This window comes from Paraburkholderia sp. MM5477-R1, from assembly GCF_050436385.1.
GTDB lineage: Bacteria > Pseudomonadota > Gammaproteobacteria > Burkholderiales > Burkholderiaceae > Paraburkholderia > Paraburkholderia tuberum.
In genome coordinates this window covers 398,126-453,890 of sequence record NZ_JBNDMC010000003.1, presented here as the reverse complement: position 1 = coordinate 453,890, position 55,765 = coordinate 398,126, and the positions used below count along the sequence as shown (strand labels likewise).

Annotated in this window: 56 protein-coding genes, 1 other RNA gene and 1 riboswitch (2 of these 58 cut by a window edge); of the genes, 27 read left to right on the top strand and 30 right to left on the bottom strand. The window is 65.7% G+C overall.

Annotation, left to right across the window (positions count from 1 at the left end; genetic code table 11):
* The 5 genes from urtA to OKW35_RS05315 form a co-directional block, all read right to left on the bottom strand.
* Positions 1-867, bottom strand: partial view of an urea ABC transporter substrate-binding protein gene (urtA, locus tag OKW35_RS05335; protein ID WP_184020929.1) — the 5' portion only. Its footprint begins 432 nt before the window's first position; only the first 867 of its 1,299 coding nucleotides appear in the window; it begins with the start codon at positions 865-867; its stop codon lies off the left edge, out of view.
* 532 nt (positions 868-1,399) lie between these two features.
* Entirely contained in the window at positions 1,400-1,771 is a 372-nt protein-coding gene (locus OKW35_RS05330) for a hypothetical protein (RefSeq protein ID WP_429551408.1), read from the bottom strand.
* A 17-nt stretch (positions 1,772-1,788) separates the two neighbouring features.
* Entirely contained in the window at positions 1,789-2,787 is a 999-nt protein-coding gene (locus OKW35_RS05325) for a hypothetical protein (RefSeq protein ID WP_429551407.1), read from the bottom strand.
* Positions 2,788-2,836: 49 nt separating this feature from the next.
* Positions 2,837-3,160, bottom strand: a complete 324-nt coding sequence (locus tag OKW35_RS05320; protein ID WP_018419659.1) for a rhodanese-like domain-containing protein — start codon at positions 3,158-3,160, stop codon at positions 2,837-2,839.
* Between the two features lie 89 nt (positions 3,161-3,249).
* Positions 3,250-3,903, bottom strand: coding sequence for a protein-L-isoaspartate O-methyltransferase family protein (locus tag OKW35_RS05315; protein WP_429551406.1), 654 nt, complete (start codon positions 3,901-3,903; stop codon positions 3,250-3,252).
* A gap of 289 nt (positions 3,904-4,192) precedes the next feature.
* Between OKW35_RS05315 and OKW35_RS05310 the strand changes: the two genes are divergently transcribed.
* The 6 genes from OKW35_RS05310 to OKW35_RS05285 all read left to right on the top strand — a co-directional run bounded on the left by OKW35_RS05310 (position 4,193) and on the right by OKW35_RS05285 (position 11,189).
* Positions 4,193-5,281: a LacI family DNA-binding transcriptional regulator gene (locus OKW35_RS05310; protein WP_429551405.1), complete on the top strand. Its 1,089-nt coding sequence runs from the start codon at positions 4,193-4,195 to the stop codon at positions 5,279-5,281.
* 3 nt (positions 5,282-5,284) lie between these two features.
* The gene (locus OKW35_RS05305) at positions 5,285-6,772 is read left to right on the top strand and encodes a sugar ABC transporter ATP-binding protein (RefSeq protein ID WP_090803381.1); all 1,488 of its coding nucleotides are present in this window, start codon (positions 5,285-5,287) and stop codon (positions 6,770-6,772) included.
* Complete coding sequence (locus OKW35_RS05300; protein WP_184045512.1) at positions 6,753-7,766, top strand: ABC transporter permease; 1,014 nt, start codon at positions 6,753-6,755, stop codon at positions 7,764-7,766. Before OKW35_RS05305 ends, OKW35_RS05300 begins: the two co-directional genes overlap by 20 nt.
* Positions 7,767-7,913: 147 nt before the next feature.
* Positions 7,914-8,876 (top strand): substrate-binding domain-containing protein, encoded by a 963-nt coding sequence (locus OKW35_RS05295; protein WP_018419664.1) that lies wholly within the window; start codon positions 7,914-7,916, stop codon positions 8,874-8,876.
* A 67-nt stretch (positions 8,877-8,943) separates the two neighbouring features.
* Positions 8,944-9,993 (top strand): sugar phosphate isomerase/epimerase family protein, encoded by a 1,050-nt coding sequence (locus tag OKW35_RS05290; protein WP_429356741.1) that lies wholly within the window; start codon positions 8,944-8,946, stop codon positions 9,991-9,993.
* A 44-nt stretch (positions 9,994-10,037) separates the two neighbouring features.
* Positions 10,038-11,189 carry a Gfo/Idh/MocA family protein gene (locus tag OKW35_RS05285; RefSeq protein WP_429551404.1) on the top strand — a complete coding sequence of 384 codons (1,152 nt, stop codon included), beginning with the start codon at positions 10,038-10,040 and terminating at the stop codon, positions 11,187-11,189.
* A 42-nt stretch (positions 11,190-11,231) separates the two neighbouring features.
* Here OKW35_RS05285 and OKW35_RS05280 read toward each other — a convergent pair whose 3' ends face one another.
* From OKW35_RS05280 to OKW35_RS05255, 6 genes are all read right to left on the bottom strand, one after another.
* Positions 11,232-11,492, bottom strand: coding sequence for a hypothetical protein (locus OKW35_RS05280; RefSeq protein WP_090803389.1), 261 nt, complete (start codon positions 11,490-11,492; stop codon positions 11,232-11,234).
* Between the two features lie 161 nt (positions 11,493-11,653).
* Positions 11,654-12,418, bottom strand: a complete 765-nt coding sequence (locus tag OKW35_RS05275; protein WP_090803391.1) for a ParA family protein — start codon at positions 12,416-12,418, stop codon at positions 11,654-11,656.
* 90 nt (positions 12,419-12,508) lie between these two features.
* On the bottom strand, positions 12,509-13,507 hold the full coding sequence (locus OKW35_RS05270; RefSeq protein ID WP_429356744.1) for a zinc-dependent alcohol dehydrogenase family protein: 999 nt from the start codon (positions 13,505-13,507) through the stop codon (positions 12,509-12,511).
* A gap of 23 nt (positions 13,508-13,530) precedes the next feature.
* On the bottom strand, positions 13,531-14,070 hold the full coding sequence (locus tag OKW35_RS05265; protein ID WP_429551403.1) for a DUF302 domain-containing protein: 540 nt from the start codon (positions 14,068-14,070) through the stop codon (positions 13,531-13,533).
* Between the two features lie 168 nt (positions 14,071-14,238).
* Entirely contained in the window at positions 14,239-15,408 is a 1,170-nt protein-coding gene (locus tag OKW35_RS05260) for an ABC transporter substrate-binding protein (protein ID WP_429551402.1), read from the bottom strand.
* A gap of 39 nt (positions 15,409-15,447) precedes the next feature.
* Positions 15,448-16,389 (bottom strand): CysB family HTH-type transcriptional regulator, encoded by a 942-nt coding sequence (locus OKW35_RS05255; RefSeq protein ID WP_429491243.1) that lies wholly within the window; start codon positions 16,387-16,389, stop codon positions 15,448-15,450.
* Positions 16,390-16,614: 225 nt separating this feature from the next.
* On the opposite strand from OKW35_RS05255, the gene OKW35_RS05250 reads away from it, so the two are divergent.
* The 6 genes from OKW35_RS05250 to cobA all read left to right on the top strand — a co-directional run bounded on the left by OKW35_RS05250 (position 16,615) and on the right by cobA (position 22,853).
* Positions 16,615-18,294 (top strand): nitrite/sulfite reductase, encoded by a 1,680-nt coding sequence (locus OKW35_RS05250; RefSeq protein WP_429356746.1) that lies wholly within the window; start codon positions 16,615-16,617, stop codon positions 18,292-18,294.
* A gap of 21 nt (positions 18,295-18,315) precedes the next feature.
* Positions 18,316-18,858 (top strand): DUF934 domain-containing protein, encoded by a 543-nt coding sequence (locus tag OKW35_RS05245; RefSeq protein WP_429356747.1) that lies wholly within the window; start codon positions 18,316-18,318, stop codon positions 18,856-18,858.
* Positions 18,855-19,601, top strand: coding sequence for a phosphoadenylyl-sulfate reductase (locus tag OKW35_RS05240; RefSeq protein ID WP_184059665.1), 747 nt, complete (start codon positions 18,855-18,857; stop codon positions 19,599-19,601). The genes OKW35_RS05245 and OKW35_RS05240 overlap by 4 nt, the downstream gene beginning before the upstream one ends.
* A 100-nt stretch (positions 19,602-19,701) precedes the next feature.
* Complete coding sequence (gene cysD, locus OKW35_RS05235) at positions 19,702-20,664, top strand: sulfate adenylyltransferase subunit CysD (protein WP_090803401.1); 963 nt, start codon at positions 19,702-19,704, stop codon at positions 20,662-20,664.
* A 24-nt stretch (positions 20,665-20,688) separates the two neighbouring features.
* Complete coding sequence (locus OKW35_RS05230) at positions 20,689-22,011, top strand: sulfate adenylyltransferase subunit 1 (RefSeq protein WP_429551401.1); 1,323 nt, start codon at positions 20,689-20,691, stop codon at positions 22,009-22,011.
* 86 nt (positions 22,012-22,097) lie between these two features.
* The gene (cobA, locus tag OKW35_RS05225; protein ID WP_429551831.1) at positions 22,098-22,853 is read left to right on the top strand and encodes a uroporphyrinogen-III C-methyltransferase; all 756 of its coding nucleotides are present in this window, start codon (positions 22,098-22,100) and stop codon (positions 22,851-22,853) included.
* 57 nt (positions 22,854-22,910) lie between these two features.
* Here cobA and OKW35_RS05220 read toward each other — a convergent pair whose 3' ends face one another.
* Genes OKW35_RS05220 through lptF form a run of 3 tightly spaced genes read right to left on the bottom strand, consistent with a single transcriptional unit; the run spans position 22,911 to position 25,579 of the window.
* Positions 22,911-23,291 (bottom strand): sirohydrochlorin chelatase, encoded by a 381-nt coding sequence (locus OKW35_RS05220; protein ID WP_429551400.1) that lies wholly within the window; start codon positions 23,289-23,291, stop codon positions 22,911-22,913.
* A gap of 38 nt (positions 23,292-23,329) precedes the next feature.
* On the bottom strand, positions 23,330-24,478 hold the full coding sequence (lptG, locus tag OKW35_RS05215) for an LPS export ABC transporter permease LptG (RefSeq protein WP_187611791.1): 1,149 nt from the start codon (positions 24,476-24,478) through the stop codon (positions 23,330-23,332).
* Positions 24,479-24,481: 3 nt separating this feature from the next.
* The gene (gene lptF / locus OKW35_RS05210) at positions 24,482-25,579 is read right to left on the bottom strand and encodes an LPS export ABC transporter permease LptF (RefSeq protein WP_184059661.1); all 1,098 of its coding nucleotides are present in this window, start codon (positions 25,577-25,579) and stop codon (positions 24,482-24,484) included.
* Positions 25,580-25,717: 138 nt separating this feature from the next.
* Here lptF and OKW35_RS05205 point away from each other — a divergent pair, with 138 nt between their 5' ends.
* From OKW35_RS05205 to OKW35_RS05195, 3 genes are all read left to right on the top strand, one after another.
* Positions 25,718-27,229 (top strand): leucyl aminopeptidase, encoded by a 1,512-nt coding sequence (locus tag OKW35_RS05205; RefSeq protein ID WP_184059660.1) that lies wholly within the window; start codon positions 25,718-25,720, stop codon positions 27,227-27,229.
* Positions 27,230-27,281: 52 nt separating this feature from the next.
* A complete protein-coding gene (locus OKW35_RS05200; RefSeq protein WP_184059659.1) occupies positions 27,282-27,698 on the top strand; it encodes a DNA polymerase III subunit chi in 417 nt (138 codons plus the stop codon).
* Positions 27,699-27,782: 84 nt separating this feature from the next.
* Positions 27,783-28,601 carry a DUF2486 family protein gene (locus OKW35_RS05195; protein ID WP_429551399.1) on the top strand — a complete coding sequence of 273 codons (819 nt, stop codon included), beginning with the start codon at positions 27,783-27,785 and terminating at the stop codon, positions 28,599-28,601.
* 24 nt (positions 28,602-28,625) lie between these two features.
* On the opposite strand, the gene OKW35_RS05190 is transcribed toward OKW35_RS05195, so the two are convergent.
* The gene (locus tag OKW35_RS05190) at positions 28,626-28,964 is read right to left on the bottom strand and encodes a c-type cytochrome (RefSeq protein WP_184021035.1); all 339 of its coding nucleotides are present in this window, start codon (positions 28,962-28,964) and stop codon (positions 28,626-28,628) included.
* 147 nt (positions 28,965-29,111) lie between these two features.
* A complete protein-coding gene (ilvD, locus tag OKW35_RS05185) occupies positions 29,112-30,785 on the bottom strand; it encodes a dihydroxy-acid dehydratase (RefSeq protein ID WP_429551398.1) in 1,674 nt (557 codons plus the stop codon).
* 158 nt (positions 30,786-30,943) lie between these two features.
* Here ilvD and OKW35_RS05180 point away from each other — a divergent pair, with 158 nt between their 5' ends.
* Entirely contained in the window at positions 30,944-31,930 is a 987-nt protein-coding gene (locus OKW35_RS05180; protein WP_429551397.1) for a LysR family transcriptional regulator, read from the top strand.
* Between the two features lie 60 nt (positions 31,931-31,990).
* A complete protein-coding gene (gene lgt / locus OKW35_RS05175) occupies positions 31,991-32,896 on the top strand; it encodes a prolipoprotein diacylglyceryl transferase (RefSeq protein ID WP_429551396.1) in 906 nt (301 codons plus the stop codon).
* Between the two features lie 94 nt (positions 32,897-32,990).
* Here lgt and OKW35_RS05170 read toward each other — a convergent pair whose 3' ends face one another.
* The 5 genes from OKW35_RS05170 to OKW35_RS05150 form a co-directional block, all read right to left on the bottom strand.
* Positions 32,991-33,716 (bottom strand): SIMPL domain-containing protein, encoded by a 726-nt coding sequence (locus tag OKW35_RS05170; protein ID WP_187611784.1) that lies wholly within the window; start codon positions 33,714-33,716, stop codon positions 32,991-32,993.
* Between the two features lie 245 nt (positions 33,717-33,961).
* Entirely contained in the window at positions 33,962-34,420 is a 459-nt protein-coding gene (locus OKW35_RS05165; RefSeq protein ID WP_429551395.1) for an EVE domain-containing protein, read from the bottom strand.
* Between the two features lie 141 nt (positions 34,421-34,561).
* A non-coding RNA gene (ssrS, locus tag OKW35_RS05160) (6S RNA) lies at positions 34,562-34,743 on the bottom strand.
* Between the two features lie 66 nt (positions 34,744-34,809).
* Positions 34,810-35,124 carry a cell division protein ZapA gene (locus OKW35_RS05155; protein ID WP_018419691.1) on the bottom strand — a complete coding sequence of 105 codons (315 nt, stop codon included), beginning with the start codon at positions 35,122-35,124 and terminating at the stop codon, positions 34,810-34,812.
* Positions 35,121-35,480 (bottom strand): ATPase, encoded by a 360-nt coding sequence (locus OKW35_RS05150; protein WP_090803421.1) that lies wholly within the window; start codon positions 35,478-35,480, stop codon positions 35,121-35,123. Before OKW35_RS05150 ends, OKW35_RS05155 begins: the two co-directional genes overlap by 4 nt.
* Before the next feature lie 220 nt (positions 35,481-35,700).
* Positions 35,701-35,965: riboswitch (cobalamin riboswitch) on the top strand.
* A 91-nt stretch (positions 35,966-36,056) separates the two neighbouring features.
* On the opposite strand from OKW35_RS05150, the gene OKW35_RS05145 reads away from it, so the two are divergent.
* From OKW35_RS05145 to cobC, 6 genes are all read left to right on the top strand, one after another.
* On the top strand, positions 36,057-37,988 hold the full coding sequence (locus OKW35_RS05145; protein WP_429551394.1) for a TonB-dependent receptor domain-containing protein: 1,932 nt from the start codon (positions 36,057-36,059) through the stop codon (positions 37,986-37,988).
* A 39-nt stretch (positions 37,989-38,027) separates the two neighbouring features.
* Positions 38,028-39,092 carry a FecCD family ABC transporter permease gene (locus OKW35_RS05140; RefSeq protein WP_429551830.1) on the top strand — a complete coding sequence of 355 codons (1,065 nt, stop codon included), beginning with the start codon at positions 38,028-38,030 and terminating at the stop codon, positions 39,090-39,092.
* Positions 39,089-39,931, top strand: coding sequence for an ABC transporter ATP-binding protein (locus tag OKW35_RS05135; RefSeq protein WP_260321109.1), 843 nt, complete (start codon positions 39,089-39,091; stop codon positions 39,929-39,931). The genes OKW35_RS05140 and OKW35_RS05135 overlap by 4 nt, the downstream gene beginning before the upstream one ends.
* A 33-nt stretch (positions 39,932-39,964) precedes the next feature.
* The gene (gene cobT, locus OKW35_RS05130; RefSeq protein WP_429551393.1) at positions 39,965-41,026 is read left to right on the top strand and encodes a nicotinate-nucleotide--dimethylbenzimidazole phosphoribosyltransferase; all 1,062 of its coding nucleotides are present in this window, start codon (positions 39,965-39,967) and stop codon (positions 41,024-41,026) included.
* A 73-nt stretch (positions 41,027-41,099) separates the two neighbouring features.
* Positions 41,100-41,876: an adenosylcobinamide-GDP ribazoletransferase gene (locus OKW35_RS05125; RefSeq protein ID WP_184059646.1), complete on the top strand. Its 777-nt coding sequence runs from the start codon at positions 41,100-41,102 to the stop codon at positions 41,874-41,876.
* Positions 41,861-42,451, top strand: a complete 591-nt coding sequence (gene cobC, locus OKW35_RS05120; RefSeq protein WP_090803430.1) for an alpha-ribazole phosphatase — start codon at positions 41,861-41,863, stop codon at positions 42,449-42,451. The genes OKW35_RS05125 and cobC overlap by 16 nt, the downstream gene beginning before the upstream one ends.
* Positions 42,452-42,504: 53 nt before the next feature.
* On the opposite strand, the gene OKW35_RS05115 is transcribed toward cobC, so the two are convergent.
* From OKW35_RS05115 to cobU, 4 genes are read right to left on the bottom strand one after another with little or no spacing between them, the layout of a single operon-like run.
* Positions 42,505-43,455 (bottom strand): cobalamin-binding protein, encoded by a 951-nt coding sequence (locus tag OKW35_RS05115; protein ID WP_429551829.1) that lies wholly within the window; start codon positions 43,453-43,455, stop codon positions 42,505-42,507.
* A gap of 54 nt (positions 43,456-43,509) precedes the next feature.
* A complete protein-coding gene (cobD, locus tag OKW35_RS05110) occupies positions 43,510-44,586 on the bottom strand; it encodes a threonine-phosphate decarboxylase CobD (protein WP_429551392.1) in 1,077 nt (358 codons plus the stop codon).
* Positions 44,587-44,619: 33 nt separating this feature from the next.
* Positions 44,620-45,561, bottom strand: a complete 942-nt coding sequence (gene cbiB / locus OKW35_RS05105) for an adenosylcobinamide-phosphate synthase CbiB (protein WP_429551391.1) — start codon at positions 45,559-45,561, stop codon at positions 44,620-44,622.
* Positions 45,561-46,115: a bifunctional adenosylcobinamide kinase/adenosylcobinamide-phosphate guanylyltransferase gene (gene cobU, locus OKW35_RS05100; protein ID WP_429551390.1), complete on the bottom strand. Its 555-nt coding sequence runs from the start codon at positions 46,113-46,115 to the stop codon at positions 45,561-45,563. The genes cbiB and cobU overlap by 1 nt, the downstream gene beginning before the upstream one ends.
* A gap of 89 nt (positions 46,116-46,204) precedes the next feature.
* On the opposite strand from cobU, the gene OKW35_RS05095 reads away from it, so the two are divergent.
* The gene (locus OKW35_RS05095; RefSeq protein WP_184021076.1) at positions 46,205-47,731 is read left to right on the top strand and encodes a cobyric acid synthase; all 1,527 of its coding nucleotides are present in this window, start codon (positions 46,205-46,207) and stop codon (positions 47,729-47,731) included.
* A gap of 57 nt (positions 47,732-47,788) precedes the next feature.
* Here OKW35_RS05095 and OKW35_RS05090 read toward each other — a convergent pair whose 3' ends face one another.
* A complete protein-coding gene (locus OKW35_RS05090; RefSeq protein ID WP_090803438.1) occupies positions 47,789-48,208 on the bottom strand; it encodes a PaaI family thioesterase in 420 nt (139 codons plus the stop codon).
* A gap of 243 nt (positions 48,209-48,451) precedes the next feature.
* On the opposite strand from OKW35_RS05090, the gene OKW35_RS05085 reads away from it, so the two are divergent.
* Positions 48,452-49,090, top strand: coding sequence for a ParA family protein (locus tag OKW35_RS05085; protein ID WP_184059634.1), 639 nt, complete (start codon positions 48,452-48,454; stop codon positions 49,088-49,090).
* A gap of 45 nt (positions 49,091-49,135) precedes the next feature.
* Here OKW35_RS05085 and panD read toward each other — a convergent pair whose 3' ends face one another.
* The 4 genes from panD to OKW35_RS05065 form a co-directional block, all read right to left on the bottom strand.
* Positions 49,136-49,522, bottom strand: a complete 387-nt coding sequence (gene panD / locus OKW35_RS05080; protein ID WP_018431692.1) for an aspartate 1-decarboxylase — start codon at positions 49,520-49,522, stop codon at positions 49,136-49,138.
* A 60-nt stretch (positions 49,523-49,582) separates the two neighbouring features.
* Positions 49,583-50,416, bottom strand: coding sequence for a pantoate--beta-alanine ligase (gene panC, locus OKW35_RS05075; RefSeq protein WP_429551389.1), 834 nt, complete (start codon positions 50,414-50,416; stop codon positions 49,583-49,585).
* Positions 50,417-50,699: 283 nt separating this feature from the next.
* The gene (locus tag OKW35_RS05070; RefSeq protein WP_221307657.1) at positions 50,700-51,635 is read right to left on the bottom strand and encodes a segregation and condensation protein A; all 936 of its coding nucleotides are present in this window, start codon (positions 51,633-51,635) and stop codon (positions 50,700-50,702) included.
* Positions 51,636-51,655: 20 nt separating this feature from the next.
* The gene (locus OKW35_RS05065; protein ID WP_090803441.1) at positions 51,656-51,841 is read right to left on the bottom strand and encodes a DUF3460 family protein; all 186 of its coding nucleotides are present in this window, start codon (positions 51,839-51,841) and stop codon (positions 51,656-51,658) included.
* A 267-nt stretch (positions 51,842-52,108) separates the two neighbouring features.
* On the opposite strand from OKW35_RS05065, the gene OKW35_RS05060 reads away from it, so the two are divergent.
* Both OKW35_RS05060 and OKW35_RS05055 read left to right on the top strand, forming a co-directional pair.
* Positions 52,109-53,962 (top strand): autotransporter assembly complex protein TamA, encoded by a 1,854-nt coding sequence (locus OKW35_RS05060; protein WP_429551388.1) that lies wholly within the window; start codon positions 52,109-52,111, stop codon positions 53,960-53,962.
* Positions 53,963-54,007: 45 nt separating this feature from the next.
* A protein-coding gene (locus OKW35_RS05055; protein WP_429551387.1) for a translocation/assembly module TamB domain-containing protein crosses the window boundary here: on the top strand, positions 54,008-55,765 show its beginning. Its footprint extends 2,580 nt past the window's final position; 1,758 of the gene's 4,338 nt are visible here — the first part of the coding sequence; it begins with the start codon at positions 54,008-54,010; the stop codon falls past the right edge of the window.

Below are 55,765 nucleotides of genomic sequence, written 5' to 3'. Positions count from 1 at the left end.
GAAGTAGTTCCAGGCCGCGAGATTGCCGACGAGTGGCTTCGTATCGATGCCGCGCAGCTCCTCTTCGCCGACCGAGAACGCGACGACCGGCACATCCGACGCCTTCAGCCCCTGGTTGCCGAGCTCCTTGTAGAACGGCACGTTCGAATCGCCGTTCACGGTCGAAATCACCGCGGTCTTGCCGCCTTGCGAGAAGGTCTTGATGTTCGCGACGATGGTCTGATAGTCGCTGTGACCGAACGGTGTATAGACCTCCTGAATGTCGGCTTCCTGCACGCCCTTCGATTTGAGGAACGCGCGCAGGATCTTGTTGGTCGTGCGCGGATACACGTAGTCGGTGCCGAGCAGGAAGAAGCGCTTCGCGCCGCCGCCTTCGGCGCTCATCAGGTATTCGGTCGCGGGAATCGCCTGCTGGTTCGGCGCGGCGCCCGTATAGAACACGTTGCGCGACATTTCCTCGCCTTCGTACTGCACCGGATAGAACAGCAGGCCGTTCAGCTCCTCGAACACCGGCAGCACCGACTTGCGCGACACCGAGGTCCAGCAGCCAAACACGACCGCGCACTTGTCCTGCGTCAGAAGCTGGCGCGCTTTCTCGGCGAACAGCGGCCAGTTCGACGCGGGGTCGACGACCACCGGCTGGATCTGACGGCCCATCACACCGCCGTTCTTGTTGATGTCGGCGATCGTCATCAACGCGGTGTCTTTCAGCGACGTTTCGGAGATCGCCATCGTGCCGGACAGCGAATGCAGGATGCCCACCTTGATCGGGCCGCTATCGGACTGCGCGTGCGCGAACGGCACGCGGCCCGCGAGCGCGAGCGCGCCGGACATGGAGCCGAACTTCAACAGACTGCGACGTTTCATGTGCTTTCCCCTTGTCATTGATGGTCACTGTTTTATGAGCGTCGATTTCAGCCAGCCTGGCTGAGCTCCCACGACTAGCCGATCGTCTACTGCAAGGCACATGCCATGTGACATATTCGGTGCGATGCGCGTGCGATGCCCGTTGCGGCGCGGCTATCGGCGCGAGGGCGGCGCGTCGAGCCATCGATGCCGCGGCGCGAAAGTGGTGCAGTCGCGCGCGCCGCGCCTCGTTCGGGTGCGTGTCGCGCCGCGACGAAGCGCACTTTGCCGCCAGCGAAGCGCCGCTGGCGCGCGTGGGGCATCGGCGGTGCATGGGCGGTGCATCGGCGGCATCGGGGCGCCGCGTCTTTGTGCATGACGACAGAACGCGCCCCCGACAGCCCATCCGATATGTCAGCCTTCAGGGGGACTTGCTAGTCGCAGCTAATCTGCTTGACGATTCCACCGGGGCCATAGACAAGCCGGCATTCTTTTAGGAAGCGGATAGTTGCCTTGTAAGCACGATGCCAGTGCCTGCTATCGTGCCAGTGTCCTAAACCGATGATTCGGGTTCTACTTCAAGGGAATCAAACTCTATAAGTAATTCAGCGCCTAGTGTGGCCTCAAGAACCGCAATGTTTTTCAACGGCTTCCCTGTCCCCCACGAGTAAGCTTTGTCCAGCGAGGCTAGTGCCTTCCGGTACTCATCCGAATTGAAATCGGTTAGCAACTTGATTGAGTAGACGATGTTCTGTATCAGAAAGTCGTTGGCCCAACATCGGGTGGCCCCGCCGAACAACAGCCGTACTCGGTCTTTCTTGTTATCGAACATCAGACGAAGTTCGACAACCTCCTTGTCCATGTCCGCTGCTATACCGAGCAGGTACCAGTCGTGAAATGATACGTACTGTTCAATGATTTTCATCTTGGGTCATCCATCCATCAGGGGTTCCAAGGACTGAAGGGTACAACCAAGCCCCCACCGTCTCGCGCGCTGCCATTCCAGTTATGTGCGTGCGGTTTCATGCCATTGTGAAAATGGTCGAAATCCAGGTCTACAACAGGTTTCCCATCATCTCCGAATAGCCGCATCTGCCCACTGCCCGGATTCGTGTACCACGTTCCCGGCTCGCCCTCGTTTGGAGTTTTGGCAATGTCGAATGAGTCAACATCAGCGATACCCGACTGGTATTCGAACGGCTGCGCGTCACCAAGCAGCGTCGATGCGTCTCCATCGCCGGCTCGCGCACCGATCACGGCGACAGCGACATCGAGCAGACTGCCGTCGCTACTGCGACCAGACGCGGCGGCAGGTGCGGCAAACAACCGGACTTGCCGCGTGACCTGCTCGTACGGGCCGGACCGTATGAGTCTGTCGTTCGGGAGATCGGCTGCCCTCACCGCAAAATTCGTCAGCGGCGTGCTATGGGTTTGCGGAAACAGGTCAGCACGACGGCCTTTGACGGCAAGCAGGCCTCCCCGCCGCACCTCTGCGAGAAGCGCATTGATGACCCACCAGCCATCGGTGTCAGGGTCACGGTCTCGGAAAGCTTGAAACGGTAGGGACAGACGCCGCCCAATGCTTTTGATCAGATCCTGGTCCCGTTCCCACTCGCTATGGTTCAGTCCGGCGATACCGAGAAATTCCCTGGTATCTGCTTTGGCCCTCTCGAGGTCGGCGGCCTTCCTCAGGCACGCCTTGAAATGCCACTCATCACAGATTACATAACAAGCACCCAAGGGCCTCTGACAGCGCAGCTCCACGGAGTGCATCTCAAACACGGACAAGGACATAGGTATGTCGACGATCGATACGAAGTCGCTGCCCGGATCGGCAGCGATCAGATAATCACCGTGCGACAGGTTGTCCGTACATGGGCGACGGCCCAAAATTTTGGCTGCTCTAGCGACCGTGCGCAGCACCAAAGACAAACGGCGCAAGGACCGTCAGCCCTTGCGCCGCTTCAACGCGCTACCTTCGCGCCGAATCTCAGTAAGTCGGAACCGACGGATCGACCTGACGCGACCACGCGTCGATCCCGCCTTGCAGATTGAACACGTTGGTGTGTCCGCGCGATTCGAGGAACATCGCGACCTGCGCGCTGCGCGCACCGTGATGGCAGATGCAGACGATCTGCGCGTCGTCATCGAGTTCTTCGCTGCGCGCGGGAATCTCGCGCATCGGAATCGACACGATGCCGGCGATCGACGCCGTTTGCAGTTCCCACGGCTCGCGTACGTCGAGCAGCACGGGTGCGGGGCGCGAGGTATCGGCGAGCCATTCGGCGAGTGCGGGAGCGGTCAGGTTTTGCATCAGCGAGACATCCAGTTCGTGGGACGGCAGCTTACTCGCCGCCCGTCCAGATCAATAATACAGCGCGAAGCGCAGCGAAAAAGTGCCGCTTAGAACCTGAACCGCGCCGGCTGCACCGCGTTGGCGAGCGGCTCGACATAGGTTTCGAACACGTCGGAGATGCGGTATTGCTTCTCGTCGATGCGCGTGATGATTTGCGCCTTCATCACCGGCGCGCTGCCGACGAACGCCGCGAGACGGCCGCCGACCTTCAGCTGTTCGAGGATTTCCTGTGGCAGCACCGGCAGACCGCCCGACACGCAGATCACGTCGTACGGTGCCGCGCCGGGGCAGCCGCGCGCGGCGTCGCCGGTCGCGACTTCGACGTTCAGCACGCCGTTGGCGATCAGGTTGCTCTTCGCGAACTCGGCCAGTTCCGGTTCGATGTCGACGCTCAACACGTGTTGCGCGCGATGCGCGAGCAGCGCCGCCATGTAACCCGAGCCCGCGCCGATTTCCAGCACGCTTTCGTGCTTCTTCACCGCGAGCTCCTGCAGCACGCGCGCCTCGACGCGCGGCGCCAGCATGTGCTGGCCGGCCGGCAGCGGCACTTCGAAGTCCGCAAAAGCCAGGTCGCGGTAAGCGGCGGGCACGAAATTCTCACGTTTGACGATCGACAGCAGATTCAGCACGTCCTGGTCGAGCACTTCCCAGGGGCGGATCTGCTGTTCGATCATGTTGAAACGCGCTTGCTCGATGTTCATGGTGGATTCGGCGGTTTTGGTTTGGCGAGCGGGCGGCGGCTGCCGCAGACTTTTGTCCTGACCCGGCCCCGGCGGATTGCCGGCGGCCGCGGCTTCGGAGCAAGGCATTCGCATCGCAAGCCGCGTCAGGGGAACGGCGGGATTGTATCAAATGGCGGACTCGCGCCGGCCGCTCGCGGGCAAGCGACAGGCCGGGCGGCCCCCGTGTTAATCCCTAGCGATCCGTCCTTGCGATTCGCATCGCCATCGCCACAAAATGTAATCGATTACATTTTTGCTGCGAGGTCGTGTGTCCCGAACGCCGTCCCGATCGTCGCCGGCCGTGGTGTCCGGCGCGAGCAGTCAATCGCAACCTCAGCCGCAGAGGCGCTCGCCGCGCGCGGCCGACGGGCCGTCGATCGCCGGCGTGGCCGAGCAGGCGGGCGTGTCGGTCGCGACGGTGTCGCGTGTGCTGAACGGCCACGAGAACGTGCGGACCGCTACCCGCGACAGGGTGCTCGCCGCGATCGACGCGAGCGGCTATCGCGTCAACGAACTCGCGCGCAATCTGCGCACCGCCGAAAGCCGCCTGCTGCTGACGATGGTGCCGGACTTCGGCAATCCGTTTTACGCGGAGATCGTGCGCGGTATCGACAGCGTCGCGCGTCGGCACGGCTATTTCATGCTGCTATGCGACACCGGCGCGGACCCGGGGCGTGAGCGCAGCTACTTCGACATGCTGCGGCGGCGCCGCGCGGACGGCGCGATCTGCCTCGATCCGGCGACCATCCAGCAGGCGCTCGGCGAGGCGTCGCAGGCGCTGCCGTGGGTCGCGTGCTGCGAGTTCGATCCGCAGATGGGCGTGCCCTACGTCGGCATCGACAACTACCGCGCGGCCGGCGACGCGGTGCGCCACCTGCTCACGCGCGGCCACCGGCGCATCGGCTTGATCAATTCCGACGTCGACTATCTGTATGCGCGCCAGCGTCAGCAGGGCTACCTCGACGCATTGAGCGACGCGGGTATCGCGCCCGACCCGCGCTGGCGCATGAATCTGAACAGCCTCGATTACGAGGCGGGTGCCTCGGCCGCGGCTGGCTTGATGCGGCAGCCCGACGCGCCGAGCGCGATTTTCGCGGTGTCGGACACGCTCGCGATCGGCGTGATCCACGGCTTGCGCAGCGTCGGCAAGCGCGTGCCCGACGACGTCGCCGTGGCCGGCTTCGACGACATCTCGCTCGCCGCGCAGATCGATCCGCCGCTCACGACGATCGCGCAGCCGATGCGCGAGCTCGGCGAGACCGCCGCGCGTCTGCTGCTGCAGCGCCTCGCGAATCCGCAGGCCAACGTGCCGGGCGTGCTGCTGCCGCATCGCCTCGTGATCCGCGGGAGTGCGTGAGCCATGAGCCTCGCGATCCGTTTCGACGACATCCGCAAGGACTTCGGGCCCGTGCGCGTGCTGCACGGCGTGAGCTTCGAACTCGCACCCGGCCGCATCTACGGTCTGCTCGGCGAGAACGGCGCGGGCAAGTCGACGCTGATGAAAATCCTCGCCGGCTATGAAACGGCAACGTCAGGCAGCGTGCTGGTCGATGGCCACGCGCAGCGCTTCGCCGGCTCACGCGACGCCGAGGCGCAGGGCATCGTGCTGATCCACCAGGAGTTCAACCTCGCCGAGCATCTGACGATCGCGCAGAACATGTACCTCGGTCACGAGAAGCGCCGCGGCTGGTTAGTCGACGATGCCGCGATGCGCAGCGACGCCGCGCGCTATCTTGCGCAGGTCGGGCTCGAGCGCGCGCCGGACACGAAGGTGCGCGAGCTGATCGTCGCGGAAAAGCAGATGGTCGAGATCGCGAAGGCGCTGTCGCGCCGTGCGCGTCTCCTGATCATGGACGAGCCGACTGCGACCCTGACACCCGCCGAGACCGAACGGCTCTTCGCGCTGATGCTGAAGCTCAAGGCCGATGGCGTGACGATCGTCTACATCTCGCACAAGCTCGATGAAGTGGAGCGCATCACCGACGAAGTGATCGTGATGCGCGATGGCCGCTTCGTCGCGCGCGGTGAAACCGCGGGGCTCGCGCGTCAGCAGATGGCGAACCTGATGGTCGGGCGCGACGTGTCCGACATGTTCCCCGACAAGCAGACGGTGCCCGCCGACACGCCGATCGCGTTGCGTGTGAACGGCCTGACGGTGCCCGACTGGGTCGAGGATCTGAGCTTCGAGGTGCGCGCGGGCGAAGTGCTCGGCTTCGCGGGCCTCGTCGGCGCGGGCCGCACCGAGGCGTTCGAGGCGATCATCGGCTTGCGCAAACGCACGGGCGGCACGATTGAAATCGCCGGCCGGGCAGTCGATCTGAAGAACCCGCGCGACGCGATGCGCCACGGTCTCACGTATCTGAGCGAGGACCGTAAGGGCAAGGGTCTGCACGTCGACCTGAGCCTGCAGGACAACGTCACGCTGATGACGCTAGAACGCTACGCGCATCCGCTGCTCGACATGAAAGCGGGGCGCGCGGCCTTGCAGAAGGCCGTCGGCGAATTCGGCATTCGTACCGGCGACCTGTCGAGCCGCGCGCGCATGCTGTCGGGCGGCAACCAGCAGAAGCTCGCGCTTGCGAAGTTCCTGCAGCCCGACCCGAACGTGATCGTGCTCGACGAGCCGACGCGCGGCGTCGACGTCGGCGCGAAACGCGACATCTACTTCCTGATTCATCGTCTCGCCGCGCAGGGCCGCGCGGTGATCGTCATTTCATCCGAACTGGTCGAGCTGATCGGCTTGTGTCATCGCGTCGCCGTCATGCGCGCGGGACATCTGCAAGCGACGCTGACGCTCGAGCATCTGACTGAACAGGAGTTGATCGCTCATGCGACCGGCACCCACTGAAGCCGTGCAATCACGGCGCGCGCTGCGCGTCGCGCAGCGGCTCTACACGCTCGGGCCGCTCGCCGGGCTGATCGTGCTGTGCATCGTCGGCACGCTGCTCAATCGCGACTTCGCGACGCTCGACAACCTGATGAACGTGCTGACGCGCACGTCGTTCATCGGCATCATCGCGGTCGGCATGACCTTCGTGATCATCTCGGGCGGCATCGATCTGTCGGTCGGCTCGATGGCCGCGCTGATCGCGGGCATCATGATCTGGCTGATGAATGGGCTCGCGGCGGGCGCTGCCGGCCATGCGTTGCCGCCGCTCGTGATCGTGACGATCGGCATCGTCGCGGCGTTCGTGCTCGGCGCGCTGTTCGGCTGCGCGCATGGGCTGCTGATCACCAAAGGGCGCATCGAGCCATTCATCGTCACCCTGGGCACGCTCGGGATTTTTCGCGCGGTGCTGACATGGCTGGCCGATGGCGGCGCGCTGACGCTCAATGATTCGCTATCGGACCTCTACGGTCCCGTCTATTACGCGAGCCTGTTCGGCGTGCCGGTGCCGATCTGGGTGTTTCTCGTGGTCGCGGCCGGCGGCGCGCTGATCCTCAATCGCACCGCGTTCGGCCGGCACGTGCAGGCGATCGGCTCGAACGAACAGGTCGCGCGTTATGCGGCGATTCGCGTCGATACGGTGAAGATCGTCACTTATGTGCTGCTGGGGATTTGCGTGGGCGTGGCCACCGTGCTCTACGTGCCGCGCCTCGGCTCCGCCACGCCGACCACGGGCCTGTTGTGGGAGCTCGAAGCGATTGCGTCGGTGGTGGTCGGCGGCACCGCGCTCAAGGGCGGCGAGGGACGCGTGATCGGCACCGTGATCGGCGCGATCCTGCTGTCGGTGATCGCGAACATCCTGAACCTGACCAGCATCATCAGCGTGTATCTGAACGCGGCGGTGCAGGGCGTCGTGATTATTTTCGTCGCGTTCGTGCAGCGTGGGCGGCGCTAGCCGCGTACTTCCAGCGGCGCGAGCGCAGTGAAAAAAGCGCGCTGAACAAATCGCAGCGAAGCAGGCGTAGCAAAGCAGGCGCGGTAAACCAACGGCAGGTCCGAAAAATCGAGGCGAGCGAACGCCTCATGATTGGAGACACACACCATGAAGCAAGTCATTCGAGCGATCGGCGCCGGCGTGCTGGCGTTGGGGATACTGGGCACGAGCGGCGCGGCGCGCGCCGACGACAAGGTCACGCTGGGCGTCGCGATTCCGACGGCCGATCACGGCTTCACCGGCGGCATCGTCTGGTGGGCGAACAAGGCGAAGGCGGATCTCGAGAAGGCGCATCCCGATCTGAAAGTGATCGTGAAAACGGCCGCCAACGCGCCCGAGCAGGCGAACCAGTTGCAGGATCTCGTGACGGTCAACAAGATCAACGCGCTCGTGATCTTCCCGTACGAATCGGCGACGCTGACACAGCCGGTCGAGCAGGTGAAGAAGAAAGGCGTGTACGTGACGGTGGTCGATCGCGGCCTGACGAACACGAGCGCGCAGGACGCCTACGTGGCCGGCGACAACACCGCGTTCGGCAAGATTCCGGCCGAGTACCTGGCGAAGGCACTCGACGGCAAGGGCAACGTCGTCGCGCTGCGCGGCATTCCGACCACGCTCGACAACGAGCGCTGGACCGCCTTCACCGGCGTGATGAAAAACTATCCGGACATCAAGATTCTCGACGCCAAGTACGCGAACTGGAATCGCGACGACGCGTTCAAGGTGATGCAGGACTACCTGACGCGCTTCAAGCATATCGACGCCGTATGGGCCGCCGACGACGACATGGCGGTCGGCGTGCTGAAGGCGATCGATCAGGCGAAGCGCAACGACATCAAGATCGTGTTCGGCGGCGCGGGCTCGAAGGGCATGGTGAAGAACGTGATGGACGGCGCGCCGATGATCAAGGCCGACGTGTCGTACTCGCCGAAATTCATCTACGACGCGATCAAGCTGACGGCCGAAGCGCGGCTGAAGGGCGACAAGCTGCCGGCCACCACGATCATTCCGTCGGTGCTGATCACGAAGGAAAACGCCCAGCAGTTCTATTTCCCCGACTCGCCGTTCTGAGCGGCGCGCCGAGCATCGTCTAGCACGCGCGGGCTCGGCCCGCGCGCAAAGTTCGAGGAACCGTACGATGAAAACCATCAAAGGGCCGGCGATTTTTCTCGCGCAGTTCGTGGGCGACGACGTGCCGTTCGACAACCTCGCGCATCTCGCGGATTGGGCCGCGGGTCTCGGCTTCAAGGGCATCCAGGTGCCGTGCGATCCGCGCCTGATCGATCTCGACAAGGCGGCCGCGAGCGACGCGTATTGCGACGAACTGCGCGAGAGCGTCGACAACGCGGGCGTCGCGATCACCGAACTATCGACCCATCTGCAAGGGCAACTGGTCGCCGTGCATCCGGCTTACGACACGCTGTTCGACGGCTTCGCCGCGCCGCAGGTGCGCGGCAATCCGGCGGCGCGCACCGAATGGGCGATCGCGCAGATGAAGCTCGCGGCGCAGGCGTCGCGTCGTTTGGGCCTGAGCACGCACGTGTCGTTTTCGGGCGCGCTCGCGTGGCCGTATCTGTACCCGTGGCCGCAGCGGCCGGCCGGTCTCGTCGAAGCCGCGTTCGAAGAGCTCGCGCGCCGCTGGACGCCGATTCTCGATGCGTTCGACGCGGCCGGCGTCGATGTCTGCTACGAACTGCATCCGGGCGAAGACCTGCACGACGGCGTGACGTTCGAGCGCTTTCTCGCGGCGGTCGATCAGCATCCGCGCGCGAACATCCTGTACGACCCGAGCCACTTCGTGCTGCAACAGCTCGACTATCTCGCGTTCATCGATATCTACCACGAACGCATCAAGGCGTTTCATGTGAAGGACGCGGAGTTTCGTCCGACCGGCAAGCAGGGCGTGTACGGCGGCTACAGCGGCTGGGTCGAACGCGCGGGGCGGTTTCGCTCGCTCGGCGATGGGCAGATCGACTTCGGCGCGATCTTCTCGAAGATGGCGCAGTTCGATTTTCCGGGCTGGGCCGTGCTCGAATGGGAATGCGCATTGAAGCATCCGCACGACGGCGCGCGCGAAGGCGCGGCGTTCATTCGCCGGCACATCATCCACGTGGCCGAGCGTGCGTTCGATGACTTCGCGGGAAGCGGTGTCGATACCGCGCAGTTAAAAAGCGTGCTCGGCATCTGACGGGCGGGCGGTGACAGCCGACGCAACACATGGGAGCGCAAACAATGCAGCGAAGAAGGCTCAGGCTGGGGATGGTCGGCGGCGGGCAGGGCGCGTTCATCGGCGCCGTGCATCGGATCGCCGCGCGGCTCGACGATCGTTTCGAACTGGTGGCGGGCGCGTTGTCGTCCGATTCCGAGCGGGCGCGGGCGAGCGCCGTCGAAGCGGGCATCGCGCGCAGCTACGCGGATTGGCGCGAGATGGCGCGCGCCGAGGCCGCGCGCGAGGACGGCATCGACGCGGTCGCGATCGTCACGCCGAATCATCTGCACGCGCCGGTCGCGACAGCGTTTCTCGAAGCCGGCATCCACGTGATCTGCGACAAGCCGCTCGCGGTTTCGCTCGCCGAAGGTGAAGCGCTCGCAAAGCTCGCGCAGTCAAAAAAGCGGCTGTTTGCGTTGACGCATACCTATTCGGGCTACCCGCTCGTGCGGCATGCGCGCGAGCTGGTCGAACGTGGCGAACTGGGCGAGATTCGCGTCGTGCAGGTCGAGTATGCGCAGGACTGGCTCGCCGAGCCGGTCGAAACAGGCGGCGCGAACAGGCAGGCGGGCTGGCGCACCGATCCGGCGTTGGCGGGGCCGGCCGGGTGCCTCGGCGATATCGGCACGCACGCGTATCAACTGGCCGCTTTCGTGACGGGGATGATGCCGCGCGCGCTGTCGGCCGAGTTGCACACGTTCGTACCGGGGCGTCGTGTCGACGATCACGTGCAGGCCATGCTGCGTTATGCGAACGGCGCGCGCGGCATGTTGTGGGCGAGCCAGGTGGCGTGCGGCGCGGAGAACGCGCTGCGCTTGCGCGTGTATGGCACGAAAGCAGGACTCGCGTTCGATCAGGAGGAGCCGAACGCCTTGTGGTTCACGCCGTTGGGCGGCGCTGCCGAACGATTGACGCGCGCTCGGGTGAACAGTCAGGTTGCCGCGCATGCGACCCGTGTGCCGGCCGGGCATCCGGAAGGCTATCTGGAAGCGTTCGCGCAGTTGTACCAGGATGCGGCGTTGCAGATCGATGCGTTGAACGATGGTCGCGCGCCACCAGCCGAGAGCCTGCTATTGACGACGGTCGATGATGGCGTCGACGGTTTGCGGTTTATCGACGCGGTGCTGAAAAGCAGTGCGGCGGATGGGCGGTGGGTGCAGATGGAAGGGGCATGAAGCGTTGCAACAAAACGCCAGGTCGGCGAAGCTGCCGAAGCGTCAACCGCCCTTGCTTTTCTTGATCTGCGCTTCGAACGCGATATCGAGCTTGCTGGCCTTGCGCGGCTTCTGCGGGCCGTACGCGTCGACGAACTTGACGAAGTCGTCGAGCGTCAGCGGGTCGGACACTTTCTTGTCGGCTCCGCTCGATTTGTCGACCAGATAGAACAGGCCGCCGGACAGACTGATCGCGGCGAAGCGCGGGTTGCCGCTGCGCGTTTTCAGGCGCTCGACGGCGTGGATGGCTCGGGTGGTGCGCATGATGGGGACTGCGGCGGCTGATTGACGAGAGCGTTACTTTAACAATTATGCCGACGGTATGCGGTTGGGGACTAAGCACGAAAACACGCGATGAACCACGACCCGCTCAGCGACAGCGGAGAAGGGTGGCTCGCGCTCGCGCTTCGGCGCCGCGCTCCGGCTTACTCGCTCAACTCCCGATGCAACGCCCGATACTCCTGCGCGAGCTTATGCCCCGGATCGAGATGAATGACGGGTGTCGCCAGCTGATGCGACTCACGGATCTTCACCGACGATGACAAGCGCGACCCCAGCACCGGCAAGCCTTCGCCGATCAGTTCGTCGACGAGCTTTTGCGGCAGGCTCGCGCGAGGCTGGAACTGGTTGATGACGATGCCCTCCACCTGCAGCGCGTCGTTGTGATCCTGCTGGATCTCCTTGACGTTTTCGAGCAGCGTGTAGAGCGCGCGACGCGAGAAGTCGTCGCAGTCGAACGGAATCAGACAACGCTCGACGGCGATCAGCGCCGAGCGCGTGTAGAAGTTCAGCGCGGGCGGCGTGTCGATGTAAATCGCGTCGTACATGTCGAGTTCGTTCAGCGCGTCGCGCAGCTTGTAGATCTTGTAGCGCGATTCGAGCTTGCCGTGCAGCGTGTCGAGGTCCGGATGGGCGGGCATCACGTCGAGATTCTCGAAGCGCGTCGGATGGATGAACGAGGTCGCTTCCACGGGTTTGAAGCTGAAGCCGAGCGCGGTTTCGAAGAAGCCCGCGACAGTGGGGTTGACCTCGCTCGCCTGGGCGCCGAGCAGGTACTGGGTCGAATTCGCCTGAGCGTCGAGGTCGATCACCAGCGTACGCAGCCCTTCGCTCGCGCTGATGGCCGCCAGGTTGCAGACGATGGTCGATTTGCCTACGCCACCTTTCTGATTGAATACAACGCGCCGCATGGTCTCCTCTTGAACGGAAGCGGTTACAAAGGGCCCAGCATACCTGAGTCGGGTGACGGCGCTGATTTCGATGGGTTGTTCGTGACCGGGTCAGCGTTGCGCGGTATCCACGTCGACCACCACCTTCACACGTCCAGTCCCACTGGCAACGAGCTGATAGGCCTCGTCCGCGCTGCGCAAATCGAACCGTGTCTGATCGACCACGGGCGCGAGCGCGCCACTTTCCACGAGCCGCGTCGCTTCGCGCATCATCTCGCCGAGGTGCGCGCGATATCGACCGGTCAGCAACGGATACAGCGTGAAGATCCCTGAATAGCTGGCTTCACGAAACGACAGCGGCGCAAGCGCATGCGTGCCCCAGCCAAGCGCACTGACCACGTGCCCAAAATGCCGGACCGCGGCGAACGACGCATCGAGCGAGGCCCCCCCTACCGTATCGACGACCAGATCGAATCCTTCGCCATCGGTCAAACTCGCCACATACTGTTCGACCGTCTGCGCGCGGTAGTCGATCGGTGTCGCGCCGAGCCGCCGCACCAGCTCGGCATTGTGTGCGCTCGCGGTTGCATAGACGTCGGCGCCGAGCGCGCGCGCCAGTTGCACGGCGATGTGGCCGACCCCTCCGGCGCCACCCTGGACCAGCACTTTGGTTCCGCCTTGCAGATGCGCGCGATCGACGATACCCGCATACGACGTGATGAACGCGAGCGGCAACGCGGCGGCCTCGCGCATCGACAGATTGCGCGGCGCATGGGCGAGCAGGGCGGCATCGACCGCAGCGTACTCGGCGAGTGACCCCTGGATGCCGCCGACGCCGCCGGTCATGCCATACACGTTGTCGCCGACAGCGAACCCGCCGACGCCATCGCCGAGCGCCTCCACCGTGCCCGCGAGGTCGATACCGAGGACGAGCGGCAACGGGTGTTGCGCGTGCGCGGCCTCGCCCGCGCGAATCTTGATGTCGAGCGGATTGAGGCCGCTCGCGGCGACGCGCACCAGGACCTGGCCGGCAGCGGGTTCCGGACGGGGCAGCGGCGTGTATTCGAGCGGGCCGTTGTATTGGCTGAGGATCAGAGCGTGCATGGACATGGCGGTCTCCTTGGTTCGACGCGTTATCGCGCGGCCGCATCGACGAGGGCGGCCACACCGCTCACCGGCTTCATCAAGTCGTCCGGCAGACCATGCCGCTCACGAAGATAGGCCGTCGAGTTGAACGATAGCCACGCACGGCCGTCCGCGTCCTCCCAGACGAGCACTTTCAAAGGAAGATCGAGCGCGGCGGTCGGCGCGAGTTGCATCAGCGGTGTACCGGCTTTGGGATTGCCGAAGATCAGGAGCCGGCTGAACGGCATCGCCAGTCCCTCGCGCCCAGCGTCACCGCTGAAATCGATGCACGCGAAAACCGTCAGCCCTCGCTCCAGAATCAAGGTTTGAAGACGCTCGGCGGTCGCGTCGCCCGCACGGGTGCTTGCAACGGTGACGATGCCAGCGCTGGCGTTCTCTGCGATCGAAGCGGTGGCCATCATGGCTCCCGTGCGGATGTTGTGCTCCGGCAGCGTTCGCGTGATCAGGTCTGCCGGACGGGCAACGCGTTGACCGTGACGCAGCATGCGTCGCATGCGTGCAATGCGCCAACGGAGAAGCGGATCCATGCAGTGTAGGCGTTCGCTGGTGCGGTGTGGCCGAACGTGCGGACGCGCTGTGAGGGACGTTCTGCCGAAAGGCGAATGAAAGCGGATGGGGTGCCCGCTGAACGAACGGCGGCTTCCACATTCGCGAAGCCGCCGTCAGGGGCGCCTGATCGGCGCCCCGATGCCAGATTACTGGCTCAGGTAAACAAATTTGCCATTCTTGATGGTGCCCATCACGCTCGCCCGCTGATCGAGGCCGACGTGATCCTTCGGGCTCGTATTGACGACCCCGTTCGGCACCACCAGCTCATGCGAGTGTTCGAGCTCGTCGCGCAATGCGACGCGAAACGCCGGCGTACCCGGCTGCGCGGTCTTCAACGCACGCGCGACGGCGTCCTGCAGGCGCGGGTACACGCCGGCCGCGTCGCCCGCGAACTGCGTGACGCTGCCGGGGCCGTACTTCGCCTCGTACGCGTCGACGAACGCGAGCGCCGCCTTCTTCGACGGATGATCGGCCGGCAGCGTGCGCGCGACGACGACCGGTTGCGTCGGGAACAGCGTGCCTTCCACGTCTTTACCGCCGAGCTTGATGAACTCCGGCGTCGCGATGCCATGCGTCTGATAGATCGGGCCCTTGTAGCCGCGCTCGATCAGCGTGCGCTGCGGCAGTACCGTTGGGGTGCCCGCGCCGGCGATCAGGATCGCGTCGGGCTTCGCGGCCATCAGCTTCAGGATCTGGCCGGTCACGCTCGCGTCGGTGCGGTTGTAGCGCTCGGTCGCGACCAGCTGGATATGGCGCAGCGCAGCGAACTTGCTGAACTCGTTGAGCCAGCTTTCGCCGTAGCCATCCGCGAAACCGATGAAACCGACCGTCTTCACGTCGTGGTTCGACATGTAGCGCGTCATCACGTCGGCCATCGCGCTATCGGTCTGCGCCATCTTGTAGGCCCAGATCTTTTTGCCTTCCTGCGGCTCGACGACGATGGCCGAGCCGATCAGCGTGATCATCGGCGTCTGGCTGTCGGCGACCGGATCGAGCGCGGCCATCGCGGCCGGCGTGATGTTCGGGCCGACGACCACGTCGACGTGGTCCTCGTCGATCAGCTTGCGAATGTTGCGCACGGCGTTGCCGGGGTCGGACGCGTCGTCGAGGAAGATGTAGTCGGCTTTCTGGCCGGCGATCGTCTGCGGCCACATCAGCATCGCGTTCTTGCTCGTGATGCCGATCACGGCGGCCGGTCCGGTGTACGACAGATCGATGCCGACTTTCAGGTCGGCGTGCGCCGCGCCGGCGACGAGCAGCGCTGCGGCCGCGAGGCCGCGCAGGGTGTTGCGTACTTTATTGTTATGCAACTTCATCGGAAGGTCTCCGTAGCGAGAGAGCGGTATGGAAGTGGTTCAAAGCTCATAGGTTTCGTGTTCGCCCGTCAGCGCCTGCTCGATCAGCTTGCGGTTCAGGCTCGGCGACAGCAGCTCGACGAGCGTGTACACGTAGCTGCGCAGATACGCGCCCTGTTTCAGCGCGACGCGCGTCACGTTGCTGCCGAACAGATGGCCGACCGGCATCGCGCGCAAATGGCGGTCGCGCTCGGCGTTGAACGCGATGTCGGCCATGATGCCGACGCCGAGGCCCAGCTCGACGTAGGTCTTGATCACGTCGGCGTCGATCGCCTCGAGCACGATGTCCGGATGCACCCCGCGCAGGCGGAACGCTTCGTTGATCTTGGTGCGGCCGGCGAACGCGTTGTCGTACGTAATCAGCGGGTACTGGGTCAGGTCGTCGAGCGACAGCAGCTTGCGCTCGAGCAGCGGATGGTCGGGCTGCATCACCGCGACGTGGTGCCACTGGAAGCAGGGCAGCGACACCAGATCCTTGTAGTTCGAGATCGCCTCGGTCGCGATCGCGAGGTCGGCCTGGTCGTGCAGCACCATTTCGGCGACCTGGGTCGGGCTGCCTTGCAGAATTGAAAGGTGAACCTTCGGAAAGCGCTTCTTGAACTCCGCGATCGCCGCGGGCAGCGAGTAGCGCGCCTGCGTGTGGGTGGCGGCGATCGTCAGATTGCCCTGGTCCTGCGCAGCGAAGTCCTTGCCGACCCGCCTCAGGCTTTCCACTTCCTGCAGGATTTTTTCGACCGATTGCAATATGATGCGGCCCGGCTCGGTCAGCGAGCGCACGCGCTTGCCGTGGCGGGTAAAGATTTCGACGCCAAGTTCGTCCTCCAGCTCGATGATCGCCTTCGAGACGCCCGGCTGGCTCGTAAACAACGCCTTGGCCGCTTCGGTGAGGTTGAAGTTCTGCCGCACAGCCTCGCGGACGAAGCGGAATTGGTGCAGGTTCATATATAACCTCGCCGCATATAAAAAGAATTTTTTAGTCGTTTGAAATATAAGGCGAGTTTATTACGATCTGTCCATCTTTTTCAATATGGATATCTGTATTTGTTATAAGCAAATGAGCGATGGGTCTAAACGCTCGCTTGCGATAGCTGACAAAGCCGGTATTCAAGCCGCGGCCGATCCGGACGGTCGCGTGTCACGCAAGTTTCGAAAAATTGGGGCCCCCGAATGTACCAATACGATCAGTACGACCAGACCATCGTCGATGAACGGGTCGCGCAGTACGCCGATCAGGTTCGCCGCCGCTTGTCGGGCGAATTGAGCGAAGAGGAATTCCGTCCGCTGCGCCTGCAGAACGGTCTGTATTACCAGCGCCACGCGTACATGCACCGCATCGCGATTCCGTACGGCAACTTGCGCAGCGACCAGATGCGCGTGCTCGCGCAGATCGCGCGCGAACACGACCGCGGCTACGGCCATTTCTCGACGCGTTCGAACATCCAGTACAACTGGATCAAGCTCGAAGAAACGCCGGAAATCCTGCGCAAGCTCGCTGCCGTGCAGATGCACGGCATTCAGACCTCGGGCAACTGCATCCGCAACATCACCGCCGATCAATTCGCCGGCGTCGCGCCCGACGAAGTCGTCGATCCGCGTCCGTGGGCCGAAATCCTGCGTCAATGGTCGACGTTCCACCCCGAATTCGCGTGGCTGCCGCGCAAGTTCAAGATCGCGGTGTCGGGTTCGAAGGAAGACCGCGCGGCCGTGCAGATCCACGACATGGGCGTGTATCTGCGCAAGAACGAACAGGGCGAACTGGTGGCCGACATCCTCGCCGGTGGTGGTCTGGGCCGCACGCCGATCGTCGGCGCGGTGATCCGCCGCGATCTGCCGTGGCAGCACCTGCTGACCTATAGCGAAGCCGTGTTGCGTGTGTACAACCGCTACGGCCGCCGCGACAACATGTACAAGGCGCGTATCAAGATTCTGGTGAAGGCGCTGTCGCCGGAGAAGTTCGCCGCGCAGGTCGAAGAAGAGTGGCAGCACCTGAAGGACGGCCCGTCGACGCTCACGCAGGCCGAAGTCGATCGCGTGACGCAATACTTCGCGCCGCCCGCTTACGACAAGCTGCCGGACACCGATACGTCGTTCGAAAAGCATCTGCTGGAAAACCGCGCGTTCGCGCGCTGGGTCGAGCGTAACGTGCGTCCGCACAAGGTGTCGGGCTACGCCTCGGTCACGCTGTCGCTGAAGCCGACCACGGTTGCGCCGGGCGACGCGACGGACGTGCAGATGGACGCGGTCGCCGACTGGGCCGACGAATACTCGTTCGGCAAGGTCCGCGTGTCGCACGAACAGAACCTGATCCTCGCCGACGTCAAGAAGCGCGACCTGTTCGCGCTGTGGGAAAAGGCCAGGGCGCAGGGTTTCGCGACGCCGAACATCGGCTTGTTGACCGACATCATCTCGTGCCCGGGCGGTGACTTCTGCTCGCTCGCGAATGCGAAGTCGATTCCGATCGCGCTCGCGATCCAGGAACGTTTCAACGATCTCGACTACGTGTACGACCTCGGCGACGTGTCGCTGAACATCTCGGGCTGCATCAACGCGTGCGGTCACCATCACGTCGGCAACATCGGCATTCTGGGCGTCGACAAGGACGGCTCCGAGTGGTACCAGGTGACGCTCGGCGGCGAGCAGGGCACCGGCGCGACCGGCGCTCACCTTGGCCGTGTGATCGGCCCGTCGTTCTCGGCCGAGGAAATGCCCGACGTGATGACGAAGGTGATCGATACGTTCGTGGAAAACCGCCAGGAAGGCGAGCGTTTCATCGATACGTACACCCGCATCGGCATCGCGCCGTTCAAGGAGCGCGTGTACGCCGCGCGTCAACCGGCTCACGCGTAACCGCGAAAGGATACTGAACAGATGGCTTCAATCATCAAGAACCGCGCGATCGTCGACGACGACTGGAGCGTCGTGCGTGCCGCGGAAGACGGCGCTTTGCCGGCAGTGGCCGAACTGCCGGCCGGCAAGGTCATCGTGCCGCTGGCGCTGTGGCAGGCCGAGCGTGAAGCGCTCGTGGCCGCGCGTCAAGCCGCCGACATCGGCGTATGGCTCGCGCCGGATAACGAACCGGCGGACATCGTCGGCGACTTCGACAAGCTCGCGCTGATCGCCGTGGACTTCCCGGTGTTCCGCGACGGCCGTGGCTACAGCATCGGCCGTCTGCTGCGCGAGCGCTATGGCTACAAGGGCGAACTGCGCGCGATCGGCGACGTGCTGCGCGACCAGATCACGTTCATGTTCCGCTGCGGCTTCGACGCGTATGCACTGCGCGCCGACAAGGACATCAACGACGCGTTGAAAGCGTTCGACGACTTTAGCGTGCAGTACCAGGGCGCCGTGGACACGTCGCCGCTGTTCCGCCGCCGTGCCGCGCAGGCTGGCGCCGCCAAGGTCCCGGCATGAGCGCCGCCCAATCGTTGAGCCCGGAGCTCGCAGCGAAGGTCGAGCGTCTCGACGCGCTGCTCGACTCGATCGCCGCGCGTCACGCGAACGTGAAGCTCGCGAGCAGCCTCGCGGCCGAAGACATGCTGCTCACGCATGCGATCCTGTCGCGCGGCGTGAAGATCGGCATCTTTTCGCTGAACACGGGGCGTCTGCATGCGGAAACGCTCGGCATGCTCGACCGCGTGAAAGAGCGCTACGGCTACGACATCGAGCAGTTTCATCCGCAGGCGGCCGCGGTCGAGCAGTATGTGAACGGGCACGGCCTGAACGCATTCTATGAAAGCGTCGAGCTGCGCAAGCGCTGCTGCGAGATCCGCAAGGTCGAGCCGCTCAATCGCGCGCTTGCCGAGGTCAGCGCCTGGGTGACCGGGCAGCGTCGCGAGCAATCGGTCACGCGTGCCGAGCTGCACGAGGAAGAGCACGACGACGCGCGCAACATCGCCAAGTTCAATCCACTCGCGGACTGGACCGAAGCCGAAGTCTGGGATTATCTTAGTGCGTTCGACGTGCCGGTCAATCCGCTGCATGCGCGCGGTTATCCGAGCATCGGCTGCGAGCCGTGTACGCGTGCGATCCGCCCCGGCGAAGACAGCCGGGCGGGGCGCTGGTGGTGGGAGTCGCGCGATACGAAGGAATGCGGCTTGCATATCACGGCGATTACTCCGATTGCGGTCGAGCGCAACGAAAACGCGTCGGCCTGAGCGCCGCGTACCGAGCTTGCGGCGCACTACGCCGAAACCGATCTGAATATTTTCGCCCGTGCGAGCAGCGCTTGCCGGGCGAACCAACGAAGGACCCGCTATGAGCACCACGCTCGATTCCACTGTCAACGCTCCACTTGCCAACACGGTCAACCGGATGGATCACCTCGATTGGCTCGAAGCCGAGTCGATTCACATCCTGCGCGAACTGGTCGCCGAATGCAGCAAGCCGGCGCTGCTGTTTTCGGGCGGCAAGGATTCCGTCGTGGTGCTCGCGCTCGCACTGAAGGCGTTCGGCCTCGGTGCGAACCGCAAAACGCAGCTACCGTTCCCGCTTGTGCATATCGACACGGGCCACAACTACGACGAAGTGATCGACTTCCGCGATCGTCGCGCGCAACAGATCGGCGCGGAACTGGTGGTCGGCCATGTTGAAGATTCGATCAAGCGCGGCACCGTGCGTCTGCGTCGCGAAACGGATTCGCGCAATGCCGCGCAGGCGGTGACGCTGCTCGAAACCATCGAGCAGTACGGTTACACCGCGATGATCGGCGGCGCGCGCCGCGACGAGGAAAAGGCCCGCGCGAAAGAGCGCATCTTCTCGTTCCGTGACGAATTCGGCCAGTGGGACCCGAAGGCGCAGCGCCCGGAACTGTGGAGCCTGTACAACGCGCGTCTGCACAACGGCGAACACATGCGCGTGTTCCCGATCTCGAACTGGACCGAGCTCGACGTGTGGCAGTACATCGCGCGTGAACAGCTCGAACTGCCGTCGATCTACTACGCGCACCAGCGCGAGATCGTGCGCCGCAACGGCCTGCTCGTGCCGGTCACGCCGCTCACGCCGATGCGCGAGGGTGAGACGAGCGAACAGGCGCTCGTGCGTTTCCGCACGGTCGGCGACATCAGCTGCACGTGCCCGGTCGAAAGCGACGCGGACGTCATCGAGAAGATCATCGCCGAGACGGCCGTCACCGAAATCACGGAACGCGGCGCGACGCGGATGGACGACCAGGTGTCGGAAGCGGCGATGGAGCAGCGCAAGAAGCAGGGTTATTTCTAAGCACACGACGAAGGCAAAGCAACCATGAGCAGTATTCATCAACCAGAAGACCTCGGCGTGCTGCGTTTCATCACCGCGGGCAGCGTCGACGACGGCAAGAGCACGCTGATCGGCCGCCTGCTGTACGACAGCAAGGCGGTATTGAGCGACCAGCTCTCGGCGCTGTCGCGCGCGAAGAACAAGCGCACCGTCGGCGATGAAATCGATCTGTCGCTGTTGACCGACGGCCTCGAAGCCGAGCGCGAGCAGGGCATCACGATCGATGTCGCCTACCGCTACTTTGCCACCGCCAAGCGTAAGTTCATCATCGCCGATACGCCGGGCCATGAGCAGTACACGCGCAACATGGTGACGGGCGCGTCGACCGCGCATGCGGCAATCATTCTCGTCGACGCGACGCGCGTGACGTTCGAAAACGGCGTCGCGCAACTGCTGCCGCAAACCAAGCGTCATAGCGCGATCGTCAAGCTGCTCGGTCTGCAGCACGTGATCGTCGCGATCAACAAGATGGACCTCGTCGACTACAGCGAAGCGCGCTTCAACGAGATCCGCGACGCCTACGTCGAGCTCGCGCGTCACCTCGGTCTGCAGGACGTGCGCTTCGTGCCGGTGTCGGCGCTGAAGGGCGACAACATCGTCACGGCGAGCGAGCGCATGCCGTGGTACGCGGGCGAGCCGCTGCTCGACGTGCTCGAAGCGCTGCCGGTCGAAACCGCGAACGGCGAGGCGCTGCGCTTTCCAGTGCAGTGGGTCGCGCGCCAGGACGGCAGCCAGGCCGACGATTTCCGCGGCTACATGGGCCGGGTCGAATCGGGCGAAGTGAAGCTCGGCGACACGATCGTCGTGCTGCCGGCCAATCGCGAAGCGACCGTGGCCGAGATCATCGCGCCGGTGGTCGGCGGCACCGCGCAGGTGGACCGTGCGTTCGCCGGTCAGACGGTGACGATCCGTCTCGCGGAAGACGTCGACGTGTCGCGCGGCGACACCTTCGTGCTGCGCGAAGCGGCGCCGGAGCCGGAGCCGGCGAAGAAGCTCGAAGCGGACCTCTGCTGGTTCGACGACGCGCCGCTGTCGACGCAGCGCAAGTATCTGCTGAAGCAGACCACCAGCACGGTGTTCGCGAAGATCGGCGCGATCAAGGAAGTGCTCGACGTGCATACGCTGTCGCAGGCGACCGATCGCAAGGAACTGGCGATGAACGACATCGGTCGTGTCGCGCTGACCTTGCAGAAGCCGCTCGTGTGCGACGCGTACGACGCGCATCAGGGCACCGGCGCGTTCGTGCTGATCGACGAGGCGACGAACCACACGGTCGCCGCGGGCATGATCCGCGCGTTTTCCGCCTGAGCACGGCAAGGCTAGCAGGCGACGAATGGGCCACACAGGCGGCGCAACGCGCCGCCGCGTACGCTCCAACGAACAGGTTGATGTCAATGGGTAAGGTTTATCTGATCGGCGCGGGACCCGGTGCCGCGGACCTGATTACGGTGCGCGGCGCGCGGCTGCTCGGCGCCGCCGACGTCGTGCTGCACGACGCGCTGGTCGAGCCGGCGATGCTCGACTACGCGCTCGCGCGCGCGAAGCGCATTGCGGTCGGTAAGCGCTGCGGCCAGCTATCGACGGCCCAACAGTTCATCAACAAGCAGATCGTCGATGCGGCTTTGGAGCACGACGTGGTCGTGCGTTTGAAGGGCGGCGATCCGATGCTGTTCGGCCGCGCCGACGAAGAGATGCGCGCGCTCGAAGCCGCGGGCATCGAGTATGAAGTCGTGCCGGGCATCACCGCCGCGCTGGCGAGCGCGGCCACGCTGAAGCGTTCGCTGACGCTGCGCGGCGTGTCGCGCAGCGTCGCGCTCGCGACGTTCAGCCGCGCGCCAGGTTCCGATGAGATCCGCGAGCAGGTCAACGCCGATTCGCTGGTGTTCTACATGGGCCGCGACAGCGGCGTCGAAATCGCGCAGCAACTGATCGATGCTGGCAAGCCCGCGACGACGCCCGTGGCGATCGTCGAGGCGTGCAGCACGCCGCGCGAACGCATGCTGACGCTGACATTGGAAGATCTTGCGGCCGGCGAAGCGCAGCGCTGGGTCGATGCGTCGCAGCCGAGTCTGTTGATGATCGGCGAGGCGTTCGCGGCGCGGCAGACCGAGGCGAAGCGCGCGTCGAATGGGATGCTGGTCGCGGCCTGAATATCCTCGGCAGGGCCGACCCGAGAGCGGCGAATCTGAGCAACCAGAACCAAAAAATCAGAGCTGCCGCAGGCAATACTGCGCGAGCGCATCCAGCACCGAATCATCCTCGCCGACTGCCACCGCGCAGCGAATCTCGACACCGCGATGCGCGGCGCGGCAATGATCGACGATCGCGGGCAAATCCTTGCGGACATGACCGCCTTGCCCGAAGAACACCGGCACCACGGTGATCGCATCGCAGCCTTGCGTGACGAGTTGCGCGACGGCCGTCGGCAGGTCGGGTTCCATCAGTTCGAGAAAGGCGAGCGTAACCGCAGGAGCTTCGCCCGTCGCCGCGCGCGCGGCGCGCAGCTTGTCGGCGAGCCGCTCGAACGGCTCGCGCCAGCGCGCATCGCGCGCGCCGTGGCCAAACAGAATCAGTCCGTGCATAGCCATCGCATCAGCTCCTGACGATGCCCCTCAACGCACTGGCGTTAGTGCCGGTCGACCCACTTCAACCCGACGAGCCCCAGCACCAGGTAGACGAGCCCAGGTGTCGCCGCGGTCAACGGCGCGGGCCACGTATTGAGCGTGCCGATATGCGAGAACAGCGTGTTGAACAGCTGGAAGCTCATGCCGAGCATGATGCCGCCGAACACCTTCACGCCGACCACGCCCGCGCGCGTATGCAGATACGCGAACGGCAGCGACAGCACCAGCATCACGAACACCGCGAACGGATACAGCACCTTGCGCCACAGCGCGATTTCATAGCGCTGCGTGTCCTGATGGTTCTCGGTCAGATGCTGGATATAGCGGAACAGATTGAACATCGACATCCGGTCCGGCGACACCAGCAGCACCGACAGGATCTGCGGCGTCAGCTCCGAGCGCAGCGAATACTCGGGCAGCGTGACCTGCTTCGCGCGATAGACCGGATTGAGCGCATCTGCCGGCGTACCCGGAGCGGGGGCCACGTCGAGCAGTTGCGTATCGGTCACGCCGGTCAGCAGCCAGTGGCCCGGCGGCTGATAGCGGCCGCTCTTCGCGATGCGAATGTTCGACAGGCGGAACTTCGAATCGAACTCGTAGATGCGCACGTTGCTGATCGTCGCGTCGGGCTTCAGCTCGCCGACGTTGACGAAGCGCGTGACCTGCTCGCCGTCGGCGCGCTCGGTCAGCGTGTCCTTGACCCACACGCCCGACTGGAAGTTGCTCGACACCGACGAGCCGAGCGCCTCGAGCCGCACGCGCTCGGAGAGCTGATCCGTATACGGGCCGACTACTTCGCCGATCAGATAGGTGACGATCACGAGCGGAATGCCGATCTTCAGCAGCGAGCGCAGCGCCTGATTCGTCGCGAGGCCTGATACGCGGAAGATCGTGTATTCGGAGTTCGCCGCCATCTGTGCGAACACGTAGATCGCGCTGATCAGCGCCGCGACCGGAATGATTTCGTAGAAACGCGACGGCGTTTGCAGCGCGACGCGCAGCACCGCGTACTGAAACTTGTAGTTGCCGTGGCCGACCGAGTTCAGTTCGTTGATCAGGTCGAAGAAGAAGAACAGACCTGAAAATGCAAACAGGATGAACACGAACGTGAGATAGATCTGACGCGCGAAATACCTTTCATAAATGCGCATCGCTCAGGCTCCCTGCGAACGGCTGAACATGGCGCGCGTAAATAGCGGCCGGTTGCGCACCCGCATCCAGAAGATGAATGCGACGATCCCGAGCACGATCACGTGCAGGATCACGAGCCCGACGCCGAACGACATCTTGCCCTGCTCGATCCACGCCTGCACGACGTTCAGCAGATTCGAATAAGTGAGGTAGATCAACACGGCCATCACGAGGTTGATCGTGCGGCTGCGCCGCGGGTTCTGGTGCGCGAGCGGAATGGCGAGCAGCATCAGGTTGATCGCGATCAACGGAAGACCCGCGCGCCACGCGAATTCGGCGAGGTTCTCTTTAGTGGGATTGCGCAGCAGCGTGAGCGTCGGCAAGCCGGTGGTGGTCGGCGTATTGACGACCGGCTGGCTCTGGATCTTCACGCCGTAGCGCTCGAACTCCATGATGCGGAAATCGGGGCGGCCCGGTTCGCCGTCGTAGCGGCGGCCGTTTTCCAGCACGACGAAGCGGTCGCCGTTCTTGTGCGTCTCGATGTGGCCGTTCTTCGACACCACGACGTTGACCTTGCCGCCCTCGGTGCTCGTCACGAACACGTTTTCCACATGCCCCTGGTCGGGCGACATCTTCTCGATGAAGAACACGCGATGCGTGGTCGGCGATTCGCGGAACTGCCCCGGCGCGAGCAGCGAGACTTCGTCGCGCTGCTGGAAGCGCGCGCGGATCAGCTTGCTCTGCTGGTTCGACCACGGCCAGCCGACGAACACGAAGAACATGATCAGGATGATGATCGGCGTGGCGAAAATGCCGATCGGCTTGATGAATTGCGTGAGACTGACGCCCGAGGACAGCCACACGACCATCTCGGAGTCTTTGTACCAGCGCGTGAGCACGAACAGGATCGACACGAACAGCGTCGCGACGAGCATGATGGCCAGATAGCCGATCACGGTGAGGCCGATCAGGACCAGCACGTCGCGCGGGTCGACCTCGCCCGAGGCCGCGAAGCCGACGATGCGGATCATCATCGTCGTCAGCACGAGCGTGAGGAGAACCATGAACACGGCGCCAGCCGTGTACGCGAGCTCGCGCTGGAGGGAGCGTTCAAAGATCATTGTTGATGACGAGAGGGGGCGCTCACGGCGACGCGGGGATTCGTTCCCGTCACGCCTCCGGTGCAGCCGCCGCGGGAAAAAATAGCGGATAATTGCGGCTTTCATCCTAAGCCCAGATTTTATCCGAGGACAAGCGCGATGGACTTTAGCATAAAAGCCTGTGATTGGACCAAAGGCTCGACGAACGGTTTCCTGACCGGGAAATCCGATTGCATCGTGATCGGCGTGTTCGAGTCGCAAACGCTGTCGGGCGCCGCGCTGGAGATCGACGCGGCCACCAAGGGCCTGCTCACGCGCGTCATCAAGGCAGGCGACATGGACGGCAAGGCGGGTACCACGCTGTTCCTGCACGAGGTGTCGGGCATCGGCGCGTCGCGCGTGCTGCTCGTCGGGCTCGGCAAACAGGACGCTTTCAGTCAGAAAGCCTACGGCGAGGCGGTCCGCGCCGCATGGCGCGCGCTGCTCGGCACGAAGATCGTGCAGGTCACGTTCACGCTCGCGCAACTGCCGGTGCTCGAACGCACGGCCGACTGGTGTGTGCGCGCCGCGATCCTCGCGCTGCGCGAGCTGACCTACCGCTTCACGCAACTGAAGAGCAAGCCGGACAATACGCCGCGCGCGTTGAAGCGCATCGTGTTCAGCGTCAACACCGGTGACGAGAAGGCCGCCAAGCTCGCCGCCAGGCAGGGCGCCGCGCTCGCCAACGGCATGGACCTGACGCGCGAGCTCGGCAATCTGCCGAGCAACGTCTGCACGCCGACCTATCTGGCGAACACCGCGAAGAAGCTCGCGAAAGACTGGAAGCTGAAGGTCGAGGTGCTCGGCGAGAAACAGTGTGAAGCGCTGAAGATGGGCTCGTTCCTGTCGGTCACCGCGGGCGCGGTCGAGCCGGCGCAGTTCATCGTGCTGCAGTACCAGGGCGCCGCCGCGAAGGCCGCGCCGGTCGTGCTGGTCGGCAAGGGCGTCACGTTCGACACGGGCGGCATCTCGCTGAAGCCGGGCGAGGGCATGGACGAGATGAAATACGACATGTGCGGCGCGGGCTCGGTGCTCGGCACGCTGCGCGCGGTCGCCGAGATGGGCCTGAAGATCAACGTGGTCGGCATCATTCCGGCCGTCGAAAACATGCCGTCGGGCACGGCCACCAAGCCGGGCGACATCGTCACCAGCATGAAGGGCCTCACGATCGAGGTGCTGAACACCGACGCCGAGGGCCGCCTGATTCTGTGCGACGCGCTCACCTACGCGGAGCGCTTCAAGCCGGCCGCGGTCATCGACATCGCGACGCTGACGGGCGCCTGCATCATCGCGCTCGGCCATCACAACAGCGGCCTGTTCTCGAAGGACGACGCGCTCGCGGGAGAACTGCTCGACGCGTCGCGCGAAGCGGCCGACCCGGCATGGCGCCTGCCGCTCGACGACGAGTACCAGGACCAGCTGAAGTCGAACTTCGCGGACGTCGCGAACATCGGCGGGCGTCCGGCGGGCAGCGTGACGGCCGCGTGCTTCCTGTCGCGTTTCACGGATTCGTACCCGTGGGCGCATCTCGACATCGCCGGCACCGCGTGGAAGAGCGGCACCGCGAAGGGCGCGACGGGCCGTCCGGTGCCGCTGCTCGCGCAGTTCCTGATCGACCGCGCCGGCCAATGACGCAGTGCGGTAAGCGCGCGCACGGCACGCGGCAAGCGGGGCGGAGCGGCCGATGACGAGAATCGACTTTCACTCGAACGTCGGCGATTCGCTGCTGTACGCGTGTCGCCTCGTGCGCAAGGCGTATCTGGCGGGCCAGCCGCTCGTCGTGCTGGCCGAGCCCGCGCGCCTGCGCGCCTTCGACGAAATGCTGTGGACCTTCTCGCCGCTCGACTTCGTGCCGCACTGCATGGCGGGCACGCCGCTTGCCGCCGACACGCCCGTCGTGCTGGCCACGAATCTCGACGACGTGCCGCATCATCAGGTGCTGCTCAATCTGGGCGCAACGGTGCCGGCGCAGTTCGCGCGCTTCGATAGATTGCTCGAAGTGGTCGGTAACGCACACGAGGAACTCGCTGCGGGCCGCGAGCGCTATCGCTTCTATCGCGATCGCGGCTATGCTTTGAACAACTACAAGCAGGGCGGCTAGTTCGTTGCGCTGCGCGTCATGGCCGCGAGGAACGCGACATGCGGACCGCCTGCCCTGGCTTGGACTCAAACACGGAGAGCGCACGTGTCCGATCCCCACGACAATTCGATTCCGGTCCTGAACGAGGTCCTCGTGCCGGGCCGCGCGCGCGAGACGCGCGAGGCGTCGACCGATGCCGCCGCGCCTGCATCCCAGCCGGGCGCCGAGCCCGCAAGCCCAGCCGTTGCGCAACCGGCGGCGGTGCCCGAGCCCGCTTCCCGCACGGAGCCCGCGTTCGTGCCAGCGCCCGCGCATCGAGCCGACCCCACGCTGGCGCCCGAGCCGGTACTCGCGCCCCAACCGGTGCCCACGCCCGAGCAACTGAGTTCGCCGGAGCCCGTGCTCGTGCCGGAGCCGATGCCGACGCGAGAAGCCCCGCATGCGGCGGAGCATGAGCCTCTCGCGCAGACCGAGCTTCATCAGCCGCACGTGGCTGATCACACGCACCCGAGAAAACACGCACGGCCGCATCACGGCATTCATGTGCGACATGGGCATGACGACTTGCGTGAGGACGTGGAGGTGTCGCCCGGCGTGTTCGATCGTACCGAGCCCTTCATACCGCTCGAAGCCGGCGCGACCGTGCCGCCGGATATCGACCATGAAGGCGCGCACGAAGCCGCTCCCGCTCAGCCCACACTCGATGCCGACGCGCTCGCCGCACGTTTGCACGGACGCTTCCAGGGTTTTCTGACGGGCGAGGGGCGCGGCATCATCGAGGCGCGCTGCCGTGATGCAGTGCAGCAGCACACGAGTCTGCTCGTGAGTCAGATCACGCGCGAGGTCGCGCAGACGCTCGAAGCCGAGATGACCGATTGGGTACGTGAAGCGGTGGAAGAAGAAATCGCGCGGCGCTCGCGTTGACGCCGCGGTGACCTGAGAGCGCCGTTATTTGAGCGTCAGCACCCAAGCCGCCAGCGTGGCCGCCTGATCGGGCGTCAGTTGCGTGTTCGCGGGCATCGGCACGGTTCCCCATACGCCGGTGCCGCCATCGAGGATCTTGCGCTTCAGATAGGAGGCGGCGTCGTTGCGTCCCGCATAGCGGGCTGCAACGTCGTGCAGCGCCGGCCCCATGAACGGGCGAGTGACCGAGTGGCAGCTCATGCAGTTCTTCTGCTGGGCGAGCGCGAGCCCGGCTGTTTCGGCTCGGGCTGCGGGACTGGCGGCGCTCAATGCGGCGGCGAGCGCAACAGTGGCTGCCACGGCTGCGTACGACATCGATTTCATTATGGTCTCCGCCAGTGCAGATGCCCGGCTCGTGGTGCACGCATTATAAGAGCAAAGGGGCGCACGGATTTTCGTGCGCCCCTTGCGTTTTTGCGTAACGTGGCGGCGGGTTATCCCCGTCGGGGCGGGCCGCGCCGGCCGCGGTCATTACCCCGTCACCGCCCCTCGATTCGCCGGCTGCGCGAGCGCGAAATACTTGGCCATCACGCCGCGTGTGTAGCGCGGCTTCGGCGCCTGCCATGCGGCGCGGCGGCGCTGCAGCTCGGCATCGTCGATGTTCAGTTGCAGCAGCAGCTGGTGCGCGTCGATCGTGATCGAATCGCCTTCGTGCACGAGCGCGATCGTGCCGCCGACGAACGCCTCCGGCGCGACGTGCCCAACCACCATGCCCCAGGTGCCGCCCGAGAAGCGGCCGTCGGTGATGAGCCCGACCGATTCGCCGAGCCCCTTGCCGATGATCGCCGAGGTCGGCGCGAGCATTTCCGGCATGCCGGGGCCGCCCTTCGGGCCAAGATAGCGCAGCACGACGACGTCGCCGGCGACGATCTTGTCGGCGAGGATCGCTTCGAGCGCGCTCTGCTCGTCGTCGAACACGCGCGCCGGGCCCGTGATGACGGGGTTCTTGAGCCCGGTGATCTTGGCGACCGCGCCGTCTTCGGCCAGATTGCCCTTCAGGATCGCGAGATGGCCTTCGGCGTAGAGCGCCTTGTCGATCGGGAAGATCACCTGCTGATCGCTGCGCGGCTTGGCTGGTACGTCCTTCAACTCCTCGGCGATCGTTTTGCCGGTGATCGTCATGCAATCGCCGTGCACAAGCCCGGCGTCGAGCAGGATCTTCAGCACCTGCGGAATGCCGCCCGCCTTGTGCAGATCGGTGGCGACGTACTGGCCCGACGGCTTCAGGTTGCAGATCACCGGCACTTTTTTGCGCATGCGCTCGAAGTCCTCGATCGTCCATTCGATCTCGGCCGCGTGCGCGATCGCCAGGTAGTGCAGCACCGCGTTGGTCGAGCCGCCGGTCGCCATGATCAAGGCAACCGCGTTTTCGATCGACTGCTTCGTGATGATGTCGCGCGGCTTCAAATCCTTCTTGACGGCTTCGACGAGCACACGCGCCGATTCGGCGGCCGAGTCGACCTTCTCCTCGTCGGGATTCGCCATCGTCGACGAATACATGAGCGACATGCCGAGCGCCTCGAACGACGAGCTCATCGTATTGGCCGTGTACATGCCGCCGCACGAACCGGTCGACGGACACGCATTTTTCTCGATGCCCTCGAAATCCTCCTGCGACATGCGGCCCGCCGTGAATTCGCCGACCGCCTCGAACGACGATACGATCGTCAGATCGGTGCCTTTCCAGTTGCCCGGCCGGATCGTGCCGCCGTACACGTAGATGCCCGGCACGTTCATGCGTGCGAGGCCGATCATGCCGCCCGGCATGTTCTTGTCGCAGCCGCCGATCACGACCACGCCGTCCATCCATTGCCCTTGCACGCAGGTCTCGATGCAATCGGCGATCACCTCGCGCGACACGAGCGAGTACTTCATGCCCTCGGTGCCCATCGACATGCCGTCCGAGATCGTCGGCGTGCCGAAGGTCTGCGGGTTCGCGTCGGCGCGCCTGATCGCGGTGACGGCCGCGTCGGCGAGACGCTGCAGGCCGGCGTTGCACGGCGTAATCGTCGAGTGGCCGTTGGCGACGCCGATCATCGGTTTGTCGAAATCCTCCTTCTGGTAGCCGAGCGCGTAGTACATCGAGCGATTCGGTGAACGCGCGATGCCTTGCGTGATGTTCTTCGAACGACGGTTGTAGGCCATGGGGAGCTCCAGTCTGGCTGTTCTGATGAAAGCGCGCGGCGGCGTGCGCGCGCGCATCCGTTCAGTGTAGTTCCGCCAGACCGTGCAAACCGGCGGTTTTGCGTGACTCGCGTCGTGTGTATTATTCGCGGTTATTCAGGTCGTAAAATATATCAATCATGCTGCCGACGATCCCCGACCTGCGCCAGTTGCGCTATTTCGTCGCCGTCGCCGAGGAAAAGCACTTCGGGCGCGCGGCCGCGCGTCTGTCGATGACGCAGCCGCCGCTGTCGCAGGCGATCCGCGCGCTCGAGCAGACGCTCGGCGTCGAACTGTTCGCGCGCACCAAGCGCTCGGTCGAGTTGACGGCGGTCGGCGCCGATCTGTTGCCGGAGGTGCAGCGGCTGCTCGCGGCCGCGGAAGGGCTCAGGCCGCTCGCGCAGAGCCTCGCGCGCGGCGAGGCGGGCGTGCTGTCGCTGGCGTTCGTGTCGACTGCGGATTACGGCCTGCTGCCGCTGCTGTTGCGCGATTTCGGCGCGCGGCATCCGCGCGTGCGGCTCGAACTGACCGAGGCGACCAGCGACGTGCAGGTCGAGGAACTGGTGGCCGGGCGTATCGACGCGGGTCTGGTGATCGCGCCGCTGCCGTCGCGGCATGCGGCGCAGCTGTCGTGGCTGCCGATCGCGCGCGAGCCGCTCGTGATCGCGATGTCGACGGAGATGGCGCAAGGCTTGCGGGGCAGCGTGAACGCAAACGGCAAGGGCAGCGCCGCCGAAGACCCCGCCGCCGAATGGCTCGAGATGCCCGTCAGCCTGCGCGATGTCGCCGACGCGCCGCTCGTGATCTTCCCAAGGCGTCTCGCGCCAGGCTTTTATGACATCATTATGGATTGCTACGGCGTTGCGGGCCTCGCGCCACGGATCGGCCAGGAGGCGATCCAGATGCAGACCATCGTGAGTCTCGTGTCGGCCGGCATGGGCGTCGCGCTGGTGCCGCAATCGTTGCGTAACCTGCGGCGCACGGGCGTCGTGTACCGGCCGCTGTCCGAGTCGGTGCCCGCGATCGAGACGGGCCTCGTCTGGCGCAGCGACGAGGTCAGCCCGGTGCTGGCGGGCTTCATCGACATCGTGCGCGCGCATGCGGCGAGCGTCGCGTCGCGTGTCTAGATCCCGCTTTTGATTCCCTGTAAAAACTGCTTTCGAACCTGAACTGCCCATAACTACACGATGCTCATTCACCCCAATTTCGACCCTGTCGCCATCCATCTGGGGCCGCTCGCCGTGCGCTGGTATGGCTTGATGTACCTCGTCGCATTCGTCGCGGCGATCGTCGTCGCCCGGCTGCGGCTGCGGCTGCCGTACGTCGCCGCGCAAGGCTGGACCGCGAAGGATATCGACGACATGCTGTTCTACGGCGTGCTAGGTACGATCCTCGGCGGCCGGCTCGGCTATGTGCTGTTCTACAAGGCGAGCTTTTATTTCGCGCATCCGCTCGACATCTTCAAGGTGTGGGAAGGCGGCATGTCGTTTCACGGCGGCTTTCTCGGCGTGACGATCGCGATGATGCTGTTCGCTTATCAGCGCAAGCGCTCGTGGCTGCAAGTCACCGACTTCGTCGCGCCGATGGTGCCCACGGGCCTCGCGGCGGGGCGCCTCGGCAACTTCATCAACGGCGAGCTGTGGGGCCGCGTGACCGATCCGTCGGCGCCGTGGGCGATGCTGTTTCCCGGCGCCGCGCCTGACGACGCCACATGGCTCGCCGCGCATCCGCAACTGGCCGCGCAATGGCATCTGAACGAAGTGTTCACGCAATATCACATGCTGCCGCGACATCCGTCGGAGCTGTACGAGATCGCGCTCGAAGGCGTGGCGCTGTTCTTCGTGCTGATCTTTTTCTCGCGCAAACCGAAGCCGCTCGGCGCGATTTCCGCGATGTTCCTGATCGGCTACGGCCTGGCGCGCTTCACGGTCGAATTCGCGCGCGAGCCGGACGATTTCCTCGGCCTGCTCGCGATGGGGCTGTCGATGGGTCAATGGCTGTCGCTGCCCATGATTCTCGCGGGCATCGGCCTGATGGTGTGGGCGTATCGCCGTGGGCGTCGCGAGCCGGCGCAGGCGGTTGGCGCGAACTGAGCGGCGCTCGGCTAGCGTAGCGAGCGTTGCATGAAAAAACGCCACGGCATCGATGGATGCCGTGGCGTTTTCTGTTTGGGCTTGCGCTTGCGCGTCACTTCATCTGCACCGACCCCGACACGTTGACCGTCACCGTCGACGTGCCGCCTTCGAGCGACAGCGGCGCGCTCTTCGCGTCGGCGCCCATCGCGCGTGCGCTCATCATCATCATCGGACGCGGCATCACGCCGCTGTGATTCACGTTGACCTCGCGGATCGAATAGCCGCTAAAGCCGAACGCCTGCGAGGACGCCGCGGCCTGCTCGCGAAACGATTTGATCGCCTCGCCGCTGAGCCGCTGTTCGGCCGCGCGCTGCGCTTGCGGCGACAGCGAGAAACGCACGTTGCCAACCTGCATGATCGATGCCATCTGTCCGGCGAGCTTCGATGCCGCGGCGAAGTCGCGCGATTCGAGCACGACTTCCGTGCGGCCGCGCCACGTCGTGATGCGTCCGTCGCGGTCCGTCGACGGGAAGATCGAGAACGCGCCCGAGCGCGCGGTCACGCCGCTGACGCCGCGCGCTTTCTGCAATGCCGCGTCGGCGCGTTCGTTCAGCGTCGACGTCAGCGACGACGGCTCGCTCGCTTCCTGCTCGTAAAACAGCGTGATTTCGACTTCGTCCTGCGGGACTTCCGCGCTCGCCTGCGCATTCAGCGACAGCACGCCCGAAGGCTGCGGCATCATGGTCTGCGCTCGAGCGGGCGCAGGGTTCAGTGCGAGTGCCACAGGCGCGCCCAAGGCGAGCGCAAGTGCGAGGGACCGCGCGGTTTTTGTCGTCATGACTGGAATCCTTGTTTGAACAGGTTGTGCACGTTCGACGCGAGCGCCGGGTAGTGGCGCGCGGTTTGACGGATGCGCTGGCGAAGGCATCGGCTTGCCGTCGAGCGGCCGGTTCGAGTTCACGCTTTCGTCGACCGATTAGGCGCGTTTTACCGACGCTTGGTTCCCCAATTAGTGCTTCGCCGCCGCATCGGAAACGATGACCTGGATGCGATCACGACAGGTGCCGCGTCGCGCGTTCGCCCTTAAACCAGCTGTTTAGTGATGAAGCGCCATTCGGCTTCGGTCACCGGCGTGATCGACAGGCGGTTGCCTTTGGCGAGCACGCGCATGTCCTGCAATTCGGCATGCTCGCGCAGCGCGGCAAGCGGAATCAGCCCGATTTTCTTCTTGAACACGACGTCGACGAGCATCCAGCGCGGCGTTTGCGGCGACGATTTCGCGTCGTAGTACGGACTCTTTTTATCGAACTGCGTAGGGTCCGGATACGCGGTCGACGAGACCTCCGCGATGCCCGCGATGCCGGGCTCCGGACAGCTCGAATGATAGAAGAGCACGCCGTCGCCGACCTGCATCATGTCGCGCATGAAGTTGCGCGCCTGATAGTTGCGTACGCCGGTCCACGGCAAGGTGCGATGAGGTGCGTTGGCGAGGTCGTCGATGCTTGCTTCGTCCGGTTCGGACTTCATCAGCCAGTAGCGCATGAATCGGAGTGAGCGTGTGAGATTGAACGAAGCGCAACAACAGCAGGCGCGTACGGAAAAGCCCCTGAAAAAGGCGCTCAAACGAAAAAACGACGGCCAAAGAAAAACGGCATCGAACCGAAGTCCGATGCCGTTCCAGATAAGGTCCCCGCCTTAGCCGCTAGGCCGGCATCCTGAACCGAGGGTTCAGAATTGGTCGCAGTTAGCAACACTTCGGGTACATCAGACTGAGTGACGCGCACACCCGTGCTACAAATTTCCGCAACCGTGCACATGGCATTGGTTCAAGGAATGTATGACCTTGGCGAACCAGGCAGGGAAGCTAAACCGATGAAGCTACAACCCAAACCGTTCAACACGTGACCGATTCGAAACCGGCCCACTACTGCTTACTGCAAGCTGTACTGCTCGATCACAGTACCTAGCTGTTCGTTCATTTGCTGCATTGTACGCCGGATTTCTTCAGCGGGAAATGCTTCTCCGTGTCGCACGCTGCTTTGCAGCTTAAGCAGTTCCGATGCCAGCGACAGCGCAGCCATCACCGCGATGCGATCGGTGCCGCGCACGTTGCTGCCGCTGCGGATTTTCTTCATCTCGGCGTCGACGCGCGCGACCGCCTCGAGCAGCGCGCCTTCCGTTTCCGGCGAGCAGGCGAGACGATAGGGTACTTCGAGAATCGATACTTCGATCTGCTTGGTGGTCATGCGCTTTCTCCGTGTCGGCTCACGTCGCTTTCCGCTTCCTCGTGTCCGGGCTGGGCGGACTCGAGCAGATCGAGCTGGTTATCCGGTTCGCTGCTCGCGCGTGCGCGCGGCAATTTTTCGAGAATCGCATTCAGGCGCACCTGAGCGTCGTCGATCTTGGCGGACAGCGCGTCGCGTTCCGCCTGCAGTGCGTCGCGCTCTTCGCGCAATTGCGCGAGTTCCGCATGCGTGGCTTGCACTTCGGCACGCGTTTGCGCGAGCTGCTCTTCGAGCGCGAGCCGCGCTTCGTTGTGGCGCTGGCTGATCGCAATCAGCTTGCCGATGTTCTGGGAGAGTGATTCGAGTTCGGTGAGCATGTGCTGCGTCCTCTAAAGACATCGCATTTTAGCGCGGAATATTACAGGTTCCGACAATTGTCTCGTTTCGAGACGTAACAGCATCGCTACGTGCAGGTTCGTTGCGTGTCGGGTCGTCGACCATAAGGTAAAAAACCGGTAATCCATCGGACAATAACCTGCATTCAACAGAACCGATTGCGCTCCGGTTGACCTTTCTTGACGCCCCGCGAGGCCGCTCGTAAACTTCCCGCACTCTGGTGCCCGCGCGCGCTTCTCGGCGCGCGCAGTTAAACGGGAAGCAGGACGCGCGCGGTGCCAAAACCGGATGCGCGAACCTGCGCTGCCCCCGCAACGGTAAGCGACCGCATGTGATGTGCTCATGCAGGTCGGTCCTGATCGCAAGGTTGGAAGTTCAACGTGCGAGTGTGCCACTGCGCGTCACGCGTGGGAAGGCGGGATCGATGTGTCGTAGCCCGGATACCGGCCAGAAAAGAGGGACGTCCCCCCGCGAAAACGCTAAACAAGGGGGCGCCTCGTGACGCGTCGGCCTGCGGGGAAGCAGGCCGCGCACGCTATCCACAGGAATGTCATCCCATGCTGTCCCCCATCGCCCGCGCAACGCTCCTCGCGTTCGCGAGCCTGCCGCTCGTCGTGCATGCGCAAAGCGCCGAGCCTGCGTCTTCATCGTCCGCGACGGATGCAACCGCTGCGAGCGCCGCAAACGTTGCCGACGCGGCCAATCTCACTTCCACCGATGCGTCGGGCAACGTGCTGTCGCCGATCGTCGTGACCGCGCAACGCGGACCGCAAGCGTTGCGCGATGCGATCCCGCAGACTACGCAGTTCGATCAGCAGGACATCGCCGACACGACCGCGACCGATCTGCCCGGCCTGCTGCAACTCGCGCCAGGCGCGCAAATCTCGCGCACGGGTGGCCCCGGTTCGACCGCGAGCCTCTTTCTGCGCGGCGCATCGTCGACGCAATCGCTGCTGCTGATCGACGGCGTGCGCGTCGATTCGGTGAGTCTCGGCTCAGCTCAACTCGCGCAGATTCCGCTCGATCAGGTCGATCACGTCGAAGTGGTGAACGGCAACGTGTCGGCGTTGTATGGCTCGGGCGCGATCGGGGGCGTCGTGCAGGTGTTCACGAAAGACGGCGGCGATCATCCGCCGCGTTTCAATTTTTCGGTCGGCTACGGCAGCTATCACACGCAGACGCAAACGGCCGGCGTGAACGGCGCGCTCGATCAGGACGGCCGCACGACCATCAACATCTCGCTCGCGCGCACGAAGGACGACGGCTTTTCGTCGCTCAATCCGCTCGAGGCGCCGAACGCGAATCCGAACGCAAACGGCAATCTGAACGAGAGCATCAGCGCGTCGCTGCGTCACAAGTTCACCGACAGCTGGGACGCGGGCGTCAGCTATTTCCAGTCGAACAACGACAACAGCTACGACAATGCGTACGGCGAGCCGACCGATCTGAACAATCTCTATAGCAAGGTGCGTCAGGTGTCGGTATTCGCGAACGGCAAGCTGACCGACTGGTGGACCACCCACGTCACGCTCGCCGAGGGCGACGACCGCAGCGTGTCGAACACCAATGGCATCTACAACGGCCGCTTCGATACCGACAATCGCCAGTACACGTGGCAGAACGATTTCGCGCTCGCCGCGAACCAGAAGCTGCAACTCGGCTACGAGCATCTCGACCAGACGCTCGACTCCGACACGTTCGCCGCGCCCGACCGTCACGTCGATTCGGTCTTCGCGGGCTACAGCGCGCGCTTCGGCCGCAACCAGATTCAGGCCAACGTGCGACGCGACCAGTACTCCGATTTCGGTGGAGCGAACAGTTACTATCTCGGCTACGGATTCGACATCACGTCGCGCTGGAAGGTAACCGCAAGCTATTCGGATGCGTTCCGCGCGCCGAGCTTCGACGATCTGTACTATCCGATCAGCGGCAACCCGTCGATCCAGCCCGAGCGCAGTCATTCGGTCGAAGCCGGTTTGCAGTACGCGACCGATGCGCTCGGCGTGATGCGTCTGAACGCATTCCAGACGCGCTATACGAATCTGATCGACTACGTGCAGACGATCCCCGGCATCTACCTCGCGGAGAACGTCGGCCGTGCGAAGGTGCAGGGACTCGAGGGATCGTGGAGCGGTCATGTCGGCAAGACCGACGTGCGCGCAACGGTGACGCTGCAGAACCCGGTCGATCTCGACAACGGTACCGACCTCGTGCGGCGCGCGCGTCGGTTCGGGTCGTTCGCGGTGAATCGCAGTATCGGTGGATGGCGGGTTGGCGGCGAGTGGATCGTCAGCGGTCCGCGTACCGATAGCACGGGCAACCTCGGCGGTTATGGCATCGTGAATCTGTCGGCGCGCTACAACGTCACCAAAGCGTGGTACGTCAGCGCGCAAATCGACAATCTGTTCAACAAGGATTATGAAACGGCCTACTCGTATAACTCGCCGCGACGCGGTGCGTATCTCACGCTCGGCTGGCAGCAGCAGTGACGCGCGCGCCGGGGTGGCCGCATGCGTGAGCGCACGCGGATGAGCCGCGCGTCCGCTTCGCTGTGCGCCGCGATGGCGACGCCGCGCCCGATGAACGCGAAACGCGCGGCCGCGATCTGGCTCGGGCTCGCGCTCGCCGCCGTGGCGGTGCTCGGCGCGTCGCTGGTGCTCGGCAGCGTGCCGCTCGCGCCGTCGCGCGTGCTTGCGGCGCTCGTGCCGACGCACACGTTCGGCGGCACGGGCAGCAACGATCTCGCCGGCGAAATCGTGCGTACGTTGCGTTTGCCGCGCGCGCTCGCGGGCTTCGCGTGCGGCGCGTTGCTCGCGCTCGCCGGCGCGCTGCTGCAGGTGCTGCTGCGCAATCCGCTGGCCGAGCCGTACGTGCTCGGCGTGTCGGGCGGCGCGGCGACGTTCGCGCTCGTTGCGATGATCGCGGGCGGCGCATGGTGGCTCGTCGATGCGAGCGCGTTCGCGGGTGCGTTCGTGTCGATCCTGCTGGTGCTCGGCCTCGCGCGTCGCGAGCTATGGCGCGGCGAGCCGCAGGACACGTCGCCCCGTTTGCTATTGACCGGCGCGGTGATCGCGGCCGGGTGGGGCGCGCTGATCACGCTGCTGCTCAATCTCGCGCCCGACAGCCGTCTGCGCGGCATGCTGTTCTGGCTCACCGGCGACCTCAACGGCGGCGCGCTGCCGTGGACCGCGCTGATGGCGCTCGCGCTCGTGTTGCTTGCGATCGTGCCGGCCGCGCCGCGTCTGAACGTGTTGCTGCGCGGCGACGCGGCCGCCGAGGCGTTGGGCGTCGCCGTGATGCCGCTGCGTTTGCGTGTGTACCTGGTCGCGTCGCTGGCGGCGGCCGCGGCGGTGACGACCGCGGGCACGATCGGCTTCGTCGGTCTCGTCGTGCCGCACATGCTGCGGCTCGCGTTCGGCAACGATCAGCGCATGCTGCTGCCGGCGGCCGCGCTCGGCGGCGGTGTCGCGGTGATGGGCGCGGATCTGATCGCGCGGACCGTGATCGCGCCCGCGCAATTGCCGGTCGGCGTGATCACGTCGCTGGTCGGCGTACCGGTGTTCCTGTGGATGCTGCTCAAACGCCGCCGATGATACGAGCCAAACCCAGCCCCACCTGTTCGATGCTGAGCACGCAGCGCCTGACGTTGCGCGCCGGCGCGCGCACCTTGCTCGACGCATTCACCCACGCGTTCCATGCGGGCGAAATCTGGTGCATCGCCGGGCCGAACGGCGCGGGCAAGACCACCTTGCTATCGACGCTGGCGGGGCTGTTGCATCCGGCGGCGGGCCATGTCGAACTCGATGGCGTGCGCGTGGCCGACTGGCAGCCGCTGCCGCTCGCACGGCGCCGCGCGCTGATGCCGCAAAGCGCGGCCGATGCGTTCAACGCAAGCGTGCTCGACATCGTGCTGCTGAACCGCTTCCCGCATCTGGGCGGCTGGGGCTGGGAGCGCGACGAGGATCGCGCGGCCGCGCGGGCGGCGCTCGAACGGCTCGGCCTTGCGGACTTTGCGGCGCGCGACGTGCTGTCGCTGTCGGGCGGCGAGCGTCAGCGCGTTGCCCTCGCGGCGGTGCTGTGCCAGGACGCGCCGCTGTTGCTGCTCGACGAACCGTTGTCGCATCTCGACCTGCATCATCAGGTCGACTGTCTCGAAGCGCTCGCCGCATGGACGCGCGAACCGCGCCGTAGTGTGCTGTTCTCGTGCCACGACCTGAACCTCGCGCGCCGCTTCGCGACGCACGCGTTGCTGCTCGACGGCGCGGGCGGCGCGTATGCGGGCCCAGTGCGCGACGTGCTGACGCCCGCGTTGACGAGCCGCGCGTTCGGCTATCCGCTGATTCTGATTCGCGACGGCGAGCACGAGGCGCTGATACCCGCGCCGCGCGCGCGTCACGAATCGCCTGCCGGCCATGACGCACAGTCAGGCTGATATTTATTCCTATCCCTTGTTTCGATCACACCTATGACTCGCATCCCACACCCAGCCGGTTTGCCCGAAGTCGCGCCGCTCGATCAGACGCTACGCGCCGAACTGCAGCGGATCATCGATACGCGCACCAAACCGCCCGGCAGCCTCGGCCGGCTCGAAACGCTGGCGCGCCAGATGGGCCTGATCCAGCGTAGTACGCGTCCCACCGTGCAGCGTCCCGCGATGATCGTTTTCGCGGGCGACCACGGCATCGCCGCCGAAGGCGTGAGCCCCTATCCGCAAGCGGTGACCGCGCAGATGGTCGCGAACTTCATCGCGGGCGGCGCGGCGATCAACGCGCTCAGTCACGTCGCGGGTCTCGAACTCGAAGTGGTCAACGCGGGCATCGCGACGCCGCTGCCGTCCACGGACCGACTCGTCGACATTCCGGTCGGGCCCGGCACGCGCAACTTCGCACACGAAGCCGCGATGACGCACGCCGAAGCGCTCGCCGCGATGCAGGCGGGCGCCGAGCGCGTGCGTCATCACGCGGCGCTCGGCACGAACGTGATCGGCTTCGGCGAGATGGGCATCGCGAACACGTCGGCGGCCGCGTGTCTGATGAGCCGCCTGTGCGGTGTGCCGATCGACGACTGCGTCGGCCGCGGCACGGGTCTCGACAATGCCGGACTCGCGAAGAAGCGCAACGTGCTCGCGGCGGCGCTCGCGCGCCATGCGGATGCACGCGCGCCGCTCGACGTGCTCGCGACCTTCGGCGGCTTCGAAATCGCGATGATGGCGGGCGCGTATCTGGCGGCCGCGGAGGCGCGCATGACCATCCTCGTCGATGGCTTCATCGCGACGTCCGCGCTGCTGGTCGCCGATGCGTTCTCGCCCGACGTGCGCGAGTACTGCGTGTTCGCGCATGCGTCGAACGAGGCCGGGCATCGGCGCATGCTCGATCATTTCGGCGCGCAGCCGCTGCTGTCGCTCGACATGCGGCTCGGCGAAGGCACGGGCGCCGCGCTCGCGGTGCCGTTGCTGCGCGCGGCGGTGGCCTTCGTCAACGAGATGGCCAGCTTCGATTCGGCGGGCGTCGCCGATCGCGAACCGTGAAGCGCGCGAGCACGCGCTTCGCGATAACGCGAAGCTCGGCCCGCAGCGCCGTGAACCTGCACTCGCCACGTTCATGAACCCGCTCGCGGAACTGCGCTATTTCTTCACGGCGCTCGGTTACTTCACGCGCGTGCCCGTGCCGCGCTGGGTCGGTTTCGAGCCGCATTATCTGAACGCCGCGGCGCGCTATTTTCCGCTCGTCGGCGTGTTGGTCGGCGGCTTCAGCGCGCTCGTCTATCTGGCCGCGCTGCGCGTGTTTCCGGCGAGTGTCGCGGTGCTGCTGTCGATGGCCGCGTCGCTCGTGGTCACGGGCGCATTTCACGAGGACGGTCTCGCCGACTGCATCGATGCGTTCGGTGGCGCCTATACGCGCGACGATGCGCTGCGCATCATGCACGACTCGCGCATCGGTGTTTTCGGCGCCATCGCGCTCGTGATCGCTCTGGCGATCAAGTGGCAAACGCTCGCGGCATTGTCACCGCTGCGCGCCGCAAGCCTGATGCTTGCGGCGCATGGCGCGAGCCGCGCGTGCGCGATCAGTTACCTGGCCACGCTCGACTATGTGCGCGCGGCCGGCAAAGCCAAGCCGGTCGCGCAGCGTTTGAGCGGGCCGGCGCTGTTGTGCGCCGTGCTGTTCGGGCTGCCGTGGCTGCTGTGGCCGAACGGCCCCGGCATGCCCGACTGGCGTTTCGCCGCGCTCACGTGTGCTGTGCTGTTCGCGCTGCGCTTTGCAATGGGCCGTTATTTCGTCAGACGCATCGGCGGCTATACCGGCGACTGCCTCGGCTTCGCGCAGCAGATCTTCGAATTGAGCATCTACCTGGTGGGGCTTGCATGGATATCGTCCTGATTCGACATCCCGCTGTCGCGCTCGAGGCGGGGGTTTGTTACGGCCATAGCGATGTCGCGTTGGCGGAAAGCGCCGAGGTCACGTCCAATGCGTTGGCGGTGAAGCTCGCGAGCTTGCAGGTGCCGGCGCCGCGTGTGCTGATCACGAGTCCGCTTACGCGCTGCGCCGCCCTAGCGACCGAGATCGCGAACGACTTCGGCTGCGTGGTCAGCCACGACGAGCGCCTGAAGGAAATGGATTTCGGCGAGTGGGAAGCGCAGCGCTGGGATACGATCGATCGCGCGCTGCTCGACGACTGGGCCGCCAATTTCGAACATGCGCGCGCGCACGGCGGCGAGAGCGTCGCGCAATTCGTCGCGCGTGTGCGAGCGTGGTTCGATGCGTTCGCGCTGACGCGCGAGCTGTCGCCCGCATACGTGGTCACGCACGCGGGCGTGATGCGCGCGATCGCGTCGTGGGTGCTGGAGGTGCCGCTCGCGCATTGCCTGCAGTGGTCGCTAGATATGACGGGGATCGTCTGGTTGCGACGTAACGACGAGACGCTGCAGTGGTCGCTCGTGCGATGGAATGCGTGACCCGCGTGGTCATCGGGAAAACCGATCCTTTTTTCTCGCCACACGCGGCGCCGTCATGGCGCGGGCTGCTTGCTGCGCGAGCGCGCCAGTTCGAGGTCCTCGCACAGTTGCCGCGCGCCTTGCGCGATGCGCGGCGCGGGGCGATTGATCAGATCGCCGTCGATCGCAAACAGGTTGTTGTTCGCGACGGCCGCGAGGCCCGGCCATGCGCGCCATGTGCCGAGTTGCGGCAGCATCGTGTCGGGCCGCGTCGCGCCGGGCGCGGCGGTGACGATCGCCTGCGGATTCGCCGCGAGCACCGCTTCGATCGACACGGTCGGCACGAGCGGCTGCAGGTCCGCGAACACATTGCGGCCGCCGCATAGCGTGATCACGTCGCTGATCATGTGCTCGCCGTTGAGCGTCATCAGCGGCCGGTCCCATACCTGATAGAAGACGCTGACGGCCGGGCGGTTCGCATACCGCGCGCGCAGACGGGCGATGTCGTCGCGGAAGGCGGCCGCCGCCGCATCCGCGCTCGCCGATGTGCCGAGCAGCCGGCCGAGCTTGGTCAGCGACACGGCGATATCGTCGAGACGGCGCGGCTCGCTGAAAAAGAGCGGCACGTGTAGCTCGCGCAAGCGTTCGAGCTGGCGCTGCGCGTTGCCGTGCCGCCACACGACGATCAGGTCCGGTTTCAGCGCGACGATGCGTTCGAGGTCGAGCGCCTTGTTGTCGCCGACGCGCGGGAGTTGCTTCGCTTCGGGCGGATAGTCGCTGTAGGACACGGCGCCGACCATCTTCGGGCCGCCGCCTGCGGCGTACAGCAATTCGGTCACGTGCGGGGCGAGGCTGATCACGCGCTGCGCGGGCGCGGCGAGCGTGAGGGTCGCGCCGCTGTCGTCGGTGACGGTGATCGCGGCGTGCGCGCTCAGTGCGGTCAGCGCGAGCGCTGCGGCGCCGAACCAATCGATGAAGCGGTGCGCGGGCGGGGCAAAGCGGATGGAACGTGCAAAGCGGATCATCGGACGAGGGCGGATCACGAAGCGTTGAGCGGCTTGGGTGCGAAGGTCACTGCGCTAACTCGACCGCGCGGTATCGATCGAGTCAACCGCCTGTTGCAACTGTTGCTCGAAGCGGGTCCATTCGGCTTCGTCGCCCGGCAGCCCGAAGCGCACACTGGCCGATGGCACCCGAAGCGATGGCGGAAAAAGACGCGTCCACACGCCGCGCCGCGCGAGCGCTTCATGCAACGCGGCGGCGCGCGCATCGTCGGTCCATGCGAAGAGCGGCGTGCCGCGTGTCGCGAAACCGTGCGCATGCAACAGCCCGGCAAGCCGCGCGCTGTCGCCGATGAGCCGCTCACGCATCCGCGTTTGCCACGCGGCATCGTCGAACGCGGCGCTCACCGCATGACGCGCGGGACCGCTGACGGTCCACGCCCCCAGCCTGTCGCGCAACGCGGTGAGCAATGCGGGCGCGCCCAGCACGAAGCCGGCGCGCACACCCGCGAGCCCGAAGAACTTGCCGGGCGAGCGCAACACGACGAGCCCGTCCCGGTGCGTATGCGCCGCCAGCGACGCGACCCGCGCGGCCGGCAGCGTATCGGCGAACGCTTCGTCGACGAGCAGCGTGCCGCCGCGTTCGCGCAGCTGCGCGTGCCAGTGCAGCAGCCTGGCGGCATCGATATGCGTGGCGGTCGGATTGTCGGGGTTGACGATCGCGACGTGCGTGAGCGCGGCGGGCAGCGTGTCGCGATGCACGTCGAGCGGCGCGACCGCGTGTCCGGCGCGTGCGAACGCGGGCGCGTACTCGCCGTAGGTCAGCGGCGCGATGCCGACCGTCGCGGGCGACAGCAACGCGGGCAGCGCGCGAATCGCCGCCTGGCTGCCGGCGACGGGCAGCACGTGCGCGGCATCGGGCGCGCCGTAGTAGCGCGCGGCCCGCTCGGCGAAGCCGTCGCCTTCGTCGGGCAAACGGCGCCACGCGTCGGCGGGCAGCGGCGGCACCGGATAGCCGTGCGGATTGACGCCCGTCGACAGATCGAGCCACTGCGCGTACGCAATGCCGTAGCGCGCCGCCGCTTCGTGCAGGTTGCCGCCGTGCGCGATCGGGCCGCTTGCGGCGTGCTCGCGCGGTTGCGTCCAGTCGGTCATGCGCTCATCCCATCGCTACGCGCGTCGTTCCGCTCAGCCATGAAACGGCACGCTCAACAACGCCAGCACGATCAGCACGGCCAGCCAGAGAATCACCGTGCGTTCGACCAGCATCAACGCGGCGCCCACATGACGCGCCTCGGCGGGACGCCCGAAGCCCAGTGTCGGCCGGTGCTCGAGCGTGCCGTGATACACGGCCGGCCCGCCGATCAGCACGTTCAGGCTGCCGGCGCCGGCGGCCATCACCGGGCCCGCGTTCGGGCTGTCCCAGCGCGGCGCCTGCTCGCGCCAGCAGCGCCAGGCGGTCAGCGTGTCGCCGAGCAGCGCGTAGCTCGTGGCAGTCAGGCGCGCGGGAATCCAGTTCAGCACGTCGTCGATGCGCGCGGCGGCCCAGCCGAAGCGCAGATAGCGCGGCGTGCGATAACCCCACATCGCGTCGAGCGTATTGGCGAGGCGAAAGCCGAGCGCGCCAGGCCCGCCCGCGAGCGCGAACCAGAACAGCGCGCCGAAGATCGCGTCGTTGCCGTTTTCGAGCGCCGATTCGATCGCGGCGCGCGCGAGCGCGGCCTCGTTCGACTGCGCGGTGTCGCGCGAGACGATCCGTGCGGTCAACTCACGTGCCGTGGCCAGATCGCGTTGGCCGAGCGCCCGCGCGATCGGCGCGATGTGATCGCGCAGGCTGCGCGCGCCGAGCGCGAACCACAGCAGCGCGACATGCAGCGCGCAGGCCGCGAACAACGGCAGCACGGCGACGAGCCACCACGCGATCAACACCGGCGGCAGAACCGCGAGCGCCCATGCGAGCAGGCCCTTGAGCCGCAGACGCCGGTCGTGATTGAAGCGCGCCTCGATGCGCGCCGCCCAGTTGCCGAACCCGACCAGCGGATGCCGGCGGCTCGGCTCGCCGAACCAGCGATCGACGGCGACGCCCGCGACCGCGAGCGTCGCGACCAGCGGCATGGTCAGCGGCGGCATCACACGCGGCTCGCGCTTTTCAGCGCGAGCGGCAGTCCCGCGACCATCAGCGTGGCCACGCTGCTCAACGCGGCGATGCGCTGATTCAAGCGCCCGAGTTCGTCGACGTAAAGACGCGTGGCTTCGCCGAGCGGCACGACGCCGAGGCCGATCTCGTTGCTGACGACGATGATCTTGCCGCGCGCGCCGGCGAGCGCCGCTTCGAACGCGGCGGCCTGCTCGTAGTAGTGCGACAGCGGCGCCGCCGCGCCGTCGGCGGGACATAGCAGGTTTGCGAGCCACAGCGTCAGGCAGTCGATCAGCAGACACCGGCCCGGCGCGTCGTGTTGCGCGAGCGCGCCGGCGAGGTCGTCGTCCGCCTCGACGAGCCCCCAATGCGCGGGCCGCCGCTCGCGATGATGCGCAATGCGCGCGTTGAATTCGGCGTCGTCGGTAACGCGGGCGGTGGCGATGTAGGTGACGGGGAAGGCGCTGTCGCTGGCGAGCCGCTCGGCATGCGCGCTCTTGCCCGAGCGGGCGCCGCCGAGGACGAAGGTGAGGTCGCGGGGAGTCATCCTATGATTGTACCGGCGCGATGGGATAATGCCGCTCGATTGCATTGCAACGCCACTGTCCATCTTCCACCTGCACCGCCGTGACCCGAATGACCATTCCTCCCGACACCCTGCCCGTGCCGCGCGGCACGCTGATGATCCAGGGCACCACGTCCGACGCGGGCAAGAGCACGCTGGTTGCGGGACTGTGCCGCCTCGCGCGGCGCGCGGGTGCGCGGGTCGCGCCGTTCAAGCCGCAGAACATGGCGTTGAACAGCGCGGTGACCGTCGACGGCGGCGAGATCGGCCGCGCGCAGGCATTGCAGGCGCTCGCCGCGGGCATCGACGCGCACACCGATCTGAACCCGGTGCTGCTGAAGCCGACCAGCGATCGCGGCGCTCAGGTGATCATCCACGGCAAGGCGCGCATCAATCTCGACGCGCGCGCGTATCACGACTACAAGCCAGTCGCGTTCGAGGCGGTGCTGGAGTCGTATGCGCGGCTGCGCGCGTCGTACGACACGATTTTCGTCGAAGGCGCGGGCAGTCCGGCCGAGATCAATCTGCGCGAGCGCGACATCGCGAACATGGGTTTCGCGGAGGCGGTCGACTGCCCGGTCGTGCTGGTCGCCGACATCGATCGCGGCGGCGTGTTCGCGCACCTGACCGGCACGCTCGCGTGTCTGTCCGACAGCGAGCAGGCGCGCGTGCGCGGCTTCATCATCAACCGCTTTCGCGGCGACATCGGTCTGCTGAAGCCCGGGCTCGACTGGCTGGAAGCGAAGACCGGCAAGCCGGTGCTCGGTGTCGTGCCGTATCTGCATGGCCTGACGCTCGACGCCGAGGACATGCTGCCGCCCGAGCTGCGCGCGGCGGCGAGCGTTGATTCGCGCCGTCTGCTGCGCGTGGTCGTGCCGGTGCTGCCGCACATCAGCAATCACACCGACTTCGACGCGTTGCGCGCGCATCCGCAGGTCGATTTTCACTATGTGCGCGCGGGTACGCCGCCGCCGGCCGCCGATCTGATCATCCTGCCGGGCTCGAAGAACGTGCCGGACGACCTCGCGTTTCTACGCGCACAGGGCTGGGACGACGTGCTGGCGCGGCATCTGCGCTACGGCGGCCGCGTGATCGGCATTTGCGGCGGCATGCAGATGCTCGGCCGCGAGATCGCCGATCCGCATGGCGTCGAGGGCGCGCCGGGCACCTTCGCGGGCTTCGGCTGGCTCGACTATGCGACCGTGCTCACGCGCGACAAGACACTGAAGAATGTGACCGGGCGCCTGGCGCTGCCCGGCACGCCGGACGTCGCCGGCTACGAGATTCATATGGGCGAGACGCGCGGGCCGGCATTGGACACGCCGGCGCTGCGACTCGACCACGCTGGCCCGCACGAGGGCGGCGCGGACTTTGGCCGTCCCGATGGCGCGATGTCCGCCGATGGCCAGATTCTCACGACCTACGTGCATGGCCTGTTCGACACGCCGGCCGCGTGCGCGGCGCTGCTCGCATGGGCGGGTTTGAGCGATGCCGAAGCGCTCGACTATCCGGCGTTGCGCGAGGCGTCGCTGGAGCGGCTGGCCGATACGCTGGCCGGGCACGTCGATATGCGCAGGCTGTTCGCGGCGCTGGGGTGACGCTCTGCGCCGGCCTCCTTCATCGGAGTGAACGCAATTGCTGCTCGCGCGGTTCGCTCAGTACAACACCATCTGCGTGCAACGAAACAGCGCGATGGTCTTACCATCCGGACCGGTGACCGTCGCGTCCCAGACCTGCGTGCTGCGCCCAAGGTGCACACCCTTGGCGACCGCGCGGATCGTGCCCTGCGTCGCGGTGCCGAGGAAGTTGCTCTTCAGCTCGATCGTCGTGAAGTTGCGCGAGTTTTCGGGCAGATGCGCGATGCACGCGTAGCCGCACGCGGTGTCGGCGAGGCCGATCACCGTGGCCGCGTGCAGGAAGCCGTTCGGCGCGAGCAGCGCCTCGCGCACGGTCAGTTCGGCGACCAGCGTGCCCTGGTCCACGGTCAGCACGCGCAGGCCCAGCAGGTCCGGCAGCGTGCCCTTCTGGCGCTCCAGCAGGCGTTCGACGGTGTATTCCGGGCGCAGTTTGCTCATGAGATTCAGGTCCTTGTCGAAAAAAACGGCGCGTTGGAGCGGCCGATTCGCGATGCGGGGGCTTCGGCCACGCTGAATTTGTCGATATTATCAACGCCTGGACCGGCGGGCGTCCCTGGAAACCGAACTTCGAACGGCAGCGATCGTGGAGCCCGCCGGCGCCGGTCACAGCGGATCGGCGGGGACGGAGCAATAGCGCGGCAAACCGGCTGGCGGTGTCCAGCCTTCTTTCCGGGAGATTTCATGTCGGTGATCGTGGTGGCGAATCCGAAGGGCGGCGTGGGCAAGAGCACGCTATCGACCAATCTGGCCGGCTATTTCGCCGCGGCGGGCGAATGGGTCGCGCTGGCCGACCTCGACAAGCAGCACTCCGCGCATGCGTGGCTCGAATTACGGCCCGCCACGCTGCCGAACATCGAAACCTGGGAGGTCAATCCCGACACGCCGGCCAAGCCGCCGAAAGGCCTCGAGCACGCGGTCGTCGACACGCCGGCCGGCCTGCACGGCAATCGCCTGAACATCGCGCTCGATCTCGCCGACAAGGTGATCGTGCCGTTGCAGCCGTCGCTGTTCGATATTCTCGCGACCCAGGAATTTCTCGAGCGGCTGGCGAAGGAAAAGGCGGTCAGGAAGGGCGCGATCGAGGTCGGCGTGGTCGGCATGCGCGTCGATGCGCGCACGCGCTCGGCCGAGCAGCTGCATCGCTTCGTCGAGGGATTGAAGCTGCCGGTGCTCGGTTTTCTGCGCGACACGCAGAACTACGTGCAGCTCGCGGCGCACGGCCTGACGCTGTGGGACGTCGCGAAAAGCCGTGTGGAGAAGGATCTGGAGCAGTGGCAGCCGATCGTCGAGTGGACGAACGGCGCGGGGAAGAAGGGCTGAGGCGGGGGCTGCCCGCCATCAGTCAAGCGTCAAGCTGAGCTTCGCTCAGCTCCAGGCCTGCGTGGGCACGTGGTCGCGGCTGCCCTTGATCTTGTTGTTTTCATCGACGAACACGAGGTCCGGCTTCCAGCCCGCCTTCAGCTCCGCCTCGTCGACCACCGCGAACGCCGCGATGATGACCAGATCGCCGAGCTGCGCGCGACGCGCGGCCGAGCCGTTCAGCGAAATCATGCCGCTGCCGCGCTCGCCCTTGATCGCGTACGTCGAGAAGCGCTCGCCGTTGTTGATGTTCCAGATGTCGATACGCTCGTTTTCGACGATGTTCGCCGCTTCGAGCAGATCTTCGTCGATCGCGCACGAGCCCTCGTAGTGGAGCTCGCAGTGCGTGACCGCGACGCGGTGAATCTTCGACTTCAGCATATTGCGTTGCATGATCAATCCAATCCTGTGTGACTGCGCAGTGTAACTGTGTTCGCGCGGGCGGTTGCGGCGTCAGATTTCGAGATTGTCGATGAGCCGGGTCGCGCCGAGCTTCGCGGCGGCCAGCACCACGAGCGGTGCGCTGGCGTCCTGCGCGCCGGGCGCGATCAGGTTCGAGCGCTTGCAAATCGCGATGTAATCGGGATTCCAGCCGCGCGCCGCGAGCGTCGCTTTGGCCGACTCTTCGAGTTTCGCGAAGTCGCGCTCGCCCGCGAGCACCGCGTCGCGCACCCGATTGAGTTCGGCGGCCAGCATCGGCGCCTCGGCGCGTTCGGCGGCCGAAAGGAACCGGTTGCGCGAGCTGAGCGCGAGGCCGTCGGTGTCGCGCACGGTTTCGGCGGCGACGATGTCGGTCGGCAGCGCGAACTGGTGGCACATCTGGCGCACGATCATCAACTGCTGGTAATCCTTCTTGCCGAACACCGCGACGCGCGGCTGCACGCACGACATCAGCTTCATCACGACCGTGCACACACCGTGGAAGAAACCGGGGCGGAATTCGCCCTCGAGGATGTCGCCGAGATCGTGCGGCGGATGCACGCGGTATTCCTGCGGCTCCGGATACATGTCCCTTTCGGTCGGCGCGAACAGCACGTAGACCCCTTCCTTTTGCAGCTTCTCGATATCGGCTTCGAGCGTGCGCGGATATTTGTCGAAATCCTCGTTCGGGCCGAACTGCAGGCGGTTGACGAAGATGCTCGCCACGACCGGGTCGCCGTGCTGGCGCGCGAGGCGCATCAGCGACAGATGGCCCTCGTGCAGGTTGCCCATCGTCGGCACGAAGGCCGTGCGATTCTGGCCGCGCAACTGGTCGCGCAATTCATGGATCGAGCTGATGACTTTCATGATCGGACAGGGATAGGCTCGCGCGGCGCGCGATCCGGTTGGCGCGACACCTGGCGGAATCGCGCGGCTCATCGCCTCACCGGCAAATGACGGGTTCGGAGCGCGGATTGTAGTGGATTTGGGCAGCGGACGCACCGAAACGCGGCGGCACTTCCGAGCGGGGCGCGGCGCGCTTGCCGCGCACTCCCCGCTGAGGCCCGCCAGGCATCGCTGCGACGGTGTTCGTAGCGAGATTTCCACGGTCCGGCCGCGGTCCGGCCGTCAAGCGGCCGTCATTCAGCGCTCAGGCCGGTAGATACGCCAGCCGCACGTAAATCGGCGCGAACGGCTCCGCCTGGGTGATTTCGACGAGCGATTCACGGCACAGCTCGAGCACGGCGATGAAATTCACGATGACGACCGGCACGCCGCGGCTCGTGTCGAACAGATCGGAAAACTCGATGAAGCGCGCATTCTGCAACTGCCGCAGGATCAGGCTCATGTGCTCGCGCACCGACAACTCCTCGCGCGAAATCTTGTGATGCTGGACCAGCTTCGCGCGCTTGATCACGTCGGCCCACGCGGCGCGCAGGTCGTCGCTGTTCACGTCCGGGAAGCGCGGGGCGACACTCTGCTCGATGTAGACCTCGGCGCGCAGGAAATCGCGCCCAAGCTGCGGCAACTGGTCGATGCGTTGCGCGGCGAGCTTCATCTGCTCGTATTCGAGCAGGCGGCGCACCAGTTCGGCGCGCGGGTCTTCGGCTTCCTCGCCGGTGTCGGCCTTCTTGACCGGCAGCAGCATGCGCGACTTGATTTCGATCAGCATCGCGGCCATCAGCAGATACTCGGACGCGAGTTCGAGATTGGTCTTGCGCAGTTGCTCGACGTAGCCGAGATATTGCACGGTGACATCCGCCATCGGGATGTCGAGCACGTTGAAGTTCTGCTTGCGGATCAGGTACAGCAGCAGGTCGAGCGGCCCCTCGAAGGTCTCGAGGAATACCTCGAGCGCGTCCGGAGGGATGTACAGGTCGTTCGGCAGCTTGAACAGCGGCTCGCCGTACAGACGCGCGAACGCGACGCCGTCGACCGTGTCGGGCGTCGAATCGGTGGCGGGCGTGGAAAGCGCGGTGTCGGACGGTGCCGGCGCTGGGCCGTGAACCGGGCCGTGAACCGGGCCGTGTATCGGGCCGTGTATCGGGCCGTGAAGCGGACCATGCACCTCGTCAGCGTGACTCATCGTCGGCGTGACTGGGGAGCTTAGAAGTTCTGGTAGTACGAGTAAGGCGTCTGCTCCACGCGCGAAGTTTTCTGCTCGGCGCGCTCTTCCAGATCGATCGGCTGTTTGTCCCACAGCAGTGCGCGGCCTTTGCGTTGCTCGGCCTCCAGATTGGGCTTCTGTTGCTTGAGCTGGTTCAGGAACTGGGTGATGTCCGATTGATACATGGCTCGACGTCCGTGGTGGGTAGGGTGGCGGCTCTCGGGCTGGCCGCTGCGCGGTGCCGCGGGGAGGGCGCCGTCGTCCGCGATTTTACCGCATGCGTCGCGGGCGGTCGAAAATCGCCGCGGGCCGCCCATTTTTGAGATGAAGCGCGGAGCTCCGCCAGGGGCACGAGACAGGCCGATCGGGGTCGCGTTGTGGTCAAATAGCATGCCTCGATCGGATGCGCGGCCGGGGCGCGAGAATTCACTCATTGAGGCCGGAGGTCCTGTTTGGCGGGAGGTACGATCGACATGCCGCGTGCGTTGCGCGGCGAGACCGGCCAGGCGCGCGGGCGCGCGCGTGAGCGCGAGGCGCTCGCGCGGTGCTGGCTGCGTGTGTCGCTCGCCATCGGCCTCGGCCTCCTGATGTTGCTGCTCGCCGCGGGCAAGGCTCAAGCGGCGAGCAAGGCACCGAGCTACAAGGTCGAGGTGGTCGCCGAGCCGCGCGCGCTGCGCCGGCTGCTCGAACAGCACCTCGATATCTCGCGTTTCGCGAAGCGGCCCGACGTCACCGACGACCAGTTCTCGTTCCTGATCACCGCGACGCCACAGCAGGTGCGCGATCTCGCCGCGACGCAGGGCTATTTCTCGCCGCTCGTCAGCACCGACGTGCGCACCGTCGACAATCTGCGGCAGGTCACCGTGCGCGTGGAGCCGGGCCCGCAGACCAAGGTCACGTCGGTCGATCTGTCGTTTCGCGGCGCGGTGCTGACCGAAGACCCATCGCGCGAAAACGCGACGCGCTTCGCGTTCTCGCTGCACGAGGGCCAGCCGTTCTCGCAGGGCGCCTGGGACGACGCGAAGAACGCGTCGCTGCACGAGCTGCAATCGCGCCGCTACCTCGCCGCGAAGATCTACCACTCGGAGGCGCTGATCGATCCGCGCACGCACACGGCGAAGCTGTCGGTGATCTACGACAGCGGGCCGACCTTCACGATGGGCCAGCTCGACGTGCAGGGCACGAAGCGCTATCCGGAGCGCATCGTCCACAACGTCAATCCGATCTCGCCGGGCGAGATCTACGACACGCGCACTGTCGCCGAACTGCAGCGGCAACTGCAGAACACGCCGTACTTCGCGAGCGTCGCGATCGACCTCGACGACAACCCCGCCAAGCCGCTCGACACGCCGGTGCACGTGAAGGTGTCGGAGTTTCCGTATCACAGCTTCCGCGGCGGCGTCGGCTATTCGACCGACAACGGCCCGCTCGTGCAGGGCGGCTACACGTATCTGAACACGTTCGGCGCGGCGTGGCCGTTCACCGTCGAGGGCCGCGCCGACAAGACGCAGCAATACGGGCAGATCCAGCTGTCGATGCCGCCGGGCCAGCACGGGTGGACCAATAGCGCGCTCGCGTCGTACACGACCACCGACGTCTCCGACACGCGCATCTACAGCATCCGCGGCGGCGTGCAGCGCTCGCGCACGTCGCAGTTCCTCGACTACAGCTATTCGCTGCTGTTCTACGACGATCAGCTCGACCAGAACGCGGCGCCGCCGACCCGCGCGCACGCGCTGGTGCCGGGGTGGTCGTGGACGCGGCGCGACACCGACGACCCGCTGTTCCCGCGCCGCGGCAACCTGATCCACGTCGAGGCGGGCTTCGCGGTGAAAGGTCTGCTCGCCGACCAGTCGTTCATCCGCGGCTACGCGCGCGGCCAGCAGTATTTCCCGATCGGCGTCGACGACATCGTGCTGATCCGCGCCGAACTCGGCGGCGTATTCACGAGCGGCAGCTCGAGCGGCATTCCGGCGTCGCTGCTGTTCCGCGCTGGCGGCTCGAACTCGGTGCGCGGCTACGGCTTCCAGAGCATCGGTAACAACGTCGCCGGCTCGATCCTGCCGACCAAGTACCTGCTGACGAGCGCGGCCGAATACCAGCACTGGTTCTCGCACAACTGGGGCGCGGCCGTGTTCTTCGACATCGGCACCGCGACCGACACCTGGGGCGAAAAAGTTTTCTATCCGGGCGCCGGCGTCGGCGCGCGCTGGCGCAGCCCGGTCGGCCCGGTCAATCTCGATGTCGCTTACGGGATCCGCGATAACCGGGTGCGGCCGTATATCACGCTCGGCATCGCGTTCTGACGTTTTGACGACAACCCACTATCTTATTTGCCACCGTATTCACGCATGACCACCGACGTCACCGCCCCGCCCCCCGCGCAGCCGCCCGGCGCCATGCCGCCAGGACCGCCGGATGGGCAGCAGCCGCCCGACACGCCGCCGCCGAAGCGGCGCTGGGGCCGGCTGCTGCTGAAGTCGGTCGCGGGCACGGTGGTCATGCTGGTACTGCTCGCCGCACTCGCGGTCGGTCTGCTGTACGGGGCGCTGACGACCGAGCGCGGCACCGCGTACGCGTGGCACGCGGCCGTGAAGCTGCTCGGCGGCCGGCTCGCCGGCACGCTCGACGGCGGCACGCTCGCGCGCGGCGTGCAACTGCGCGACGTGCGCTGGCGCAGCCTCGACGGCAGCGGCACCGACATCGAGATCGACCGCATCGCGGGCAGCTGGGCGCTCGCGCGCGAGCCGTGGCGGTTCACGATCGACTACCTGCACGTCGGCACGATCGAGGCGCGCGTCGGCCCGTCGTCGTCGAGCACCAGCGAGCCGCTGAGCTTGCCGCAGGATCTGCAGCTACCGATGCAGCTGGAGATCCGCGACGTGCAGGTCGAGCGGCTGCTGCTGCACCAGGGCGCGTCGACGACGGAGCTGTCCGGCTTCGCGTTTCATGGGCGCAGCGACGGGCGTCATCACGAGGCCGCGATCGATCGGCTCGATACGCCGTTCGGCGCGCTGACGGCAGCGGCGAAACTCGATGGCGTGCGGCCGTTTCCGCTCACCGGCGAAGTCGGTTATGCGGGCAAGGTCAACGATGAAGCGGTGCAGGTGGCCGGCCACCTGAGCGGCACGCTCGAGCAGCTCGTCGCCGAGCTCGATGCGAGCGGCATGAAGCTCGCCGGCCACGCGCGGGTCGAAGCGGCGCCGTTCGCCGCGGTGCCGTTGCAGCGCGCGACGCTGAGCTTCGATCATGTGAATCCGCAGGCTTTCGCGCCAGGTGCGCCGCTGGCCGATCTGGCGGTGCGCGCGGAGCTGCAGCCGGTCGAGCAGGGCGCGGCGACCGCCCCTGGCACAGCCAGCGCGGCGAAACCGTCGGCCGCCAGCCATCCGCACCACCTCTTCGGCGACCACCACGCGCCGGCCAAACCGGCGGCGGGTTTCGCCGTCGCCGGCCATGTCTCGATCGTCAACGCGAAACCCGGCGCAATCGACCAGAAACTGCTGCCGCTGATCGATGCGAACGCCGACGTGCGCCTCGACGCCCACACGCAGAGCATCTCGAACCTGAACGTGCGGCTCGTGCGCAACGCGACGCTCACCGGCGGCGGTGCGCTGAGCGGCCGGCACGGCCGGCTCGATCTGAGCGTCGCGCGGCTCGACCTGAACGCGCTGCAGGCGACCGTGCGGCCGACGCAGCTGTCCGGCCCGATCGGCATCCGCCTGAACGACGACATCCAGACCCTGACGCTCGATCTCGCCGACCCCGCCGCGGCGCTGCGCGCCCAGGGCAAGATTACGTTCGATCCCGCACGCATCAGCTTCAACGACGTGCGCGTCACGTCGGGCCGTGGCCGCATCGATCTATCGGGCGCGCTGAAGCACGATGAGAACTCGACCTACAACCTGAAGGCGCAACTGACCGATTTCGATCCGCTGTCGCTGACCTCGCAGATGCCCGCCCGCACGCCTGTCACGACATCCGGCGCGTCCGCCGCGAGTGGCGCGCAACGCGAGCGGCAAGCGCAAGCCGCGGCGCTCGTGGGCAGCACGGCCGGCGCGAAGAGCGCGGCGCCCGGCGATCAGGCCGCCGCCATCGCGAAGAACACCGCG

Bases quoted from the DNA above. Each gene is read 5' to 3' on its own strand.
- OKW35_RS05330 (WP_429551408.1), bottom strand. From the start codon at position 1,771: ATGAAAATCATTGAACAGTACGTATCATTTCACGACTGGTACCTGCTC.
- OKW35_RS05320 (WP_018419659.1), bottom strand. From the start codon at position 3,160: ATGCAAAACCTGACCGCTCCCGCACTCGCCGAATGGCTCGCCGATACC.
- OKW35_RS05315 (WP_429551406.1), bottom strand. From the start codon at position 3,903: ATGAACATCGAGCAAGCGCGTTTCAACATGATCGAACAGCAGATCCGC.
- OKW35_RS05305 (WP_090803381.1), top strand. From the start codon at position 5,285: ATGAGCCTCGCGATCCGTTTCGACGACATCCGCAAGGACTTCGGGCCC.
- OKW35_RS05300 (WP_184045512.1), top strand. From the start codon at position 6,753: ATGCGACCGGCACCCACTGAAGCCGTGCAATCACGGCGCGCGCTGCGC.
- OKW35_RS05295 (WP_018419664.1), top strand. From the start codon at position 7,914: ATGAAGCAAGTCATTCGAGCGATCGGCGCCGGCGTGCTGGCGTTGGGG.
- OKW35_RS05290 (WP_429356741.1), top strand. From the start codon at position 8,944: ATGAAAACCATCAAAGGGCCGGCGATTTTTCTCGCGCAGTTCGTGGGC.
- OKW35_RS05285 (WP_429551404.1), top strand. From the start codon at position 10,038: ATGCAGCGAAGAAGGCTCAGGCTGGGGATGGTCGGCGGCGGGCAGGGC.
- OKW35_RS05280 (WP_090803389.1), bottom strand. From the start codon at position 11,492: ATGCGCACCACCCGAGCCATCCACGCCGTCGAGCGCCTGAAAACGCGC.
- OKW35_RS05275 (WP_090803391.1), bottom strand. From the start codon at position 12,418: ATGCGGCGCGTTGTATTCAATCAGAAAGGTGGCGTAGGCAAATCGACC.
- OKW35_RS05270 (WP_429356744.1), bottom strand. From the start codon at position 13,507: ATGTCCATGCACGCTCTGATCCTCAGCCAATACAACGGCCCGCTCGAA.
- OKW35_RS05265 (WP_429551403.1), bottom strand. From the start codon at position 14,070: ATGGATCCGCTTCTCCGTTGGCGCATTGCACGCATGCGACGCATGCTG.
- OKW35_RS05260 (WP_429551402.1), bottom strand. From the start codon at position 15,408: ATGAAGTTGCATAACAATAAAGTACGCAACACCCTGCGCGGCCTCGCG.
- OKW35_RS05255 (WP_429491243.1), bottom strand. From the start codon at position 16,389: ATGAACCTGCACCAATTCCGCTTCGTCCGCGAGGCTGTGCGGCAGAAC.
- OKW35_RS05250 (WP_429356746.1), top strand. From the start codon at position 16,615: ATGTACCAATACGATCAGTACGACCAGACCATCGTCGATGAACGGGTC.
- OKW35_RS05245 (WP_429356747.1), top strand. From the start codon at position 18,316: ATGGCTTCAATCATCAAGAACCGCGCGATCGTCGACGACGACTGGAGC.
- OKW35_RS05240 (WP_184059665.1), top strand. From the start codon at position 18,855: ATGAGCGCCGCCCAATCGTTGAGCCCGGAGCTCGCAGCGAAGGTCGAG.
- cysD (WP_090803401.1), top strand. From the start codon at position 19,702: ATGAGCACCACGCTCGATTCCACTGTCAACGCTCCACTTGCCAACACG.
- OKW35_RS05230 (WP_429551401.1), top strand. From the start codon at position 20,689: ATGAGCAGTATTCATCAACCAGAAGACCTCGGCGTGCTGCGTTTCATC.
- cobA (WP_429551831.1), top strand. From the start codon at position 22,098: ATGGGTAAGGTTTATCTGATCGGCGCGGGACCCGGTGCCGCGGACCTG.
- OKW35_RS05220 (WP_429551400.1), bottom strand. From the start codon at position 23,291: ATGGCTATGCACGGACTGATTCTGTTTGGCCACGGCGCGCGCGATGCG.
- lptG (WP_187611791.1), bottom strand. From the start codon at position 24,478: ATGCGCATTTATGAAAGGTATTTCGCGCGTCAGATCTATCTCACGTTC.
- lptF (WP_184059661.1), bottom strand. From the start codon at position 25,579: ATGATCTTTGAACGCTCCCTCCAGCGCGAGCTCGCGTACACGGCTGGC.
- OKW35_RS05205 (WP_184059660.1), top strand. From the start codon at position 25,718: ATGGACTTTAGCATAAAAGCCTGTGATTGGACCAAAGGCTCGACGAAC.
- OKW35_RS05200 (WP_184059659.1), top strand. From the start codon at position 27,282: ATGACGAGAATCGACTTTCACTCGAACGTCGGCGATTCGCTGCTGTAC.
- OKW35_RS05190 (WP_184021035.1), bottom strand. From the start codon at position 28,964: ATGAAATCGATGTCGTACGCAGCCGTGGCAGCCACTGTTGCGCTCGCC.
- ilvD (WP_429551398.1), bottom strand. From the start codon at position 30,785: ATGGCCTACAACCGTCGTTCGAAGAACATCACGCAAGGCATCGCGCGT.
- OKW35_RS05180 (WP_429551397.1), top strand. From the start codon at position 30,944: ATGCTGCCGACGATCCCCGACCTGCGCCAGTTGCGCTATTTCGTCGCC.
- lgt (WP_429551396.1), top strand. From the start codon at position 31,991: ATGCTCATTCACCCCAATTTCGACCCTGTCGCCATCCATCTGGGGCCG.
- OKW35_RS05170 (WP_187611784.1), bottom strand. From the start codon at position 33,716: ATGACGACAAAAACCGCGCGGTCCCTCGCACTTGCGCTCGCCTTGGGC.
- OKW35_RS05165 (WP_429551395.1), bottom strand. From the start codon at position 34,420: ATGCGCTACTGGCTGATGAAGTCCGAACCGGACGAAGCAAGCATCGAC.
- OKW35_RS05155 (WP_018419691.1), bottom strand. From the start codon at position 35,124: ATGACCACCAAGCAGATCGAAGTATCGATTCTCGAAGTACCCTATCGT.
- OKW35_RS05150 (WP_090803421.1), bottom strand. From the start codon at position 35,480: ATGCTCACCGAACTCGAATCACTCTCCCAGAACATCGGCAAGCTGATT.
- OKW35_RS05145 (WP_429551394.1), top strand. From the start codon at position 36,057: ATGCTGTCCCCCATCGCCCGCGCAACGCTCCTCGCGTTCGCGAGCCTG.
- OKW35_RS05140 (WP_429551830.1), top strand. From the start codon at position 38,028: ATGAGCCGCGCGTCCGCTTCGCTGTGCGCCGCGATGGCGACGCCGCGC.
- OKW35_RS05135 (WP_260321109.1), top strand. From the start codon at position 39,089: ATGATACGAGCCAAACCCAGCCCCACCTGTTCGATGCTGAGCACGCAG.
- cobT (WP_429551393.1), top strand. From the start codon at position 39,965: ATGACTCGCATCCCACACCCAGCCGGTTTGCCCGAAGTCGCGCCGCTC.
- OKW35_RS05125 (WP_184059646.1), top strand. From the start codon at position 41,100: ATGAACCCGCTCGCGGAACTGCGCTATTTCTTCACGGCGCTCGGTTAC.
- cobC (WP_090803430.1), top strand. From the start codon at position 41,861: ATGGATATCGTCCTGATTCGACATCCCGCTGTCGCGCTCGAGGCGGGG.
- OKW35_RS05115 (WP_429551829.1), bottom strand. From the start codon at position 43,455: ATGATCCGCTTTGCACGTTCCATCCGCTTTGCCCCGCCCGCGCACCGC.
- cobD (WP_429551392.1), bottom strand. From the start codon at position 44,586: ATGACCGACTGGACGCAACCGCGCGAGCACGCCGCAAGCGGCCCGATC.
- cbiB (WP_429551391.1), bottom strand. From the start codon at position 45,561: ATGCCGCCGCTGACCATGCCGCTGGTCGCGACGCTCGCGGTCGCGGGC.
- cobU (WP_429551390.1), bottom strand. From the start codon at position 46,115: ATGACTCCCCGCGACCTCACCTTCGTCCTCGGCGGCGCCCGCTCGGGC.
- OKW35_RS05095 (WP_184021076.1), top strand. From the start codon at position 46,205: ATGACCATTCCTCCCGACACCCTGCCCGTGCCGCGCGGCACGCTGATG.
- OKW35_RS05090 (WP_090803438.1), bottom strand. From the start codon at position 48,208: ATGAGCAAACTGCGCCCGGAATACACCGTCGAACGCCTGCTGGAGCGC.
- OKW35_RS05085 (WP_184059634.1), top strand. From the start codon at position 48,452: ATGTCGGTGATCGTGGTGGCGAATCCGAAGGGCGGCGTGGGCAAGAGC.
- panD (WP_018431692.1), bottom strand. From the start codon at position 49,522: ATGCAACGCAATATGCTGAAGTCGAAGATTCACCGCGTCGCGGTCACG.
- panC (WP_429551389.1), bottom strand. From the start codon at position 50,416: ATGAAAGTCATCAGCTCGATCCATGAATTGCGCGACCAGTTGCGCGGC.
- OKW35_RS05070 (WP_221307657.1), bottom strand. From the start codon at position 51,635: ATGAGTCACGCTGACGAGGTGCATGGTCCGCTTCACGGCCCGATACAC.
- OKW35_RS05065 (WP_090803441.1), bottom strand. From the start codon at position 51,841: ATGTATCAATCGGACATCACCCAGTTCCTGAACCAGCTCAAGCAACAG.